At 59.7% G+C, this 57,671-nt stretch carries 47 protein-coding genes (1 of these 47 running past the window's edge); 28 read left to right on the top strand and 19 right to left on the bottom strand.

Annotation, left to right across the window (positions count from 1 at the left end):
- The 7 genes from JQ635_RS26275 to JQ635_RS26245 form a co-directional block, all read left to right on the top strand.
- Positions 1-115, top strand: the 3' end of a protein-coding gene (locus JQ635_RS26275) for a branched-chain amino acid ABC transporter permease (protein WP_246583789.1). The gene continues 932 nt to the left of window position 1, outside the view; 115 of the gene's 1,047 nt are visible here — the last part of the coding sequence; the start codon falls outside the window, past its left edge; the stop codon is at positions 113-115.
- On the top strand, positions 115-831 hold the full coding sequence (locus JQ635_RS26270; protein WP_211412678.1) for an ABC transporter ATP-binding protein: 717 nt from the start codon (positions 115-117) through the stop codon (positions 829-831). The genes JQ635_RS26275 and JQ635_RS26270 overlap by 1 nt, the downstream gene beginning before the upstream one ends.
- A 1-nt stretch (position 832) precedes the next feature.
- A complete protein-coding gene (locus tag JQ635_RS26265) occupies positions 833-1,552 on the top strand; it encodes a branched-chain amino acid ABC transporter ATP-binding protein (RefSeq protein WP_211412796.1) in 720 nt (239 codons plus the stop codon).
- Positions 1,553-1,585: 33 nt separating this feature from the next.
- Complete coding sequence (locus JQ635_RS26260) at positions 1,586-2,575, top strand: acetamidase/formamidase family protein (protein WP_211412677.1); 990 nt, start codon at positions 1,586-1,588, stop codon at positions 2,573-2,575.
- Positions 2,576-2,588: 13 nt separating this feature from the next.
- Positions 2,589-4,322 carry a nitrilase-related carbon-nitrogen hydrolase gene (locus tag JQ635_RS26255; RefSeq protein WP_211412676.1) on the top strand — a complete coding sequence of 578 codons (1,734 nt, stop codon included), beginning with the start codon at positions 2,589-2,591 and terminating at the stop codon, positions 4,320-4,322.
- Between the two features lie 21 nt (positions 4,323-4,343).
- Complete coding sequence (locus JQ635_RS26250; RefSeq protein ID WP_211412675.1) at positions 4,344-5,105, top strand: SDR family NAD(P)-dependent oxidoreductase; 762 nt, start codon at positions 4,344-4,346, stop codon at positions 5,103-5,105.
- Between the two features lie 263 nt (positions 5,106-5,368).
- The gene (locus JQ635_RS26245; RefSeq protein WP_433996577.1) at positions 5,369-5,812 is read left to right on the top strand and encodes a cupin domain-containing protein; all 444 of its coding nucleotides are present in this window, start codon (positions 5,369-5,371) and stop codon (positions 5,810-5,812) included.
- Positions 5,813-5,924: 112 nt separating this feature from the next.
- Here the strand turns inward: JQ635_RS26245 and JQ635_RS26240 are convergent, their stop codons facing one another.
- The 6 genes from JQ635_RS26240 to JQ635_RS26215 all read right to left on the bottom strand — a co-directional run bounded on the left by JQ635_RS26240 (position 5,925) and on the right by JQ635_RS26215 (position 11,180).
- Positions 5,925-6,200, bottom strand: a complete 276-nt coding sequence (locus tag JQ635_RS26240; protein WP_246583775.1) for a hypothetical protein — start codon at positions 6,198-6,200, stop codon at positions 5,925-5,927.
- Between the two features lie 56 nt (positions 6,201-6,256).
- A complete protein-coding gene (locus tag JQ635_RS26235) occupies positions 6,257-6,850 on the bottom strand; it encodes a DsrE family protein (RefSeq protein ID WP_211412673.1) in 594 nt (197 codons plus the stop codon).
- Between the two features lie 37 nt (positions 6,851-6,887).
- Positions 6,888-7,508 carry a hypothetical protein gene (locus tag JQ635_RS26230; RefSeq protein ID WP_211412672.1) on the bottom strand — a complete coding sequence of 207 codons (621 nt, stop codon included), beginning with the start codon at positions 7,506-7,508 and terminating at the stop codon, positions 6,888-6,890.
- Positions 7,505-8,548, bottom strand: a complete 1,044-nt coding sequence (locus tag JQ635_RS26225; protein ID WP_211412671.1) for a TAXI family TRAP transporter solute-binding subunit — start codon at positions 8,546-8,548, stop codon at positions 7,505-7,507. Before JQ635_RS26225 ends, JQ635_RS26230 begins: the two co-directional genes overlap by 4 nt.
- A gap of 42 nt (positions 8,549-8,590) precedes the next feature.
- A complete protein-coding gene (locus JQ635_RS26220) occupies positions 8,591-10,495 on the bottom strand; it encodes a hypothetical protein (protein WP_246583774.1) in 1,905 nt (634 codons plus the stop codon).
- A gap of 418 nt (positions 10,496-10,913) precedes the next feature.
- Positions 10,914-11,180, bottom strand: a complete 267-nt coding sequence (locus JQ635_RS26215; RefSeq protein ID WP_246583773.1) for a hypothetical protein — start codon at positions 11,178-11,180, stop codon at positions 10,914-10,916.
- 216 nt (positions 11,181-11,396) lie between these two features.
- Here JQ635_RS26215 and JQ635_RS26210 point away from each other — a divergent pair, with 216 nt between their 5' ends.
- Positions 11,397-11,822 (top strand): VanZ family protein, encoded by a 426-nt coding sequence (locus JQ635_RS26210; protein WP_211412669.1) that lies wholly within the window; start codon positions 11,397-11,399, stop codon positions 11,820-11,822.
- A 525-nt stretch (positions 11,823-12,347) separates the two neighbouring features.
- On the opposite strand, the gene galE is transcribed toward JQ635_RS26210, so the two are convergent.
- Positions 12,348-13,406 carry a UDP-glucose 4-epimerase GalE gene (galE, locus tag JQ635_RS26205; protein WP_211412668.1) on the bottom strand — a complete coding sequence of 353 codons (1,059 nt, stop codon included), beginning with the start codon at positions 13,404-13,406 and terminating at the stop codon, positions 12,348-12,350.
- Positions 13,407-13,629: 223 nt separating this feature from the next.
- The gene (locus tag JQ635_RS26200; RefSeq protein ID WP_211412667.1) at positions 13,630-15,072 is read right to left on the bottom strand and encodes a polysaccharide biosynthesis/export family protein; all 1,443 of its coding nucleotides are present in this window, start codon (positions 15,070-15,072) and stop codon (positions 13,630-13,632) included.
- A 299-nt stretch (positions 15,073-15,371) separates the two neighbouring features.
- On the opposite strand from JQ635_RS26200, the gene JQ635_RS26195 reads away from it, so the two are divergent.
- The 9 genes from JQ635_RS26195 (at position 15,372) to JQ635_RS26155 (ending at position 28,177) form a co-directional block, all read left to right on the top strand.
- The gene (locus JQ635_RS26195; protein ID WP_211412666.1) at positions 15,372-16,859 is read left to right on the top strand and encodes an undecaprenyl-phosphate glucose phosphotransferase; all 1,488 of its coding nucleotides are present in this window, start codon (positions 15,372-15,374) and stop codon (positions 16,857-16,859) included.
- A 118-nt stretch (positions 16,860-16,977) separates the two neighbouring features.
- Positions 16,978-18,132, top strand: a complete 1,155-nt coding sequence (locus JQ635_RS26190) for a hypothetical protein (RefSeq protein ID WP_211412665.1) — start codon at positions 16,978-16,980, stop codon at positions 18,130-18,132.
- 172 nt (positions 18,133-18,304) lie between these two features.
- A complete protein-coding gene (locus tag JQ635_RS26185; protein ID WP_211412664.1) occupies positions 18,305-19,429 on the top strand; it encodes a hypothetical protein in 1,125 nt (374 codons plus the stop codon).
- Positions 19,430-19,510: 81 nt separating this feature from the next.
- A complete protein-coding gene (wecB, locus tag JQ635_RS26180) occupies positions 19,511-21,865 on the top strand; it encodes a non-hydrolyzing UDP-N-acetylglucosamine 2-epimerase (RefSeq protein ID WP_211412663.1) in 2,355 nt (784 codons plus the stop codon).
- Positions 21,822-23,006: a glycosyltransferase family 4 protein gene (locus JQ635_RS26175; RefSeq protein WP_211412662.1), complete on the top strand. Its 1,185-nt coding sequence runs from the start codon at positions 21,822-21,824 to the stop codon at positions 23,004-23,006. Before wecB ends, JQ635_RS26175 begins: the two co-directional genes overlap by 44 nt.
- Before the next feature lie 271 nt (positions 23,007-23,277).
- Positions 23,278-24,390 (top strand): polysaccharide deacetylase family protein, encoded by a 1,113-nt coding sequence (locus JQ635_RS26170; protein WP_211412661.1) that lies wholly within the window; start codon positions 23,278-23,280, stop codon positions 24,388-24,390.
- A 339-nt stretch (positions 24,391-24,729) separates the two neighbouring features.
- On the top strand, positions 24,730-25,638 hold the full coding sequence (locus JQ635_RS26165; protein WP_211412660.1) for a hypothetical protein: 909 nt from the start codon (positions 24,730-24,732) through the stop codon (positions 25,636-25,638).
- Complete coding sequence (locus JQ635_RS26160; RefSeq protein ID WP_211412659.1) at positions 25,635-27,080, top strand: MOP flippase family protein; 1,446 nt, start codon at positions 25,635-25,637, stop codon at positions 27,078-27,080. Before JQ635_RS26165 ends, JQ635_RS26160 begins: the two co-directional genes overlap by 4 nt.
- Positions 27,081-27,325: 245 nt before the next feature.
- Positions 27,326-28,177 carry a hypothetical protein gene (locus tag JQ635_RS26155; RefSeq protein WP_211412658.1) on the top strand — a complete coding sequence of 284 codons (852 nt, stop codon included), beginning with the start codon at positions 27,326-27,328 and terminating at the stop codon, positions 28,175-28,177.
- Positions 28,178-28,467: 290 nt separating this feature from the next.
- Here the strand turns inward: JQ635_RS26155 and JQ635_RS26150 are convergent, their stop codons facing one another.
- The 5 genes from JQ635_RS26150 to JQ635_RS26130 form a co-directional block, all read right to left on the bottom strand.
- Positions 28,468-29,601, bottom strand: coding sequence for an O-antigen ligase family protein (locus JQ635_RS26150; RefSeq protein ID WP_211412657.1), 1,134 nt, complete (start codon positions 29,599-29,601; stop codon positions 28,468-28,470).
- A gap of 157 nt (positions 29,602-29,758) precedes the next feature.
- Positions 29,759-31,750, bottom strand: a complete 1,992-nt coding sequence (locus JQ635_RS26145) for an alginate lyase family protein (protein WP_211412656.1) — start codon at positions 31,748-31,750, stop codon at positions 29,759-29,761.
- Positions 31,751-31,907: 157 nt separating this feature from the next.
- On the bottom strand, positions 31,908-33,785 hold the full coding sequence (gene asnB / locus JQ635_RS26140; RefSeq protein WP_211412655.1) for an asparagine synthase (glutamine-hydrolyzing): 1,878 nt from the start codon (positions 33,783-33,785) through the stop codon (positions 31,908-31,910).
- Between the two features lie 107 nt (positions 33,786-33,892).
- On the bottom strand, positions 33,893-35,179 hold the full coding sequence (locus tag JQ635_RS26135; protein WP_211412654.1) for a glycosyltransferase family 4 protein: 1,287 nt from the start codon (positions 35,177-35,179) through the stop codon (positions 33,893-33,895).
- Positions 35,160-36,425, bottom strand: a complete 1,266-nt coding sequence (locus JQ635_RS26130; protein ID WP_211412653.1) for a nucleotide sugar dehydrogenase — start codon at positions 36,423-36,425, stop codon at positions 35,160-35,162. The genes JQ635_RS26135 and JQ635_RS26130 overlap by 20 nt, the downstream gene beginning before the upstream one ends.
- Before the next feature lie 792 nt (positions 36,426-37,217).
- Between JQ635_RS26130 and JQ635_RS26125 the strand changes: the two genes are divergently transcribed.
- The 3 genes from JQ635_RS26125 (at position 37,218) to JQ635_RS26115 (ending at position 43,609) form a co-directional block, all read left to right on the top strand.
- Positions 37,218-39,449 (top strand): heparin lyase I family protein, encoded by a 2,232-nt coding sequence (locus tag JQ635_RS26125; protein ID WP_211412652.1) that lies wholly within the window; start codon positions 37,218-37,220, stop codon positions 39,447-39,449.
- A 109-nt stretch (positions 39,450-39,558) separates the two neighbouring features.
- Positions 39,559-42,198: a type I secretion system permease/ATPase gene (locus JQ635_RS26120; RefSeq protein WP_211412651.1), complete on the top strand. Its 2,640-nt coding sequence runs from the start codon at positions 39,559-39,561 to the stop codon at positions 42,196-42,198.
- Entirely contained in the window at positions 42,185-43,609 is a 1,425-nt protein-coding gene (locus JQ635_RS26115) for an HlyD family type I secretion periplasmic adaptor subunit (protein ID WP_211412650.1), read from the top strand. Before JQ635_RS26120 ends, JQ635_RS26115 begins: the two co-directional genes overlap by 14 nt.
- Before the next feature lie 209 nt (positions 43,610-43,818).
- On the opposite strand, the gene JQ635_RS26110 is transcribed toward JQ635_RS26115, so the two are convergent.
- Positions 43,819-44,556 (bottom strand): LuxR C-terminal-related transcriptional regulator, encoded by a 738-nt coding sequence (locus JQ635_RS26110; RefSeq protein WP_246583772.1) that lies wholly within the window; start codon positions 44,554-44,556, stop codon positions 43,819-43,821.
- A 797-nt stretch (positions 44,557-45,353) separates the two neighbouring features.
- Here JQ635_RS26110 and JQ635_RS26105 point away from each other — a divergent pair.
- The gene (locus tag JQ635_RS26105; protein WP_211412648.1) at positions 45,354-46,001 is read left to right on the top strand and encodes a response regulator transcription factor; all 648 of its coding nucleotides are present in this window, start codon (positions 45,354-45,356) and stop codon (positions 45,999-46,001) included.
- A gap of 510 nt (positions 46,002-46,511) precedes the next feature.
- Entirely contained in the window at positions 46,512-46,766 is a 255-nt protein-coding gene (locus JQ635_RS26100) for a hypothetical protein (RefSeq protein ID WP_211412647.1), read from the top strand.
- 108 nt (positions 46,767-46,874) lie between these two features.
- Here the strand turns inward: JQ635_RS26100 and JQ635_RS26095 are convergent, their stop codons facing one another.
- From JQ635_RS26095 to JQ635_RS26075, 5 genes are read right to left on the bottom strand one after another with little or no spacing between them, the layout of a single operon-like run.
- Positions 46,875-47,600, bottom strand: a complete 726-nt coding sequence (locus JQ635_RS26095) for an SDR family NAD(P)-dependent oxidoreductase (protein ID WP_211412646.1) — start codon at positions 47,598-47,600, stop codon at positions 46,875-46,877.
- Complete coding sequence (locus JQ635_RS26090) at positions 47,593-48,981, bottom strand: class I adenylate-forming enzyme family protein (protein ID WP_211412645.1); 1,389 nt, start codon at positions 48,979-48,981, stop codon at positions 47,593-47,595. The genes JQ635_RS26095 and JQ635_RS26090 overlap by 8 nt, the downstream gene beginning before the upstream one ends.
- Complete coding sequence (locus tag JQ635_RS26085) at positions 48,968-49,213, bottom strand: acyl carrier protein (RefSeq protein ID WP_211412644.1); 246 nt, start codon at positions 49,211-49,213, stop codon at positions 48,968-48,970. The genes JQ635_RS26090 and JQ635_RS26085 overlap by 14 nt, the downstream gene beginning before the upstream one ends.
- A gap of 35 nt (positions 49,214-49,248) precedes the next feature.
- Entirely contained in the window at positions 49,249-51,159 is a 1,911-nt protein-coding gene (locus JQ635_RS26080; protein ID WP_246583771.1) for a long-chain-acyl-CoA synthetase, read from the bottom strand.
- The gene (locus JQ635_RS26075; protein WP_211412792.1) at positions 51,156-51,425 is read right to left on the bottom strand and encodes a phosphopantetheine-binding protein; all 270 of its coding nucleotides are present in this window, start codon (positions 51,423-51,425) and stop codon (positions 51,156-51,158) included. Before JQ635_RS26075 ends, JQ635_RS26080 begins: the two co-directional genes overlap by 4 nt.
- A gap of 233 nt (positions 51,426-51,658) precedes the next feature.
- Here JQ635_RS26075 and JQ635_RS26070 point away from each other — a divergent pair, with 233 nt between their 5' ends.
- The 6 genes from JQ635_RS26070 to JQ635_RS39050 form a co-directional block, all read left to right on the top strand.
- Complete coding sequence (locus JQ635_RS26070; protein WP_211412643.1) at positions 51,659-52,885, top strand: acyl-CoA dehydrogenase family protein; 1,227 nt, start codon at positions 51,659-51,661, stop codon at positions 52,883-52,885.
- 24 nt (positions 52,886-52,909) lie between these two features.
- Complete coding sequence (locus tag JQ635_RS26065; protein WP_211412642.1) at positions 52,910-53,914, top strand: amino acid--[acyl-carrier-protein] ligase; 1,005 nt, start codon at positions 52,910-52,912, stop codon at positions 53,912-53,914.
- A gap of 32 nt (positions 53,915-53,946) precedes the next feature.
- Positions 53,947-55,248 (top strand): O-acetylhomoserine aminocarboxypropyltransferase/cysteine synthase family protein, encoded by a 1,302-nt coding sequence (locus JQ635_RS26060; RefSeq protein ID WP_211412641.1) that lies wholly within the window; start codon positions 53,947-53,949, stop codon positions 55,246-55,248.
- A complete protein-coding gene (gene metA, locus JQ635_RS26055; RefSeq protein WP_211412640.1) occupies positions 55,245-56,378 on the top strand; it encodes a homoserine O-succinyltransferase MetA in 1,134 nt (377 codons plus the stop codon). Before JQ635_RS26060 ends, metA begins: the two co-directional genes overlap by 4 nt.
- 18 nt (positions 56,379-56,396) lie before the next feature.
- Positions 56,397-57,257 (top strand): acyl-CoA acyltransferase, encoded by an 861-nt coding sequence (locus JQ635_RS26050; RefSeq protein WP_211412639.1) that lies wholly within the window; start codon positions 56,397-56,399, stop codon positions 57,255-57,257.
- A 330-nt stretch (positions 57,258-57,587) separates the two neighbouring features.
- A partial coding sequence (locus JQ635_RS39050; protein WP_246583786.1) for a GDP-mannose 4,6-dehydratase occupies positions 57,588-57,671 on the top strand: 84 nt, incomplete at its 3' end.

Genomic DNA, 57,671 nt, shown 5'->3' with positions numbered 1-57,671 from the left:
CTTCATGGGCGTGCTGCTCGTGCTCACGGTGCTGATCGCGCCCAACGGTCTCGTGCTCGGGGCGATGAACTGGCTCGGCCGCATCGCCTCCCGCCTCACGCAGAGGGCTGGCTGATGTCGCTGCTCGAACTGCGCAAGCTGAACAAGCATTTCGGTGGCCTGCACGTGACCAATTCCGTGGATCTCACGCTGCGAGCTGGCGAGATCCATTGCCTGATCGGCCCGAACGGCGCCGGCAAGAGTACACTGTTCCGCCTGATCCTCGGCGAGCATCGTCCCGGCAGCGGCGACATTCTCTTCGCCGGAGAGAACATCACCGCGCTGAAATCCTTCGCGCGGATTCACCGCGGCCTCTCGGTCAAGTTCCAGGTGCCCGGCGTCTTCAAGGGCTTGTCGGTTCGTCAGAATCTCGAGATCGCCCTTCAGAGCCGGCATCGCGGGGGAGAGCTCGAAGCGGAGATCGGCAGGCTGCTGGCCTTCCTTGGCCTCGAATCCGAGCAAACGCAGATCGCCGGCAATCTCAGCCATGGCCAGAAGCAATGGCTCGAGATTGGCATGGCGATCAGCCTGAAGCCGCGCCTCCTGCTGCTGGACGAGCCCACCGCCGGCATGTCGCCCGAGGAAACCCATATGACCGGCGAGATGGTGCAGCGGCTCAATGCCGGCGGCATGACCGTGCTGGCGATCGAGCACGACATGGCCTTCGTTCGGCAGGTCGCGCACCGCGTCACCGTGCTGCATCTCGGCCAGGTCTTCGCGCAGGGCTCCATCGACGAGATCGTGGCCGACGAGCGCGTGGCGGCGATCTATCTGGGGCAGGCCCATGCTTGATATGCCGCGCAAGGAAGTGATCCTGTCGACGCTGGCCTTGCGCGCCGGCTATGGCGGAAAGCCGGTGCTCCAGGGCCTCGAGATCGAGGTGCGGGAAGGCGAGATCGTCGCCGTCATCGGCCGCAACGGCGTCGGCAAGTCGACGCTCATGAAGAGCCTGATCGGGCTCGTGCCGGCGATGGGCGGCTCGATCGTCTATCGCGGCGAAGCCGTGGAATCCTTACCCGCGCACAAGCGGGCGCGTCTCGGCATGGGCTATGTGCCGCAAGGGCGCGACGTGTTTCCGCGCCTGACCGTCGGCGAGAACGTCGCGGTCGGCGCGGCGATCAAGGGCGGCGGCATTCCCGAGGCAGGCCGGCGCAAGATCATCGAGGCCTTTCCGATCCTCGAAGAGCGCTGGCATCAGCGCGCCGGTACCATGTCCGGCGGCCAGCAGCAGCAGCTCGCAATCGGGCGGGTCCTGATCGCCGACCCCAATCTGATCCTGCTCGACGAGCCCTCGGAGGGCATCCAGCCCAACATCGTCCAGGACATCGCGCGCAACATGGTCGAGCTCAACCGCAGGACCGGCGTGACCATCATCCTCGTCGAGCAGAACCTCGACATGATCCGCGCCATGGCGCAGCGCTGCTACGTCATGGACAAGGGCCGGATCGTCGCAAACCTCGATCGCGCGGCGCTCGACGACGCAGCCGAGATGCGCGGTCATCTCGCGGTTTGAAGATTGACGCCAACGACAGAAGGAGAAAAGCAAATGTCCTGGCAGAAAGACTCCATCATGGCTCGCAAGGGCGTCGCCAAAGGCGAGCGCGGCACGACGTACACCATCGCCGAGAGCGAGCAGGGCAAGTACCATTATGTTTACGGGCCCTATGTGAAGCCGGTGCTGACCGTCGATCCCGGCGCGGTGGTCTCCGCCGAGACCCATGACGCGTTCGAGGGCGCGATCAAGAAGGAGACCGACAGCCCGTCGAAGATTCTCAACTTCCCGTTCCTCAATCCGCAGAACGGGCCGATCCACGTCAACGGCGCCGAGAAGGGCGATACGCTCGCTGTCTATATCGAGAGTATCGTGCCGCGCGGACCGCAGCCCTGCGGCACCACCGTGGTGATGCCTGATTTCGGCGGCCTGGTCTCGACCGGGCAGACCGCGCTGCTCAACCCGGCGCTGCCGGAGCGGGTCAAGAAGCTCGAGATCGACGCCAAGACCGGCACAAAGTGGAACGACAAGATCACGCTGCCCTATGAGCCCTTCATTGGCACCATCGGCACCTCGCCGGAGATCGAGGCGATCTCCTCGCTCGTTCCCGACTATTACGGCGGCAACATGGACCTGCCGGATGTCGGCGTTGGCGCTGTCATCTATCTGCCGGTCAACACCAAAGGCGCGCTGCTCTATCTCGGCGATTGTCATGCCGCGCAGGGTGATGGCGAGCTCTGCGGCGTCGCCATCGAGCATCCGACCGTGACCACGGTGCAGGTCGACCTCATCAAGAACTGGACCATCGCCTGGCCGCGGCTGGAAACGAAGGACTTCATCATGACCATCGGCTCGGCGCGGCCGATGGAGGATGCGGCCCGCATCGCCTATCGCGAGCTCTGCCGCTGGATGGCGGCCGACTACGGCTTCGACGAGATCGATGCCTATATGCTGCTGACCCAGGCCGGCCGTGTCAGGCTCGGCAACATGGTCGATCCCAAATACACGTTGGGCGCCTCCATCAAGAAGTCCTATCTCGGTTGAGGCGGGCCGGGTCATGTCCACCATACACAAGGTCGCCGCTGTCCAGTTCGAGCCGACCATGTTCGAGAAGGCGCGCAACATCGCGCGCCTGCTCGAGCTCTGCGAGCAGGCGGCGGCGGCCGGTGCAAAGCTGATCGTCACACCGGAGATGGGAACGACCGGCTATTGCTGGTTCGACCGGGCCGAGGTTGCGCCGTTCGTCGAGAGCATCCCGGGACCGACCACGAGCCGGTTTGCGGCGCTGGCGCGCAAACATGACTGCTACATCGTGGTTGGCATGCCCGAGGTCGACGATGAAAACATCTACTTCAACACCGCCGTCCTGATCGGGCCTGACGGCATCGTCGGCCGCCACCGCAAGACGCATCCCTATATCTCCGAGCCGAAATGGGCGGCGGCGGGTGACCTGCATAACCAGGTGTTCGAGACTCCGATCGGGCGCATCGCGCTGCTGATCTGCATGGATATTCACTTCGTGGAGACCGCGCGGCTGATGGCGCTCGGCGGCGCCGACGTCATCTGCCACATCTCGAACTGGCTGGCGGAGCGCACGCCGGCGCCTTACTGGATCAGCCGCGCCTTCGAGAACGGCTGCTACGTCATCGAAAGCAACCGGTGGGGGCTCGAACGCACGGTGCAGTTCAGCGGCGGGAGCTGCGTGATCGCGCCGGACGGGCAGGTGATCGCAGTGCTCGACAAGGGCGACGGCGTGCTGCTCTCGGAAATCGATCTCGACGCCGCGCGGGCGCGCCGCGTGCTTGGCGAAGCCGTTTTCGCGCAGCGCCGGCCGGAGCTCTATCCGGAACTCTTGACCGACACGTTCAGCTGGAACCCGCGTGATTTCTTCGGTCTCTATGGTCATGAGCCGTGGCCGGCCGGAAAGACATCGCAGGTCAGTGTCGCGCAATTTGCACCTCGCGAAGACGTCGATCAGAATCTAAGCGAGATCGCGGCACTCGCGCGCAAGGCCCGTGCGGAAGGTGCGGATCTCGTCGTGTTCCCGGAGCTCGCGGTGACCGGTCTCGGCAATCCCGCACGAACGACGCAGCCAATACCTGGCCCGGCGACCGATCGCCTCGAGGAACTCGCCGCGGAGCTGGGTCTCTATCTCGTCTGCGGCCTTGCGGAGCGTGCCGGCGACACGCTCTACAATAGCGCCTGCCTTGTCACGCCCGATGGGGACATCTCGGTCTATCGCAAGACGCATCTCATCGAAGACGAACGAAGCTGGGCGACGGCCGGAGCAGGCTGGACCGTCGTCGACACGCCGGTCGGCCGCATCGGGCTGTTGATCGGTCACGACGCCTCGTTTCCGGAGGCGGGCCGGGTGCTGGCGCTGCGCGGCTGCGATCTCATCGCCTGTCCTGCCGCGATCAAGGGACGCTTCAGTTCGTCGCATGCCGGCACGGAGGTCGAACAGCCGAAGCCGATTCCGACCGGCCTGGATCCGCATCACTGGCATCATCTCCGCGTTCGCGCGGGCGAAAACAATCTGTTCTTCGCCTTCGCCAATGTCGTCGATCCCAAGCGTGGCTATCCCGGGCTGAGCGGCGTATTCGGGCCTGACACGTTCGCGTTTCCGCGACGGGAGGCGATCGCGGCCGGCGGCACGGGGCTTGCGACCGCTTTGGTCGACACCACCAATCTCGACAGCATCTATCCGACCAATGTGGTGCGCCGAAAGGATCTGGTGTCGATGCGCATGCCGCACAGCTATCGCGGATTGGTCAAGGTGAAGAACTACTGAACCAAGAAAAGGAGGCCGACCATGGATTTGGGACTTAAGGGCGCCAAGGTTCTCGTTACCGGAAGCACCAAGGGAATCGGCCGCGCGATCGCCGAGACATTTGCCGCCGAGGGCGCCGATGTCGGTGTGTGCTCGCGCAATCTGGCCGAGGTCGAAAGCGCGGTCGCTGCGCTCAAGGCCAAGGGCGTCGCAGCCTATGGCGGTGCGGTGGACGTCGCCGACGCGGCCGTCCTGAACGCCTGGGTCGGCGATATGGCGGCAAAGCTCGGCGGCATCGACGTCGTCGTCGCCAATGTCAGCGCACTCGCGATCGGACAGGATGACGAAAGCTGGCAGAAGGAGTTCTCGACCGACATGATGGGCACGGTGCGGCTGGTGAATGCAGCCATGCCGTATCTGGAGAAGAGCAAGGCCGGTGCGATCGTCACCATCTCCAGCGTCTCCGGTCGCGAGGTCGACTTCGCCGCCGGTCCCTACGGCACCTTCAAGGCGGCGATCATCCACTACACGCAAGGGCTCGCTAATCAGCTTGCGGGAAAGGGCATCCGCGCCAATTCGGTCTCGCCGGGCAATACCTATTTCGAGGGGGGCGTCTGGAACATGATCAAGGACAACAACCCCGAGCTCTACAAGACCGCGCTGGCGCTCAATCCGACGGGACGGATGGGCACACCGCAGGAGATGGCCAACGCGGTGGTGTTCCTCGCGAGCCGGGCGGCAAGCTTCATCACTGGGACGAACCTCGTTGTTGATGGCGCATTGACGCGCGGCGTCCAATTCTGACGAGGGCGCGATCAGGGCACGCAGGATTTTACCAGGACACAGCACCATCCGGGAGAGTCGCGGAGCTCTCGATCGCTAAAAGGCCGCGCAAAACATCATCCGTGAACCTGCCGGGCGGAGGTACCTCATAATGGTGCGCAACGACCGGGGGAGTGCGACAAGGCGGCATCTTCACGGGCTTCGACGGAAGCCGGAATATGCCGAGGTAGGCAGGAGATGGGGTCGAATACTTATCAAACAATGCGATTGATGCATTCGAGGCGTTGATGCGCGAACTTGTTGAAGCGGCGTATTGCGAGATGGTAAATCTGAAGCCTGCTCCGATAGAGCCGTCGTGGATCATTGAAGGCAATCCGGAAGCTCGTTCGCACCTTGTGTCGACGAGCGCATGTAAGACTGCCTGGACCATGATTTGGTCCTGCACCCAGGGCAGGTTCAACTGGCATTACCATTTCGACGAGACCGTCGTGATCCTCGAAGGAGGAATTGTGCTCGAGGTCAATGGTGCACCGCCGGCGCGTTATGGTGCCGGGGACGTGATCTTGTTCCGCACCGGTGCGCATGCCAAGTGGCACATCGAAGATCGTGTGAAGAAGGTCGCCTTCTGCCGGTTGAATAATCCGGCTCCGTTGGGCCTTGCCATCCGTGCTGCCAACAAGCTCAAGTCACTGATGCCCGGCCAACCTGCGGCGTCGCGACTTAGTTGACGGGATGCAGGGTAATTGCCGGACATGAAAAGAGTAGTCGTTCTATGCGGGCCTCACTTCTCTCGATCGAATTTGGAACGACCCTCGATTCCGATCCGACCTCGACCATCCATCAATCCGGTTTCACCGGGTCGATGTCGTCATCGATCGCGGCCACATAGTTCACGTGCAGAGTGATTGGAACCTTCGATCCGTCCAGAACCACACGCAGGCTTCTCGGATAAAATCCGCCGCCGATGACGCGTCCGGTCTTTCCAGACAGGCGAGTACCTGCTTCAGGCTTTACCTGAACGCGTGAGCCCGGGGGAAAACCGAGATTGGTGCAGGCTGATTCCGGCATGACTTTCCCGGCAGTGAATGAGACGGTGCTCGACGCCGCGAATTTCAAATGAAATGCTCTTGGACGCGGCGATGGCGGCCGACGTCATTGCCGCGACCCAGCTGCTACGGCTTGACGTAGGTCCAGCCCATCTCTTGCAACTCCATCACGCGCACGACGCCGGATTTCACGATCTCCGCCTGACGCACGATCGGTATGTCCTTGTTCTCGGCCTTCTTCATTTTCTCCTGGGTGTTGCCGCAGGCCTTGAACGAAACCTCAGGCGTGCTCAGAGCCATTTCCTCGATGCGCGCTTTGACCGGCGATGTGTCTTCACGCAGCATGTGCAGCCCGGGTCCAAACGTGACGACCTCGATCTTCACCTTCTCGCCTGCGTCCTTGTAGTATTGCGCCACGTTGACCGCGTTGTTGAGCGCGAGATTCATCGCCGGGGCGTCATTGGCGTTTACTTGCAGGATCAAATGATGCTCTTTCTCCTTTGAGGCGGCCGAAGCCTTCGTAGGGACAAGCGCGGCCTGCTTCCGCTTCGCCGGCATCGCTACGTGTTGTCTCGCGTGCGCTGCCTTATGCTGGACGGATTGCCCGTCTGCCGGCGTCCAGTATCTTCCGCCCTGTTCTGCGACCGCAAACGATGCAGAAGTCAGAACAGAAATCGCTGCCATCGCGAACACTTTGCCAATATGTTGGAACGTCATCATTATTCACCTCCGTTGAAGAAAACAGGTTTGCATCCCGTCAATGGCCTGGTGTCGCGATCGCGCGCGGCCATTTGCACGCCGCTGCTATCTTCGTGCGTGCTTCGTCCAACCCAGCGAGGGAGAACGTGCCGTCATGGGCGGCGCCGCCCCGTTTTGAGAGCAGGACAATAAGAGTCCCGCTGTCTGGAAGTGACTGCAGCAAGCGAACAACGTCCCCGGTAAACGCGACGCCGGGCCCGAACGTCGGGACGGCTGCCGCAACTTGCACCGCCGGGTTATCATTGATGCGATAGGAAATTGCATCGTCACCGCCTCCGCGGGAGATGCCGGGGCCCGTGAGCACCAAATCGGTCCGGCCGCTGCGGCAGCGAATCGATAATTGCATCGCGGACTCGCCGGCTCCGCCGCGTGACGAGGTCGTGGCGGTCGCGATCGGAGAGTAGTCTATCGGCGAGGTCGTCTGGCTGACGATCCAGCCGTCTTCGGGGGACTGACGATGCTGGGGCGCCACGGTGCGGGTCAATTTGTCCAGGCACTCGAGGCGCTCCGTGTGCTGCCTCTGAAGGCAGGAGCGTAGCTGTGTCGTCAAATCCTGGGCTGGCGCTATGCCGCCTGCAACTCCAAGCGCTATGGGAAGCAGGATCGCGGCGCGGTTCATTGCGATGCTTGTGTTGCGCGGTGCTGACGATCCAGCCACGCCTGCGCCGCTGGGACGCGCACGAGACCGGGAACCGTCGCAGCAAGATTGATGGATTTCCACTTCGGGTCGAAACCGGGAGCCTGCAGCCTGTCGATCCGGGAGAACAGGTGTTCGATGAAGCGTGAGACGCGCTCGGAGCGATTTGACTTAACCGGCCAATTGAAGGCGACCAGAGCGGTCGGCACGGCGATCGTCGAAATCCGTTCGCCCGGCTTGATCAGATTGGGATAGTCGGCTTCACCGAGGGAGGCGGGAAGATAGTAGTCCTCGAACCGGCCGTCGTAGGGGAGGGACAGGAACTTGAAACCCTGCTCCCAGCGGCCTCGGACGAAAGCATCCACCGGCTTCGATGTAATGAAGACAACCGCTGCAATCTCGCCCTTGCGCATCTGCTCGAGCGCGACCTGGTGCGGGATGAACGTTTTTTCCACCTCGAGCTTGAGGCGGCTAAAGATCAGCGGGCCCGAATAGGCCGCAGCGGTGCCCTGTGTATTGAAGTTGACCTTCTTGCCGGAGAGATCGCTCAAGCTCTGGATCTCCGGTCGAACGAAGATATGCAGCTCGGACGGGAACAGATTCAGGACATACGCAATTCGTTGCTGGATGTCCGGCACCTGGCTTTTGTATTCTTCGAGCGCGTCGGAATTGATGATTGCCGCATCTATGCCGCGTAAATAGAGCAGGGAATTCACGTTTTCAGTAGCTCCGCGAGTGACGACCGGTAGAACGTGCAGGTTATCCCCGTCGTCGACCACACGTGCGATCTCCGCCGCCAGTCGGATCGGCGCACCTTCGAGCAGGCCTCCGGCCAGGCCGACAGTCCAGGCGTTCATGGAGAGCACCTCAGGTCTCGGTTGCGAAGGCGCGGGCCGAACCGGCCGAGCATGGTGGGGTTGCGAATTCAACGGCCGCGCGTCCGCCCAGGGCTGAATGGCCATGAGCGACGATGCGAACGCCGCAAGCAAGGCCAGCCGGCGGAATCCTGTGAACCCTATCATCGACGAACTCCTTTACTCACGCTGCATCCGTGTTCGGGCTCTCTATCGGCGCAACGCTTCGAATCGCGCTTTCGCTTCCTTGATTCCCCCAGCTTCGGCTCGCGCATAAAGATCTTGCGCTTTAGCGGAATCGCCTTGCGTTCCGTACGTTCCGAAATTTGGCAGGATCAGCGGATCGTAGGTTTCCGCGAGCGCGAAGCTTGCTTTCGCGCTCCCCATCTCAGCGGCGCGCTCCAGCACGATGCGCGCAGAACCGATGTCTCCCTGTTCAAGTAGCGCGCTGGCGCGCGCGATTAGTTTCTCCACTTGCACGCTGTCGTTGAACCGGACCTGAGCATCGCCCCGGCTGCGCGCCGCTATGGCTTTGTCTTGGACGGGTCTGTCTCCGACCGATTTGTGTTGGATGAGCTTGTCCTGGACGGGGCCGTCTTGCACAGGCCGACTTTGGATTGGCCGGGCCGGCGCCGACGGCGGCTCCTCGCGCAGGGCCTTGCCGGTGGTAGCCGGCGGAGATGCAGCAAAGGGAGTTTTCGCCGCAAGCGCGCCGTTATCTCGACGCGCCAATACGAGATCCCTTTCCAATCCCTCCGCGCGCTCGCGCTCACGCTGCAACAAGCTCCGCAGCTCAGCCGATTCACGCTCTCCGGCCTGCTTGATCCGTGCGACGTCCTCGCTCGCCTTGGACACCCGTTCGGTCTGCGCGTCGAGCTCGCGGTTTGCTTTCGCAAAGTCCCGGGCCAGCTGCTCAGCCCGCTCGCGCTCCCGCTGCTGTGCTTCCTCCAACGAGGCCGTATTGCTCGCCGCCGTCTGTCTGAGCTGTGCCGCTTCCTCGCTCGCTTTGGCCGCTTGAGCTTCGTATGCGTAGATCTTGCTGCGAGCGATCGAGAGATCCTGCGCCAGCGCATCGGCTCTCTCTTGCTCCTTCTGGATCGATCGCCTCTGCTCTGCGGCCTCGGCTTTTGCTGCTCGCGTCAGTCTGGCGACCTCGTCACCCGCCCTTGCGGCCAGCGCCGCCTGCTCATCGATATCTCGGCGCGCGGCCACCAGCGCCTGCTCCAGCTGCCCGGCCCGATCGCGCTCTTGTTGCGGGGAATTCCGCAGCTCCGCCGCGCCGTCCTCTTCTGCCGCTTTCAGTAGGTACGAGCCGTCGCTGGCTCTCGCTGACGGCGCGGTTTGCGCCTGATATGCATAAATTGCGCTTAGCGACAGGGAGAGATCCTGCGCAAGCTGGGCGGACGTTTCGCGCTCCTTCTGCATCGGTTGCGTTGAATCCGCGGCACTGGCCTCCGCCGCCCGACTTCGCTGCGCGACTTCCTCGTTTGCCTTTGCCAGCAACGTAGCCTGGGTCTCGACGTGTTGTTGCGCAGCTGCGAGGTCCTGCTCCAGCCGGGCCGACCGCTCGCGCTCCTCCTGCAGCGACGCCTGCAACTCAGCCGGGCCACTCTCGCCTGCTCGAGTCGGCTGGGAAGCCTCCTTCAGTCGGGAAGCTTCCTCGACGGCCTTTGCCACCAACGCCTTTTGAGTTTCGAACTCGCGCCGCGCTGCATCAAGATCATGCGCGAGCCGCTCGGCCCTCCCGTGTTCCTGCTCGAAATATTGCAGCAACGCGATGTCGCGCCTTGCAAGGGCAAGTTCGCAAGATAGCGACTCTGCCCAGCCGCGTTGCTGTTCCGGAGGTTGCTGCAGGGCGTCGGTGTCGCTGGTTGTCGCTTGCGCAATCTGTCTCGATTTCTCGCTTCCGCCCTGGCGTGACAGCGGGGTCTCGAACTCGTCAGGACCGAGATCGCGCGCAATCGTCGCCCGCAGCGCGTCTGCGAGATGCCTCGCCTGACGCGGGGAAGCCATCGTTTCCGAGACCCATGTCATAGCGAGCATAGCCGCTGCCATACACAGGGATGCACATTGTCCCTGCGTAGGAAAGATCTTCACCACCTTATCGTTGAACATGATCGTACGACTCATCTGCAAACAGCTGTCGCGTGGCGATACGATTTCGCTCAGATGACTATTATGCCCTCCATCCGCACGCGAATCATATAGCTCGCATGGATGACGCTCCCCCGCCACTTTTGGGTTAGACGTCAGATCGTGTCCGATCATCGATGGGGTGAACTGCCCTGAGTTCCTTCTCGTGTATCTGTATGGAATTGATCGGCAACGAACGCTGTCGGGCTCGGCGTCTTCGCGGTCCTAGCGCGCTGGAGCTTGGGGCCGTCCATTCCAGCGCCTGCCGTTCAGGACGTGCCAGCAACAAAGAACCGCAAGTGCGGTTCTACCGCGGCCGGACGGCAACGCGGAGCCTGCACGACAGGTTGCTACTGCCTTCCGAAACAAGCGGGGCGGCGATTCCTCGGTGCAACTACAATCAACCGCGCTGGAAATCTCGCGTTTGCTGCTTGAAGAAGGGCAGCAACTTCTCGAATATCTCATCCCGATGCCTGTCGATCTCGCGGGTGAGTGCGTCGCTAAAGCCAGGCGCATGGGTATGGATTGTTTCCCGGTCAGCTGAAACTTTCGTCGGCGTTCCTTCGAGGTTGACCCAACCGCTCAGGGCCTTGCCGTCCCATTCGATGATCTGCGTGCGACTAATCGACAAACTGGCCCCCGCGTTCCCCTGGATTGCCACTGCCATTGCAACTCTGATCCCGAGGAAGGCAGCTATTGTTGCGGGAAGCAGTCCTTTCAACAATTGCCATGGATGGGTACTCCCTATGCGAGGCAGCCTGTACGAAGCGGTGTTTGAAATTTTATGTCGAGCGTTCAATGATGTTTTCGCGCGTGGCGTAGGAAAGGTAGTCGCTAAGGGCACCATGAGTGTTGATGTTGCTTTTGCCGTGGGTGGCAGAACATGCTCTTGAAATCAAGTCTCGAAAATGGAGCGCCGGCTGAGGCTATAAATCGAGGCGCTTCAAGGGGGCGTATCGCGTTTCTTCGGCTCGTGGCGTGGCTGCTCGCGGTCGCTGTCACTGTCGTAACGCTCGGACCTCAGGGCGTTCGGCCTGCCCCCGTTCTCGGACAGCAGGGCGATCACACGCTCGCCTTCCTTTTGGTCGGATTTCTCTTTGCCCGAGCCTATCCGCAACGGAGTTGGACGTCTTTATCGGTTGCGGTCGTCCTGATCGGCCTGCTTGAGATTATGCAACTATGGGTGCCGGGACGACACGCGAGGTTTGAGGATTTTGTGGTCGATGCGCTCTCGGCACTCGTTGGCTTCGCGCTGTCCGCCGCGACTGACCGGATGATGGTTCATCTCGCGAAGAGGCCGAAGCGTTGACACGCCAACGTCCTTGTAATCAGCGGATCTGTCGTCCCCAAGCTCCATGCGGAAGCGCGTGCCGGCGGGCGGTTCGCAGTCGAATCGTAGTGCAAATTATCGGCGGAACTGTCCGAGGAGAACGCGTAACATGCTATCGAGCTCAGTGCATTGGTGCCCGGACGCGCCTCCGCTTGGAGCGGTGCTGCGGATCGTCTAATTTGAGCTCGGCGACCAGTCGCCAAAGCTGGACCTCGTGACCGTCCGCCAACTGCCCGGCTCGCTTGGTCGCGGACGCGTCATCTGGGCTTTGAAGGTTGACCACGCTCCCCAACTGGCCATGTTCATCCAGAACGTATGCACGATAATGTGGCATCATCTCCAATCCCCATGCGCGACAGCATCTTAGCCGTACGCCTGCTCCGCGGCACGGAGATTTAGGGTCATTACGAGCTACCTCTGATGGGCGGCATGCTTACTGCCGAGGCTTGCCCCGAGTTCTAGCCATGCGGTTAGTCCCTCCGTCAACACCTTGGGCGGGCGCACTCAGCTATGACGGCGGAGATACCTCGACCGCTCTCGAATCTTCGAGAACTCGCTGTCACCATAACCGTTGGGGTTCTGCAGCTGCCAACGCCAATGGTCCGCACACATCTGCTGCAACGACCGCGCAGACATCCAGCCCAGCGCGACCTTCGCAAAAGTCGGGTCGGCATAACAGGCCGCGACATCACCGACCCGTCGCTCCCCAATTTCATAGGGGATTGACCGCCCGCTCGCTTCTTCGAATGTGCGAACGACGTCCAGAACGCTGGTGCCGCTGCCCGTCCCAAGATTGACCGTGAGCAGACCGGGATGTCTGGGCTGGCGCAAGGCACTCAAATGCCCGGCTGCGAGATCGACCACATGAATGAAGTCGCGGATGCAGGTGCCATCAGGCGTGTCATAGTCGTTTCCCAAAATCCGCAACTTCTCCTGGCGTCCAATCGCCACCTGCGCGACAAACGGTAGCAGGTTATTCGGAGTGCCCAGCGGATCTTCTCCGATGAGCCCGCTTTCGTGCGCGCCAACCGGGTTGAAGTAGCGGAAATTGCTGATCCGCCAGCTGTCGTCGGACCTGTAAAGGTCCGTCAGCATCTCTTCGATAGTCAGCTTTGTGCGGCCGTACGGATTGGTCGGACGCAGGGGATGCTTCTCGTCGAGCGGCAGATATTTGGGGATTCCGTAAACGGTCGCGGACGAGCTGAAGATGAGCGCCTTTACATTCGCCCTTTTCATGGCCGACACGAGCCGCATCGTTCCCAGGACGTTGTTCTCGTAATACGTCATGGGCTGGACGGTGGAATCGCCGACGGCCTTCAGGCCTGCGAGGTGAATGACCGCAGTCACTCCGCAGGTACGAAGCACGTCGTAGATCAACTCTTCATTTCTGATGTCGGCGTGCCGAAAGACGAGGGAGCGTCCGCAGATGAACTGCACTCGCTCGAGCGAGACCCGGTTGCTATTGGAAAGATTGTCGATGGCGACGACGTCGAACCCAGCGTCCAGTAGTGCGACACAGACGTGGGACCCGATATAGCCGGCACCTCCGGTCACCAAGATCATTTCAGGCACCTTCCGCTTTCGTTCAATCGGTCGCTGTCCACTGTGCACGCCACTCTCCTTACAAGTGGCACCACCGAGAGCGGCGATTTGGGGCTCTAGGAACTACCTCTGATTGGATCAGGCACTTCGTTCAGCGTCATCGGCTTCCGAAAATCGGCTTGCGGGCCGTCCAACCCTAAGCGCCCGGAGTATCGGGTCGCCTCACCGATCGGACTGACCAGTTTCATTTCCGCCCGGGGGGCGGCGAGTTGTCCGCGTGAGAGTACGAGGTCACACCGCTCGCGGCCGCATCGCCTGCTGCCGGCTGCAACGAGTCAACCGCGGTCACGATGCGACCTGTGGCGCCTGGCGTGTCCAAATTGCTTAGCTTACGGGAAGGTGCCTCAAGACCATCCTCGTACCGCAGGGTGACCTCGATGGAATCCCCGGGCTGCAATTCTGTGTCTTCGTTCGCAGTCATCCGTTCAGGCGCTTTTTCGCCTTTCCTGATGATGGCGATGCTCGGCTTGCTGCCGCCTCCCCCAGCGAGTTGCGATCGAACCATCGCAGTATACTGAAGTTTTTCGCCGACGCTCTGCAGCCTCTCGCGAATTTGGTTAAGCCTCAGGCTCGTGTCCTGTAGCTCGCGAAATAGATCGAGCCGCCGTTGATCATCGAGCTTTGTCAGCTTTCTGACGAGTTCGTCCTGCTGCTTCTTGACCTGCATCAGTTGCGCGGAAGTCTGCAGCTTCCTGGTTGAGGACAATAAAACGGCGCGGCGCGCATCCGAAAGGCGAGGGCTGGTCAAGTTTCCCCTGGCGAATAGTTCTTGTGCCTTTTGCAGCTCCTCCAGGTCCGACTGAAATCCCTCTTCCTCTCTCTTTTGTTGCTCAGACAGTACGCGTACCTCCTCGTCCGCTTGTCGCACGCCTCGCTCAAGAAATGACTTTTCCTGCTGATGATCCTTCTGCTTGACCTTCAAGTATTCCGCTTCTGCATTTACGATTTCTGAAATCGCCGACCGAGCCAGGGGAACGTCGGTCAGTGCAACTGGGCTGATCTGAGCGGCCTCGCCGAGTTCGCTCTTGATACGCCACATATGAGACTGTTCCTTGGCGAACTCGGTCCAAAGCGATCCATATTCGCTTCTCAGATCGGCTGACTCGAGATAGGGATTGTTCATCTTGATCCGCATGACGTCGTAGCCGCCCGCGATGGCGACAAGCTGGCGCGCGGTCATGGACGGTCGATAAGTGTATTCTCCCGGCTTGGAAACGTCCCCGTTTACGTATACCGGCCTGTATTCGGCGACCGTGGTCGTGATTCCATCTGCGTCTATGACGACGACAACCTCGCGGCCATCTGGCGTCCTCTGTCGAAAGACCTTGCTTGTCAGTGCGGCGCCGATTTTGACTCGAATCTGCTGCACCGGTAGGCCCGCAACCTGGAGCAGTCCGACAAGCGGCAAGGAGATATTGCCGTCCATCTGGACTGGAGCCCGATGCCGTAGCTCGGGGACGCCCGCGACCGTAACCTCAAGGACATCGCCAACGCTCACTCGATATTCGGCTTTCGCATGAGCCGAAACCATCAGACTGACGGCGATCAAGCTGCTCCCAATGTATCGATTGCGTCTGTGGCCAAACATAGCGACAGCGAAACGATTGTGCGGTGTGGAGCTCAGCATGGCAGCAACTTTCCAAACGGACATGCAACAACGTCGTTCAAATCGATCTATGGCGACGACGCTGCATCACCACCACCGGGGCCATCGCTCCAAGGGACCGCCTGGAAGCTAACGTCTCCTCGGCGCGGCCGGGTCGTCCAGCACCTCATGCTTGATCGATCTGTGCTTGCAATCTAGCCCCGCGTCGCCGCTGCTCAATCGACCATCGTGGTTACTCCACTCTACCCACTTATTGCCAATCCCTGCCTGTAACCGAATGCTACTGTTCTTGCCGGTCGGCGGACTGGCTGGAGCTTCCGGTGAGTTATGCTTTTACCAATTCGCCCGCTCCTGCGAAGCGTCAGGCACATTCGGTCGCTGGAAGCAATGCAGTTGCAGCGGGCGCCCAAAAGAACCGTCTTTTCGGCATGGTCGTCCTGGCGGCGAGTGCCGAACTCGTAGTCGTGGCTATTGCCGCCTATTCCGCGGCTGCTCTCTATCATCGGCTGGTCCTGTTCGACCCCCCAGAGGCCTCCAAATACATCCTGCAATCAATCTTCATTTCCGTGCTGCAGCTGCTCGTCTCCGTAGGGTTGCGCCAATATTCGCGAATCCAGACGCAACCCCGGCACGTATTCCTATGGAGTGGCGCCAGCTCCGTATTCTTCGTATTTTCTCTCTTCATCTCGACCATATTCCTTCTCAAGATCTCGGACGGGTTTTCGCGCGCCACCGTCATTGCCCAGGCAGCAAGCGTTCTTCTCGCAGTACTCTGCACACGGACAGTATGGTTTTCTCTTTTGCAGCCTGCCATTGCATCGGGGCTAATAGAGGCCAGGCGCATCATTCTTATCGGAGACTCGTCCCACTGCTCGGATTTCTCTGCTCGCGTGTTCGGCAGCGGAATTAGGACGATTCGTTCGTTTGAATTCCCGGCGGTTGGCCTGAACTCTTCGACGATGCTGTCTGCCGGGGAAGCGTTTCCTCATGCGCATCAACTGGTCTCGGCTTGCCGACCGCTCCGAGCGGACGACATTGTCATTCTAAGTTCGGAGGCCGACGTCCCGGCTGCCCTTGTGTTGGCCGAGGCCCTGTCCGAGCTGCCGCTCGACGTCCACGTCGTTCCGGTCGGTGCCATTGATCTGATGGCGATGTCGCGGATCACCCAATTCGGCAACACGGTGACGATGCGGATATTCCAGTGTCCCCTCACTCAGTTCAACCGGGCGGTCAAGCGAGCGTTCGACGTTGTCACTTCTATTGCAGGGCTCGTTTTGGCCTGTCCTGTCTTCGTTATCATTCCCATTCTAATCAAGCTGGACTCCCGTGGGCCGGTGCTGTTTCGCCAGACGCGACATGGCTACAACACTGAGCCCATTCGCGTGTTGAAATTCAGATCAATGATCGTGATGGAGGACGGGGACAATTTCAGCCCCGCCGTCAGAGGCGACGAACGTGTAACCCGAGTTGGCCGCTTCTTGCGCCGCACCAATCTCGATGAACTTCCGCAGCTGTTCAACGTGCTCATCGGCGATATGTCCCTCGTTGGGCCCCGTCCGCACGCGACCTCGCAGAACGAGGAGTTTGCCCGGCTCATTGGGTCGTTCCACCGCCGTCACAACGTCAAGCCCGGCATTACCGGTTGGGCGCAGGTCAATGGATATCGCGGCAACGTCGATACCCTGGAGAAGATGCGGCGGCGTGTCGAGTACGATCTCTTCTACATCGACAACTGGTCGCTTCTCCTCGACGTCAAGATCGTCATCCTGACCTTGTTCTCGAGAAAGGTGTATCGGAATGCTTACTAGCTTTCGTCACCTTCAACTCAGTAGCGGACGGAACGAAGTAGTTTACCCGCAGTCGTGTCGCCCTTCCGGTAAATTGCGTTCCGACTTGGGTAAGGCCTAACAGCGCGGGTACAAAGACATGCCACAGACGCATAGAGCGGATAGTTCGACCTCGGAAGAATTCCGTTCGCCGGTCGAGTCTCTGGCGGCCGCTATGGCTTTCGTACGGCGGCACCTCTGGATCATGTCGCTGGCGTTTTTGGTTACGGTTGGCGGTGCTGCGTTCTACCTCGCCAGCGCAGCGCGGACCTACACGGCCACTTCTAAGCTCGTCATAGATGCGAAGGCGCCCCCGATTGACGCTGCGTCTGCGTCAACGATGGTCGAAAGCCAGATCGCTATCATAAAATCCGAGGGACTGGCACGAGTAGTCATGAGGAAATTGAGCCTGGTCGAGGATGCCGAGTTTGGCGCGCCATCCGGCGGGTTGCGCGGCACGGTGAAATCGACACTGCGATCGTTCGGTTTCATCGAACCGGAGACGGAATTTGACGTGATGCGCCGAGCTCTGCGGTCGTTCGACCGCAAGCTCTCGGCTAAGCGCGTCGGTCTTACCTACATTATCGAGATCACGTTCGACTCAGCGGATCCCGAGCGAGCTGCAAGAATTCTAAACACCGTTGCAGAGACTCATATTGCGGCTCAAATGGAGGCGAAATTCAAGTCGGGTTTGGGCGAAGAAAAATGGGTCAAGGATCGGATGGCCGAACTAAGCACCAAGGCGTCAGTCGCCCAGAACGCGGTGATGAAATATCAAACTGGTGCCGTAGGTAAGTCACCATCGCAATCCCCGGATAATGCGCTGGCCAATCTCCACGAACTGGAAGCCGCCGCAGAAACCTCCACCAAGGCTTACGAGAGCTTTGTCCGGATGCTCCGCTACATGGAAGCACAACAGCAATCCTCCAACATCGAAGCGCATTTGTTGATCGAGGCGTCTCGCCCCTTGGACGCCAGCTCGCCGAAGCCGCTTATCGTGCTTGGAATAGCGATCGCCGGAGGGGGGCTATTTGGCATCGCGCTTGGAATGCTGCGCGATCTACTTTTTCGAGGCATCCTCATCGGCGGAGACGAGACCGTGGCGTCATCCGGGGGGCCTTGTGAACCGACGCAACTGGCTGTGCTCAATCAGGACTATCCGTCGGCTGTCTTGTCGCGATTTCGACAGCAAGCGCCGCGGGACGTGTCCGGAACAGCAGGAGCCCAGGGCGGTATGAGGCGCCCGGACGCCTAGTTGGTGTTTGAGGATCGCTATCCAATATGTTTCGACCAGGCCCAACAATCAACGGGGAGTGACAACTCTGAGAGTCCTAATTGTTTGCGGACCACTCCTCCACGGAATGAGTGCCAGGGCCGTTCAAAACCGACGGTTGGCCAGAACTCTTGCCGCGGTCAATGGAAACATTGTGTCCGTTCTTTCCCTTGATAGCGAGGCGGGCGGAAGGCCGGACCGTTCGGAATTGCCCGACGAGATAGAAGTGGTGCGGTTGGCTCCCCCGAGCGCGATCCAAGGCATCGTTCGGAAGCTGAACTTGGTGCATTCGACGATTGTCAACAGGGTCGCCACGGAGTTCGTCAGCAACTTCGTTTACCCAAAATCGAATTTTCTGATAGGCGCTCTTCGCCGTCGGGTCGCAGAATTCCACCCCGAACTCGCAATATTCATTGCGCAACCGTTTTTTGTACCGCTGCTCGGACTGAAGCTGGAATCCCTAGATGAGATTCGAAAGATCGCGTTCTTCTCGGATCCCTGGCCATATCGGGGTCTACCTTCGCCTTACGACAGGTACGCTTTTCCTTTGGCGGGCAACTACAACAGGAAGTTGATCTCGCGGGTCTACGCGAATTTTGATCGCGTCATATACACGAACTCGTCCGCCGTGGAGTTTATGCTCAATCATTATCCGGAACTCGAGCGAAACTCCAACAAGTTGGCTGTAGCGGCGCATCTCGCAGATGAGTTGATTGAGATTCCGTCTAAAGAAGTAGTGGATCGCGTCCGATCGTCCGTGGTTCATCTCGGTGATTTGTCCAAGGAACGATTCTCGCCGCAGCTAAGGGAGGCGATGGCCCAGTGTATTCACTCGCACGGAATATCGTTCACGTTCATCGGCAGCGTTTGCGAAAGGCTAAGGCAAGGCGTCGAGAGCGGTGACTTCGGGAACGGCGTGTGTCTTTTGGGGTCTTTGCCCGACAAGTTCAGCAGGTACATTGCGAGCCGGGCACTGGCGAATCTCATCGTTGAAGCCGACATCAAGGATAGCCCGTACCTTCCCAGTAAGCTTACGGATGTTTTGACAAGTTCTGATCGTTGGGTGTTCGTTTCGGGCACGCGGAGGCAGCCCGGCATCGGCATCACGTCCGAGCGGGCCGCAAAAGGAACGTGCGTTCCGCACGATAGCGCCGCGATAGTCGATGCATTGCTCGCCGTTACCCGCTCGCATTCCATCAACGTCGATCGTTGCGTCGGCTCGTTGCGTGTCGGGGCGATTGAACGAAATCGAAGCTTGGCGACAAAGTATCTGGAGTAGCAGCACAACTCTTTACAGGAAGTCCTCCTGGAGGTCCAAATCGAAGGAAGCGGAGCTCAGTCTACCGCTCACGGTGCAGAGATGAAGATCGCAGTTCTCGTCGGAACTCGCCCGGAAATTATCAAGATGGCGCCGGTCATTCGCGAATGCCGTAAGCGAAAGATCGACTACTTCATCATTCACTCGAAGCAACACTACTCCGAGAAACTCGACGCGATCTTCTTCTCCGAACTCGAACTTCCCGCGCCGAAGTACAATTTGAATATCGGCTCCGGTGGACATGCGAATCAGACGGGGCGCATACTAATCGCGTTAGAGCCAATCTTGGTGTCGGAGCAGCCCAATATCCTGCTCGTTCAAGGTGACACGAACACCGTGGTGGCCGGCGCTCTTGCCGCACACAAGCTTCACATCAAGGTCGGGCACATCGAAGCCGGATTGCGCTCTTTTGACCAGACGATGCCGGAGGAAAGCAACCGGATCATCGCGGATCATATCTCGGACTATTTGTTCGCCGTCACAGACGTGCAAGTTGATCAACTGAAAAGGGAAGGCCTGGCGGATTCGAAGATCTTCAAGGTCGGTAACACGATCGTCGACGCCCTGCTATCTCATCGGCTTCACGCGGAAAAGACTAGCAAGATCCTCCGTGCGCTGAATCTGCAAGAAGCGGAGTACTACCTTCTTACATCGCACCGGGCCGCAAACGTCGATGACCCGAACGCGCTGTTGGAGATCATCCGGCTGATCGCCAGGATTCCCGGCAAGGTGTGCTGGCCGATACACTATCGTACACAGAAGGTCCTCAGAGAGGCGAAGATTGATTTGCCGTCAAACCTGACCTGGACTGAACCAGTCGGATATTCGGATTTTATCAAGTTGCTAGCCAATTGTATTGCCGTCATTACGGACTCCGGCGGAGTGCAGGAAGAAGCCTGCATCCTCGGCGTCCCCTGCGTGACGATCCGTGACCGGACAGAACGTCCCGAGACCGTCGACGTGGGTGCAAACGTGCTGGTTCACCGAAACGCAGAAGCGATGCTTGAGGCCCTTAGTCGATCGATAGTGCCGTGGCAGAGTCCATTCGGAGACGGCCACACCGCCGAAAGAATACTCGACGTCGTCGTCGGGCACGAGCGTCCGCCGGTTCTGCAAGCGCTCGACACAGTGTGCGTTGTGGGCCTCGGCTATATGGGACTCCCGACGTCTCTCTTGCTTGCAAACGCAGGTGTAAAGGTCGCCGGCTACGATCTCAACGAAAAGAAGGTGGATGAGATCATTAGCGGCCGATGCCCGTTCGAGGAGAAGGGCCTCCCGGAACTATTGGCGGCAGCCTTGAAGACCGGAAATTTCAGGGCGCTCACGAAGCCCAGGGCGGCAGACGTTTTCGTTGTGGCGGTTCCGACGCCGCATGAAAGCAAGAAGTGCGACTTGTCCTGCGTCATCTCGGCTGTGAACGGTCTGCTCCCTGTCTTGAAGGACGGAAACCTCCTCATCATCGAGTCGACCATCAAACCGAATGCTTGCCGAGACATCGTGCTACCCATTTTGAGGTCGAAGAACTTGAACGTCGAAGTTGCGCATTGCCCGGAGCGCGCGCTTCCCGGCAATACACTGCACGAAATTGTGCACAATGATCGCGTCATCGGCGCGACGTCGCCGGCGGCAGCGCAAAGAGCGGCGGAACTCTATTCTGTATTTACGAAAGGGGCGATCCATCGAACGGATCTGGTGACCGCGGAATGTGTGAAGCTCATGGAGAACACCTTCCGAGATGTCAACATCGCTCTTGCCAACGAGTTTTCTTTGATTGCCGACAAGTTCGGGTTCAGCATTTCGGCCGCGATCGAGCTTGCAAACAGACATCCGCGCGTCAACATTTTGCAGCCCGGGATAGGGGTAGGGGGGCACTGCATCGCTATCGATCCATGGTTCCTGATCGAAGACGTCGGTGGCGATGCGACACTCATTATGACCGCCCGCGAACTGAACGATGCGATGCCGAAACATACGGTCGAGCGAATTCAAGCCAAGATACCGCCCTCCGCGAGGAAAATCGGGGTCCTAGGAGTGAGTTACAAACCGGACGTGGACGATGCCCGCGAAACCCCAGTGCTGCAGATCGCAAGGCTCCTCGCGAGCAAATACGAAGTTCGCTGTCACGATCCTTTTGTGAAGGAGTGGGATCTCGAGTTGTTTCCGATCGATATGGTCGATGGTTGGGCGGACGTGCTGGTCATTCTTTCAAATCACAAGGTGTACGCATCGCAGAAGTTCGAGTCCCCGCTGCTTTCCTTCGAAGAGCTTATCGACGCGGAGGGGCCTCGCTGGCGGCGGGCGCCGGGCCTGGCTGATACAGACGAGTTCCCATCACAATCGCGACGGAAGGACCATGGTCGATATCCCTCAGCCAAAGAATTTCAAGAGAATTCATAGGCAATCGGCGTCACGCCTCAATGTCGTGGTGGTAACGCCTCTCGGCGAAGGAGGGCGCGGTGGTATCGATCGTATGATGGATGCCATTCGGCAGCGGTTTCGTGAGTGTCCACGAGCAGATATTTCGCTGCGATTCGTGGTCAGTCGCGGGACGAACATATATGCGTCGCCTATCGCGTTGGTATGGGCTCTTCTCAGGATAGTTTGGCTCCACGCGTGGCAGGGCATCGATGTCATTCATATAAACCTCTCTGCGAACGCAAGCGCGTATCGCAAGATTGCCGTTGCGGAGGTCGCCTCGGTATTGCAAATTCCCTACGTCGTTCACCTGCATTCGGGAGAGTTCGGCCGGTTCTGGGAGTCGTGTAATCGAGTGACTCGCCGTCACATAGACACGCTCTTAGGCAAGGCCGAAGTCGTAATCGTTCTGGGGCAGGTATGGTCCGACCTGGTCGTTGCAAAGCTGCCGCAATTGTCGGGTCGCACAGTTATCATGCCAAATTCGACCAAGGCGCGGCCTCGCGCTTTCCATCCCAATGGTCCGGTCAAAATCCTGTTTCTCGGTCGTCTCTGCGAAGCCAAGGGAATCGGGAATCTCCTTGAATCGTTCGAGATGATACGGCATCGCGATGATTGGCAGGCGATCTTGGCGGGTGACGGAGCAGTCGCGGAAACACGGATGTCGGTTGAACGCCTTGGGCTTTCCGAGCGTGTGAAAGTACCGGGATGGCTCGACGACGAGGCTGTAACGGCCGAATTGCAGGCCGCTGACATTCTCGTCCTGCCATCGTGGGTCGAGAACTTGCCGATGTGCGTGGTGGAAGCGTTTGCTCACGGCCTGGCTGTCGTCTGCACCCCGGTGGGAGCCTTGCCGGAGATTGTGGAGCACGAAAAGACGGGTCTGTTGGTGCCGGTGAACGATGGTCAGGCTGTGGCTTCGGCTCTGGAGCGGCTTCTAAGAAGTCCCGCGCTTCGCACGAGCTTAGGGGTTCGGGCGCGAGCGCAGCATGCTAGCCGATTTGAAATCAATGCCTACGTTGACAGACTGGTAGGAGTGTGGCGCGGCGCTTCGCGACCGAGATCGGGGCAGGCCGACGCTATAAGGGCAATGACGACCGGCGCCGGGCGATCGCTCGGATGAGCGTTTCCGCGCGCCACCGGCGCTGGCACATGCCGTTATTGTTGGTCGCGCTATCCGATCCGTGCCGCAGCATCGGCCGATTGACAAAAGGCTCGTGGCAACTGCGTCCGACGCTCTACTTCGGGAGTACTCACAATTCGTAGCGCATAGTTCCCTATGAACTCGATCGCTCTGTTCTCAGGCTGGATACCTTTACTTCCGTTATTGGAAATTATGGGTGTCCCGAAGTGGAGTTGAGGACGAGTCGTTATGAGGGAAAACGAACCTGATCATGGATGCGGCGGTGAACGACTTCCCGCCCGCGATGCACTGTGTCGGTGGTCTCGCGTTCTTGGATAGGAGTTCTGCAATCTTCAGGATGGCATTGCACATGAACCCGATCGTGAAGGATTGTATATATTATGGCGCGAGCCGAATTGGAGAGTTGCCGGTCTTCCGGGCACGCCTTGCGGCGAGAGCGGCCATATTTCTCTTTCACGAAATACAACGCGATGCCCGATCAGAGTTGATGACCGGAACGTCGGTTGCGCTGTTCGAGTACTCGCTCAACTGGCTTCGGCAGGAGGGATGGGTGCTCGTGAGCCTCGATGAATGTATCGAGAGGCTGGCGCGGAATGACAGATCTGAGCGTTATGCAGTTCTGACCTTTGACGACGGTTACCGTGATAACGTGTCCGTAGCGCTTCCTATCATGGAGCGACAGAATGCGCCGTTCATGATGTACGTGCCCACCGGTGCCCCGACACGATCGCTGCAATCGTGGTGGCTGGGCCTGCGCAGGTTGTTTCTGTCGAGAGATCGAGTTTCAATCGATGCCCTAGGTCGCCAATTCCTATGTTCCGACCTTCGGAGCAAGATATCCGCATTGGCAGAGGTGACCCGGTGGGTCCACCAAGATTATCGACGCGGTGCGATGCTTTGGCCGGTTTTCAAGGAGAGTGGGATTTCGCTGGAGAAATTGAACGACGAGTACTTCCTGGACGAGCGTGAACTCCGTACGCTTGCGCGACATCCGCTCGCGTCAATCGGCGGCCATTCGACATCACACCCGGCTCTTTCAAGCCTGGACGGCGTCTCGGCGCTGGCCGAGCTGGCCGATAATCGAGACTATCTCGAGGATTTGGTGCAGTTGCCGGTTCGACACGTCGCATATCCTTATGGTGCGTGCGGACCGCGCGAAGAGAAGCTGGCTAGCCAAGCAGGCTTTCAGACTGCGACGACGACGCGACAGGGCCGATTATACGATCACAAGCTGAATCCCTTTGCGCTTCCTAGAATTGGCATTTCCAGTCGTCCTGCGCTCAGAGCGCGAATGAGCGGCATCCTCGAGGGGATCCAAGCGCTAGCGAAGCGACGTTACATCGTCCCTGAAACCCAACGGTGAGAGATTTCGGAAATGATGCCTCGAGATATGGTACGATCCGCCAGGCTCCGGCTGATCAAGAGGTTTCCACCCGCGTCAGCGAAGGAGTTGTTGCGAGGGGATCAACAGTTCGAAACCCGTCTGGACTGCGGCCCAGCGCGGGCAGTCGAACTGACCCTGGATTGGTTATGTCGTGCCCAAGATATGAGCCTGGGTCGGGACGGGGGCGTCTCGGGGTTCTATACGCTTGGGTCGGGATGGTCCGCATCATACCCGGAGACGACGGGCTACATCGTCTGCAGTTTCATTGATCAGGGACTCCAGCGCGGTGACGATAGTCTTCTCGATCGTGCCCGTCTGATGCTTGATTGGCTGGTGAAGATACAGTTTCCTGAAGGTGGATTCCAAAGTGGACTGGTCGATGCTGCACGTCCGGTGCCGGTCACCTTCAATACAGGGCAGGTCCTGCTGGGCCTGGCGCGGGGAACGGAAGTATTCGGCGACCGCTATCGAAATGCCATGGCCCGAGCAGCCAATTGGCTGGTCGAGACACAGGATGCGGACGGTTGCTGGCGGCGCGCCCCCACTCCGTTGGCTGCCCCTGGCGAAAAAGCCTACGAAACTCACGTTTCGTGGGGGCTCTTTGAAGCCGCCCGGGTGTCCGGCAGAGAGCCGTGGGGGGCGGCAGGATTGCGGCAGGTTCGCTGGGCCGTGGGCAAACTGCAGTCCAACGGCTGGATGGCCGACTGCAGCATGACGGATGGGGCTCCGCTGACCCATCCGCTGGGCTATGCGCTCAAGGGGATCATAGAAGCGTATCGCTTCTCGAACGATCGCTTCTTCCTCGATGCGGCTGTCAGCCTTGCGGACGGTTTGGCCGGCTGCATCCGGCAGGACGGTTATCTAGCTGGGTGTCTGCGGCGCGATTGGTCTCCAGCCGCTGACTGGGCATGCGTAACGGGCTCATCGCAAATCGCGTGGTCGCTCATGTTCCTTGGCCATAATGTAGATCGCGCTCGGTACCGCGAGCTTGCGCGCAAGCTAAACCAATTCGTCCGCCGAACGATACCGACACAAGGCGATGCCAATGTGGTGGGAGGTGTAAGAGGATCCTTCCCGATCAATGGCGACTATTTTCCATTTGCGTTTCCAAACTGGGCTGCGAAGTTCACGCTTGATGCCAACCAGTTCGAACTTGAAAGCGAACACACGAATGATTTTCCCAACCGTAGCGGCCCTGAAAGGTTTGCAGCGGAAAGCCTCCGATGATATCCGCCGCGTCTCCGATACGCTGGACGTTCAGTTCGGCGGCAGCGTCTGCGCTCGTGATGGGCGTGCAGCTTGCGGTCCTTAGCCGATTCTTGTCCGCGTCTCAGCTCGGGCTTTCCGCCCTTGCCCTGATGATCCTGGGAGTTGCCGCCCTTATCTCCGATTTCGGGATTGGGCGAATCCTGATCAAGGAGCAAGGCGATCTGGGCCCTTTGAGAACCTCGCTCTACTCGCTCGAGTTGGCTTTGGGTGTCGGCGTTTGGATAGTCATTTGGACTAGTGCGTCCGCGTTGTCGCGTTACTACGCGGCGCCTGAACTTGCACCGCTTCTCCGGCTGGGGTCCATTTGCCTATTGATTATTCCGATCGGGCATCAATTCTACAGCCTTCTTTCGCGAGATCTTCTTTTCAAGACGCTGGCTATCATCGAAATTGTCAGTTCGATGGTCGGGCTGGCAATAGCAATTGTTGCCGCTGTGCGAAATGAAGGGGCCTATGCGCCCATATGGGGGTGGGCCGCCACACTATCGATAAAATACTTGCTGATCGCATTCGTCGGATGGCGACAATATCCGCTTGCCCTTGCCTGGAAAGTCCGAGGTCTATTGCCGCACCTGAAATTCGGCCTCTACGCGACAGCGGAGAATACGGTCAGCTATGTCTCGACCAATATCGACTATCTTATCATTGGATTTTACCTGGGTCCGCAGGAGCTGGGCTACTACGTCCTGGCGTATCAAGTTGCAACATTTGCGCCTCAAAAGATCGCTCCCATCCTTGCTCGAGTTGCATTTCCGATCTTTGCCAGACAGCAAACGAACGCTTCGCTTTTGCGCGCCGGCTATCTGGAATTTTCGCAGCTCGCGACTGTTTTAACGTTACCGCTCCTCGCCGGCCTCCTGATAACAGCGCCGCTGCTCGTTCAAGTCGTATTTGGAGTTGCTTGGGAGCGGTCGACTCCCGTAGTTCAGCTGTTGACCATCTTTGGTGTCGGTAGAATGGTCGTAATTCCCAGCGTCCCGCTTCTCTTGGCGAAAGGGCGCGCTGATTTTGCCTTCGTGTCAGGCGCGCTATATACTTTGACGAGTTTCTTTGTGTTCTTGTTGATAGTCGACATGGGCCTAGAGGCCATTGCCGGCGTTTTCGCCGCTATTTCGTGCTGCCATGCAGTATGTATGCTTTTCCTCATGCGATGGGCCATCGGTCTCGACATATGGACCTATCTGCAGTCGATCAAGACGACGCTGGCTGCAACGTTCTTGATGAGTGTGGCAGCTTATCTCGTGGTAACGCAGGCGGCGGTTTCGGTTCAACCATTAGGTCGGCTGTTGGCGGCGATTCTCATTGGGGGAGTTGTATACGCGACCTACATGGCCATCGCGGATCGGCGTGTCGCGCTGCTTGTTCAAGGACTGTTTTACAGGCCGCTTCGGGCTGAGTAGCCGTGACCGATGATTGTAGTCCACGACATCCGCTGCCGGAAGTGCAGGATAACACCGCACGATTGAATCCACCGCGGTTGTGGGCTTCCGGGTCGCAGTATGAGTCTGTCGCAAGGCACTGTCTGGTCGGTCGAAGCCAATTTCTGTCTATATGCAGGAAGATGATGATGTTGTGTTTTCGAAAACATGATTCAATCCGAGGCATCATTCGGTCCTTTGGTCTTCCTTTTCTTTTCCTTGGATCGATGTCGTCGTCTTACGGCGCCGAGCTCCTCTTCAAGTCGAGCTTCGAAGGCTTGCAGTTGGGAGAGCCATATGATTGTGCAACATCATGCTGGCAGGACATTAGAGGTTCTGATCCAGCGAGCGGCTACACCTGGGCGCCTCGGATCTGGCAGGGAGGTGGACGATTTCAACTTCTCGCCGACGCGGCGGTGACGCCGGAAACCGTGGGCAGTTATGTTTTTAACGAGATTCAAAAGGTCACTGGACCGCGAAATCAGCAAACCTCGGCGCTCTATAGCGAGATAAGGCGACGTGGCGGTGGTGCTACACAGGTTCCATATCTTCTCATGCCCTCTACGACAGCAGCGCAAGCAGATCTTTACGTGAGCTATTGGATCAAACTTCAGCCTGACCTTCTGGCAAGTCTTGGGCCGAACAGCTGGCGGGCGCTCTTCGAGTGGAAGACGACCGAGCAGCATAGGTTCATTACATACATCTATACCGACCGTCTAAAGAAGCCCTATTGGTTTCTCAAAACGGACGACCTTTCGGGCGGTGCGGCCAAAACGTTCTGGGGGGCCGCGAATCGCACTGTTCCTGTACCGATCGGAGATTGGTTCAAGTTCGAGGTGTTTTGGCATCGAAGTGCGCAAGACGACGGACGGGCATGGCAGTCCGTCAATGGACAGGTGGTGTTCGATTATTTTGGGCCATTGCTTGGCGGGAACGATCCCATCGACCGGATCATGCTCACGCAAGTCTACGCGGGCGGTACGCCGCCGAAATATCAATGGGTCGACGACATCGAAATATGGGACGGGTTCCCCTGCGGAGATGGCGTGCCCTGTGGGGCTGGCGCGACCGTTCAATGATGATGGAAAACCCGCCCCATACTAGTTCGAAAGAACACTCCCGCCCGGCGTACGCGGCCTTTTGTCGAGCGGCTGGCTGCACGCAAATGGGAGCTGATGCTGTACACTTGCCGAGCGGCAAACTGGATGGAAGGGGACGTCAATCTGGATGAGTGAGCCTCGCCGGGCTCGTGATTTTGGGGAAGCGCTTAGGGAAGCATAGCCCGACCGCGTCTATCGGATTTATCAAGAGCGCCGGCGTGATCGCCAAGCTTTGTAGGACTCCATCTCTCCGCTCGACCAACGGGAGGTTATCCATTTGCGGGTAGACCGCGTTGTCCTATCAATTCATCGTCCAAAACGCTGCTGGGCTGCTGCTGGCGTGCCTTCCCGGCCATGAAAAGCAGAAACAGCACATTGGATTGATGGAAAACCACACCGTTTGTGAAGAACAGCACCAAGAATAGTGCAACGCAGGACATCCGGTATTCTTGGTCCAAACGCGACAGGATCACATACCAAGCATAGAGGATCGCCGTCGTGCCCGCGACCCCGTAGCAAACCATCAAGTTCAGGAGATCGTTGTGGGCAGCCAACGGGAAGGAGCCATACAGCCAGATCGCTCCACGCCCAAACAGCAGCTCTACCAGCGAAGAATCTTCCAGCATTTGACCATAGTAGCGCCAGATTTCGTCGCGCCCACTGGTCAAATTGGAGGCGTCCTGCTCCAGGAAATCTCGATCTCGATACAGAATTCGTTGCAGGAAGGCGTCGGTCAATTCAGAGCTTGACATAATGAATGTTGTGGCCATGACCGAAACGAGCAGCACCACGAGGAACGCTCTCATATTGAATGAGGCACATTTTTTGATCAGGAACCCGAGGAGGAAGCCCAAGAGGGCCGATCGGACGTTGAAGGCAGCCAGCAATATCAGGGAAGCGATTGGAAACCCAATCCATTGATTGATCATCAAGATCGAGAACTTCGCGATCGTTTGGGCTACGACATGGAAGGGCTGTTCATTGAGGACGGCCAGGAGATCCGCCTTGAGCCCAGCGTCACGCAAAAAGAAGACCAGCAACAAGCCGCATAACGTGGGAGTGCCAAACAGCAAGGCTCGCCTTCGCAGCCGGATGAAAGTCGACGGTTCGCAGCGCGAAAGGATCAGCAGAAATATAATCGGCAAAAGGACCGTTATTGAAAAATAGAACTGCGGGGTGGCCTCGGCCGGGATCCAGAGCAGGTTGACTATCAGCAGCAAAAAGACGGTCGCGCAAATGACCATGTCCCCGCGAGTGGTCCCAGATGATGCAATCTTCAGCGCCGTCAGCCCCAACGCCGCAACGACGTAAAGGGCGACCACGGCCGTTCCCTTGTCCCCAGGACTAAGAATGTCGGTGCCGCAACGAAACATTAGAAACACGAACAGCGCGTTTGCAAGCATCCGCGGGTCCTCCCTAGGGGGAGCATCTCTCAGGTTCCGTCATGATCCAGGGCTCCTGGCCGCGGAGGGCAGCACAGCAGCGAGGATAGTCAGGGGAGGGAGATGCTCTTGCCGTCCTTTTTGATCTGCTTCGTGCCATGGGAATGTACCGTTTCCTCTACACGCCGGATACGCATCGGCACGGCATCGTCACATCCTCGAATAAGCCAAGTGTAATCGTTGAGATTCCCTCGAGGTGGCCTTCGAAGAGTATCTGATCGGTAGGCAAGCGGATCCCGAAGGACGGAGAGAACCATCCCAGGCCCGTTGCTTCTTCGCCACGGACCACCCGGGGCCTTAATGGACCCGTACTTGCGACGCGAATGATTTGAAGGCCTTTGCATGTGATCGATACGCCACTACGATCCGGATCGACTGTGGCCCGGCAGGCGGGATCCAGCAGAAACGATACGGTGGCCCGTCGATCTGCGGGACCTTCGAGAAGTTCGTCGATGATCGTGAAGCGCGATGAGCCATCAAATTCGACCGTCCGCTGGTGTTTCAAGCCACATTGCGCAAAGTATCCGTCATGCTCTGCCACGATCCGCGCAACTGAGGTGTCTTCGAAGGATATGAGGCGCGTATTCGCCTTGCTGGCCCAGTTGAACGGTCCAGATGGGCGGCTTGATCCAATATCATCGAGCCGCAGTGTGTTGTGGACCGCGGTATCCCTGAACAGATCCCGCACGTCCCTGCTCGAGTGATAAAGATAGGTTCCTGCATCTACGATAACGGGCTGGTCGCCAATGGAGAGCCAAATGGAAAGCGCGTCCGCGTGCCCATGCGCAGCGATCGACAGATAGCCGACCGGTCCGTGATCGAACGTGAGTACGGCTGGCGTTTTCTGCTTGCTTCGGACGACTGAGTAGCCCCCGATCGGAAACGAGCGTGCCCCAACGAGTTGTCGCGGTGATGCCTTCGCGGACCCTAGAACGGCATCGCGGATACTTGGATCCTTGGCCGGCGGAGCAAGATGCTGTCGGCCAATGCAATGCGAGACGGCCGCTACGATGGACGCAACATATCGCGGTTCTGGTGCCTGTGTTGTCGCAATGGCCCGGCAATCGTCGAAATCGCCGATCGCGGGCACTTTGGCGCCAGTGTCCATCAACCAAAGAGAATGTTCCGCCCACGCCGAGAGCCGCTCCACGGTGATTGCCGGCAAGCTGCGTTCGCGTCCGAGAGCAGTAGCCGCAACGAGGAGGAGCTCTATCGAGAATGCGGAGTAGCCGGTAGACTGTTCGGCGCCCACACCATCCGGATAAAGTTGCCGATCAACCTCGGCAAGCAACGCGCACCAGCTATTCTCGCGCAAAGCGACTGCACCGGGAATTCCGGGAGCCATGATGGAGCCCACAATCAGTCCCGCAAGCTCGGCGATCCGATGATTGTTGGCGGACGAATTGAGCGATGGAAATCGCCGGATCCAGTCGACATGCGCGAAGAAGAAGCGAAGCGCAGCTCGGCGCGCGGCATTGTCGAGGCCGTCAATCCCGATGATGGAGAGCGCCATTGCGACTGAAATGACACGGAGCGCGAGTTCGATGCCGGAGGTCCAGGTCGGCCCACGAAAGGGTGGATTACCCGCCATCCATGATCGAATCAGGCCGGTCAAAAGCATGGACAGGCTCCTGTTCTCCAGCACTGTGTCTGCAGCGAGAGGAACCAGGAATTGCAGTCGGTTGAGCTCCCATATGCGCTTTATTTCTCGCGTGTTTATTCCATGCCGAAACGAGATATCGAAAGTATAGGCGTCCCATCGCGGAAAGGGTTCGCCATCCTCGGGATCGATACGCCAGAAGCTCGGATTCGGTGGCATCGCCGAGGGCGTCGGCCAGCGAGCGCCGAGAAGGTCAAAGCTCCCGGCACGGACCTTGTTGGCCTCTTGGGCTATGAGAGCCAATAAATCGGGCGGCAACGCGAGAATGCGAGCATCAACGCCGGGTATCGCCGCCAGGGGACCAAATGGTTCGATCATGTCCCAGCCGCCGTCATGCCGGCGCCCAATTTGCTTGGCGGCGGCTTCGACGACCCGGTGGAGGATTTCCGACGCGCTCATTGCCGCCAGACGATCTCGGTACCAGGCAACTCGTCCCAAAGCAGAGTTCACAAATGCCCTCTCACCTGCATGTCGTCGCCAAATGTGCTGTAACGAAAGGGCCGCGATCGTGCTGATCCGGCGGGCGCGAAACGCGGGCCTGCGAGGGATCGTAGTGGCGACTGCTCCATGCCTCGTCGGTGCCTTTGAAGCGCCAGGTACACCAGTCTCATGATGCCACCCTGAATGCACGCAAGAAGATCTCGAGATTCACGAATGACCAAAGAAGTCTTTCGTGGTTCTGTCGAGTGCCAAGGTGCTCCGTTACGAGCTGACGGAGCCTTCCGCCGCTTACCATCTGTGCTACGCAGGACGTTTCGCTTACCAGCATGTCCCGCAAGAATTCTCGATACGGACCCCTGAACCATTCCCCGATCGGGACCCGGAAGCCGATCTTCCTCCGTCGTATGATTTCCGATGGCAGAACCTTGTCCATCGCCGCCCGCAAAACTCTCTTGCCGCCTTTGCCGCCGGTCAGAAAGTCGTCTGGGAATCTCGCCACGACGCCGGCCAGCACCGTATCCATGAACGGCATCCGGCCCTCGATTGATCCTGCCATCATCATTCGATCGCCGCGTTCCAAAAGGTTATCCGGGAGCCAAGACGTCTGATCGAAGAACAACGTGCGTCGCAGGCTCGATCCGATCTGCGACGAATATGGAAACAGATCGGGCGGGGTCGCTGATAGCAATCGCCCCAGCATTGCTTCACTTTCGCCAACTGACAGACCACCGAACCATGCTCGCATACGGTTTGCGAGATCGCGCTCGCCTGCGGCCAGCGCAACAATTTTTGCGCGCCTCATCCCATACGGCAGCGAGCGGATCAGCGGATGGATCAGCCGCTCGTGCAACAATTGAGGGATGAGCCATTGATAGAGGCCGATCCACCGCTCGGCCCGATACTTCGGATATCCGCCCATTAGCTCGTCGGCACCTTCTCCCGTGAGCACCATCTTCACGCTGCGGGAAGCCATTTCCGAAAGCATGAAAATCGGGATGTCAGATGCCTCGCTCACCGGAGCACCGCGACGCAGTACGGCGGTCGACCAATGGTCCATGAACGCACCAGGCTCGACATTCAGTTCATTGTGAATGGTGCCGAACTGACCTGCAATGACCCGCGCGTGATCGAGCTCCGAGTACCCGGTCTCTCGAAAGCCGACGGAGAACGTCCGCACCGGCTCCGTACTGTGCTTGACCATGGTCGCCACGACTGCGGACGAGTCAATGCCGCCCGAAAGATAAGCGCCAAACGGCGCGTCGCTGCGCATTCGAATTCGGACGGCTTCATCGAACGCACCTTCGAATAATCGAATTGCATCGTCGAACGCCTCGACATCTGGCACTGTCGTCGCGAACGGCGGCGTAAAATAGCGTGTCGATTTCAACATGCCACTTTGCCATACCGCAAAATGACCAGGTTGCAGCTTTTTGACCGACTGAAAGAACGTCGATGGTCCCGGAACATAGCGGTTTAGCAGATAATGGCCGAGCGCATCCGAGTCTAAGGCGCGGCTGAAGCCCGGGAACTGAACGAGCGGTTCAATCTCTGAGCCGAAGAGAACAGCTCCTTGCGCCTCGGCGAGAAACAGCGGCTTTTTCCCGAAGGCATCGCGGGCAAGTACCAACCGCTGCTCGGCATCGTCCCACAGTGCAAAGGCGAACATGCCGCGCAATCTGCGTACTGCGTCGAGCTGCCAGGCCCGATATGCCTCGATCAGCACCTCGGTATCCGAATCCGTGCGAAAGTGATGGCCAAGAGCAATGAGCTCCTTCCGCAGCTCGAGGTAGTTGTAGATCTCGCCGTTGAAGACCAAGCGGAAGCTGCCATCCTCGGTCGCCATCGGCTGGGCGCCACCAGCGATGTCGATAATGGAAAGCCGGCGGTGGCCAAAGCCGATTTGATATCGATCGTCAGAAGTCCGGTGAAGCCAGTAGCCCGAAGCGTCCGGCCCGCGATGAGACATCAAATCGGTGAGGCCGATGAGGGTCTCGCGGTTCTGATGCTTCGCGGCGGCAAGAACCCATCCAAATATCCCGCACATTCCGATGCCTCAACCTGGATAAGATCAGCCGGTTTCCGTCATGAGCGCGTTCTAGACCTGAGATCGTGAAAGCGTCGGTTGTTGGCGCTGGCCGCATGTTGCCCTTTTCAAGTATGGCGGCGCGCCGCCCGGTGCGAGTGTCTCAGATGGAACACTGTATCGTAGGCGCTCAAGAGCCTCGTCGACTCGTGATCCCAAGCGAGCTCGCCATCGATTCGTTTCTTGCCAAATTCACCCATGCGCGCACGTTGCGCCGGATCATCCAAGAGCTCGAGGATCTTGTCGCCGAAATCTGCGGTATCGGTATTGCGAGCGTACAAGGAGGCCTCATCCGCCGAGACGCGTCCTTCGGTCAGATCAAATTGGACGATGGGCTTGCCCAACGCCATGTACTCCATGATCTTGTTCATCGTTGATTTGTCGTTCATCGCATTGGGGCGATCAGGATTCACGCAGACGTCCGCTGTCGAGAGCACGGTGAATAGCGTGGCGTCATCGACGCGACCGGTGAACGTGATCGAATCATCGAGCTCGAAGGCCGTTGCAAGCTCCTTGACGTTGTCCAATTCCGGTCCACTCCCGACAATGACGAACTGGATATCGTCTCGATTTCGAGTTCTGCGGATGTGCTTGATCGATTCCAGCAGCAGATCGAGCCCTTCCTGCTTTCCGATGACGCCCACGTATGCGACCAGGAGATTCCGGCCTCTTTTCCAGATCGGGTCTGATGGAAATGATCGAACGCGCGAGAGGTTTGGACCGGAGCGCACAACGAACACTCGGTCCGGAGTCATTCGTCCGCGTTCAATGGCAATCGTGCGATATGACTGGTTTGTCGCTATCGATACGTCAGCCAGTGCAAATGTAAGGCGCTCAAACACGACCATGGCGCGCCAGAGGATGCCGCGCCGTTCGAATTTTGCTTCGTAGAGCTCGGGGTTGATATCGTGGTGGTCGAAAACGAAGGACTTTCCGAATAGAAATTTGTGGACTGCACCGACTAGGAAAATGAGATCGGGCGGGTTGCACGCGTGGATCACGTCGAAGCCGTGCGACGCCAATATCCTGAAGCTCAGGGTAAACTCCCAGAATAGGGCCGCGCTATATTCGGCGAGATACCCGAACACGCCGCGTCCCTCCTTGGGGAGCCAGTGGCGATAGACGGCAATTCCCTCGATCACTTCAAATGAGGCCGTCGCCTGCGGCCCCTTAGGGCATATTATCGAGACATCATAGCCGTGCCCGGCCAATGTTGTGGCTTCCGACCATACTCGACGATCGAATGGCACCGGCAAATTTTCGACGATGATGAGCACGCGGCGGCGAACTGCACCATTGGTGCTGGCTTGCGCAGGATGGGTTGCGCTGCGACCGTTACGGAAGCGTATTGACATTGATGACCCGCCGGGTGCGTAACGCCATTGTTTGCGCCCAACCTCTGGTGTCGACGACGAGGTCGAATGAGTCTGACTCGGCGACGGATCTTGAGATGAGAAGCTTGCGCAATGCGGGTAGGCTGGAGAACGCATAGCCAAGATTCTGCCCCAGCAATTTGGAAGGCTCTACTTGGGGATCGTAGATCGAGAGGTCGATATGCGATTGAAGGAATTTACGAGCTAAATCGATGTTGGGGCTTTCGCGAAGATCGTCACTTTCATCCTTGAAGGACAGCCCCAACATGAGCACGTGTCCGCCGCCTGTCGGAATGGCTTTCAGGCAGCTCTCAAACAGGAAATTCTTATGCGCATCATTCGACCTCAGAAGTGAGTCCACGAGGTAGGTGTTCGCCCCGACATCGCTTGCGATATATTGCAGCGCGCGGACGTCTTTCGGTAGGCATGAGCCGCCGAATGCGCCGCCTGGCCTCAGATAGTAGGGCGAGATGTTAAGCTTGGTATCGGAGACGAATATCTTATGAACGGTGGTCGCGCTGATGCCAAGTTTCTCACAAACGCGACCCACTTCGTTCGCGAACGCGACCTTTACCGCATGGAACGTGTTGTCGACGAATTTTGTCATCTCCGCCGCACGATAGGTCGTGTAGAAAGTTGGTGCGTTGATGGTTGCGTTCAACTCGTCGAGCGCGACACATCGTTCTCCATCCTTCGTCCCGACCACGATCTTCGGCGGATTGAAAAAATCGTCGATCGCGACTGACTCGCGCAGGAACTCGGGATTGTAGACAAGCTCGACTTGATCCATGCGACCTTTAAGTGCGTTCTCGAAGATCGGAAGTACCAGTTCCTCGATCGTGCCGGGCCGCACCGTGGAGCGGAATACGACCGTCAGCTTCGTCGATCGCGCCGGGCGGATCAGCTCCGCGATATGATGGGAAACCTCGACTATAAAGCTCATGTTGTGTGATCCGTCCGGTGCACTGGGCGTACCCACACAAACGATTGCCAGGGCGCAGTCATCAAGATGCCCGCGCGCGTTCAGCGTCGCGCTCAGCAGACCTTTCCTGAGGGCTCGCCCTACAAGCTCGTCAAGGCCAGGCTCGGTGATCGGCGACTTGCCCGCATTGACGAGAGCCACTTTTTCGTCGCTGACGTCGACACCGATCACTTCGTGGCCGCTCCTCGCGAGGCAAGCGGCCGTCGTCATGCCGACGTAACCAAGTCCGAACACTGCAATTTTCATATTTCAACGATAGCTCTCGAGGTGCCAAGGCAAGCATAAGCAAAGGGATTGGCAGCGAGGGCTGAGTGGCTACCCACTTGGGAGTAGCTCCGGCGCCGCATCAGTTTGTCGATTGCGGTCGTTTGCGCAGGCGTGCTGTGATCGCCCGCCCGATCACCCCCTTACGGCGTAGGATCGGCCTTGCTCATGGATCCCGGCGATCTTGAAGCGCAGCATGCGGAATCGCACGCTCGTAGGGCATGCTTTATCGGCGGAGCGGCCTTCGGAGTCGCCGCTGCGACACTGCGCGAAAGCGAAGGTATGAGAGTAGCGAAAAGCCGGAGGATCGGGTCGAGTGGCCAGTCGCTCGGTCGAGACTGAAAGCCGGTTTCAGCCACGCGTGCCGGTAGGCGCCGCCGCATCCTGGGACATGATTGGGAAAACTGTACTGGAAGTCCGAAACCGACCATGCGCAGGAAAGAAGCTAGACGACGACACAAATTCGGCTCTCGTCGCCGGTGCCAGAGACCATCGCAATAGTATGGACGGTCCGACGCTCGCGAGAATAACGACCGCGCCGTTGAGTACCTCACCGCAGATGAGGCTCCATACATTGGTATAAATCACATTTTGAGGCTTTTTTCGCCATACTTCCTAATTAACCAGCGACCCCGGCAGTTGGGGGGGCGCTATCAAATCCCGCTGCTCTGAAAATGGCTCGCAGTGTCACGCACTCCGAGCATGCGGTATGTCGTGCGCCTTCGCGATGCGCGGCAGTGGAATTCCCTGTCTTCAACGTAAAAGGATCATGGAATGGCAACTACCGGCACAATCACGTCGTTCACGTCTACGCCGCAACAGAATTTGTATATCGACGGCAGCCCCTACAACGTCCAGACGGCGGGCGAGAGCTACAGCTTGACCGAGCCGGACAGCCAGACGCTGCGCTTTGAAATTCACGCAGGCGATCCGGCCTGGTTCGATGGATCGACTATCGATCGCTCCGAGATTCAGATGAACAATCTGATTGCGGTTGGCACTCCCACCAACATTTCCTATCAGTTCATGGTGGAGCCTGGCGCCACGAACACCGCGCAGTGGCTTGTGACTGCGGAAATGCACAGCAATGACGGAGATCTTGGGTCAGGTGTGCACACCTCGCCTCCGTTCGCGATCGAAATGCAGGGCGAACATATGGCAATCGTCGCCCGATACGGGGACCCCGCGACTGGCATCACGACCAAGACTCTGTGGACCGACCCCAATCCGATTGTGCGCGGCCAGTATTACAACATTCAGATACAGACCAGCGTGGCCAACAACAGCAGCGGGTTTCTGGACGTCTACATCAACGGGAATCAGGTTGTGAACTACAACGGCCCCTTGGGCTATGGTTCTCGCACGTATTGGGAAGAAGGGCTCTATCGGCATACCTCACCCGAGGTTATGGCCGCCGATTTTCGAAGCTTGACGATCACAACAGGATCTCTCCCACCCCCGACGACCCCGACGACGCCGGCGATCCAGCCGGCGGTGACGCAGGCCACGGCTACTCCGGGGACGGGAATCGAGCATGCCGGCGATGTCATCACGCTGTCGCTCGCCTGCAACGAAGCCATGACGGTGACGGGCACGCCCACGTTGCAGCTCAATGACGGCAATGTCGCCACCTATGCGGGTGGTTCGGGCACGAGCACGCTCACCTTCAAGACCACGGTTGCGGCGACCGACACGAATACCTCGGCGCTCGCCATCACCGGTGTCAATCTTCCGAGCGGCGTGAGCATCAAGGACGCCGCAGGTGTCGCGGCGAACCTGTCGGGCGCGGTGAAGACCTTCACCGGCCTTCAAATCGATCCGATCCTGCCGGCGGTGACGCAGGCCACGGCTGCTCCGACAACGGGTACCGAGCACGTCGGGGACACCATCACGCTGGCACTCGGTTTCAACGAGGCCGTGACCGTGACGGGCACGCCCACGCTGTCGCTCAATGACGGCGGCACGGCCACTTATGCCGGCGGTTCGGGCACGAACACGCTCACCTTCAAGACTACGGTCGCCTCGACCGACACCAGCACCTCGGCGTTGGCGATCACCGCGGTCAATCTTTCGAACGGTGCGGCGATCAAGGACGCCTCCGGTGTCGCTGCCAACCTTGCCGGTGCCGTAAAGACGTTCTCCGGTCTGCAGATCGACACGACGACGACCACGCCAACCACGCCAACCACGCCGACCACCCCAACGACGCCGTCGACTCCCTCTGTGATTTCGCCTGTCCTCACCATTGCGGATGACTCGCTCTGGGTGGCGGGTCGAGGCGGTACCGTCGATCTCGGGACGAAGGTGGCGACGACCGATGCCGACGACCGCGTGACCGTGCACATCACGGGGTTGCCGAAGTATGAAACGATCACTGACCAGCTCGACGGCCAAACGTTCCGCGGAAAAGACATCACGTTGACGGCCGCGCAGGTCAACAGCGGACTGACTCTGACCTCGAACTACAGGGGCGGGGGCCATCCAGTTGCGGAACTTACGCTGACGGCAAGCGCGACTGATCCGTCAACCGGTGCCGTTGCGACCGCTGCGCCCCAGATCATCACCGTGACGGATCCTCGCCCTGCGACGGTCTCGACCACCACGACGTCGTCGCACGACCACCACGCTGTGACGGATCAGCAGCCTGCTGCCACCGCGACAGCCGTGACCCCGACGACCTCGCAGACGATCGAGCCCACCGATCATCAGCAGGCGGCGGCTGCAAACACGGGCTTCCTGGCAAGCCGGGGCTTTGAGCTGCTCCAGCAGCATTTTGACCCGGCCGCGAGCAGCCTGGCAACGACCGCTGCCCATCCGGTCATGGCGGCAGATCAACCGTCTGCCGCCGGGACCACGATGGCGTCGCTGGCAAGCCAGAGCTTTGCGCTGCTGAACCAGTATCTGGCCGCTCACACCGGCCGGGTGGATCCCGGTCAGATCGTGGCGGCTGTGTCGCAAGCGACCGGTTGGGGGCACGACGCGTTGCTGGCCAGACCGCAACACTAAGGCCGAGCCGCACCCAGGCTCACCGCCTGGGTGCGGTACCCGCAATGTTTTGGAATGCATGAGAAGGAACATCATACGCGGCCGGTAGCCGCGAAGGGTTGAGTATTAGATGGCGATCCAGAATGGAAATGCCCATGCCGGAGACCTCGGGCTTAGATCCCTGGCTCTGTTCCTGCGCCTTCATGGCGTGAACGCCGAGCCCGACCAGCTCCGCGACCGTTGCGGAGACAGCGCAATCGGCATCCGTGCGATGCTTCTCTGCGCCCGCGATTTCGGACTGAAGGTCGCTTCGCGCACGACACATTGGAAACAGCTCGCAGGCATTAGCCTTCCCGGAATCGCAGGGCTGCGAGATGGCGGATTCCTGCTGCTAGGGAAGGTCGAAGAAGACGCCGCGCTTGTTCTGCATCCGACCGCGACACAGCCGAAGTTGATGCCGCGCGCCGAATTCGAGGAGATCTGGGACGGTCGCTTGATACTGTCCGGATCTCAAAGCCTCGCCGATCGGGCGCATCATGCATTTGCCGGTCTGATTGCGCGTGGACGCGATCTGGCTAACCGTGCCGGTGGCGCTCTTGGGCGTGCGTATCGTCGCGATAAGCCGATCCAGGGGCCAGGCCCCGAGCCGGCGGATGGTGATGAATCGGGCTTGATTGCAATGGCGATATTGCTGCGTTGCCATGGCATCGCGGCCGACCCGGAGCAAATTCGCCATCGCATGGGCACGTCGCGCGTCGGTGTGACCGAAATCTTGCGCGGCACCAGGGAGTTCGGCCTGAAGGCCCGGGCACAACGGTCGAGCTGGAACAGGCTCGCCGTCACGCCGTTGCCGGCAATTGCGGCGCTGCGCGACGGCAGCTTCCTGATCCTTGGCAAGGTCGCCGAGGACCGGCTCCTTGTTCAGCGTCCATTGTCGTCCCGACCCGAAGCGATGACGCAGGCCGAACTCGAGGCCATCTGGGATGGCGACATCATCCTGATGACCCGACGGGCGGCCCTCACGGATCTCTCCAGGCGATTCGATATCGGCTGGTTTCTCGGCGCGGTCCACAAGTATCGCCGCCTTCTCGGCGAAGTTCTGATCGCGTCGTTCTTTCTTCAGGTCTTTGCCCTCGTAGCCCCGCTGTTCTTTCAAGTCGTCATCGACAAGGTGCTGGTGCATCGAAGCATCAGCACGCTCGACGTCCTGGTCGCGGGCCTCGTCGCGCTGACCTTGTTCGAGGCAGTTCTCGGCACGTTGCGCGTCCATTTGTTCGCGCACACGACGAACCGCATCGACGTCGAGCTCGGCGCACGGCTGTTTCGTCACCTGATGGCGCTGCCCATCGCATATTTTCAGACGCGCCGCGTTGGCGACTCGGTTGCTCGCGTTCGCGAGCTGGAGAACATCCGTCAGTTCCTGACGAGTTCGGCGCTCACGCTTGTCGTCGATCTCCTGTTCACCGTCGTCTTCCTTGCGGTGATGTTCTACTATTCGACACCGCTGACGCTGATCGTTCTGGCTTCATTCCCGCTCTACATTGGAATCTCCGCCGGCGCCGCGCCGCTGTTCCGCCGGCGCCTCGATGAGAAGTTCAATCGTGGATCGGAGAACCAGGCCTTCCTGGTCGAGAGCGTCACGGGCGTTGAGACACTGAAGTCGATGGCGGTCGAGCCGCAGATGCAGCGCCGCTGGGAGGAGCAACTTGCCGGCTACGTAGGGGCGAGTTTCCGCGTACTCAGCTTGAACAACACGGCGAGCCAGGCGGTCCAGATGATCAACAAGCTGGTCACGGCCGCAACGCTCTACTTCGGCGCCAGGTTCGTGATCGGCGGCGACCTGAGCGTCGGTGAACTGGTTGCGTTCAACATGCTGGCGGCGCGAGTGAGCATGCCGGTGCTTAGGCTCGCGCAGATCTGGCAGGACTTCCATCAGGCCCGACTGTCAGTCGATCGTCTCGGCGATATTCTCAACACCATTCCGGAGCCAAGCTTCAGTTCGGTCCGCGCCGGGCTGCCGCCGATCCGCGGCAAGGTCGTGTTCGAGCACACGACCTTCCGCTACCGCGCCGACGGCCCCGAGGTGCTGCACGATGTGTCCTTCGCCGTCGAACCCGGTCAGGTCATCGGTATCGTCGGCTCTTCGGGCTCGGGCAAGAGCACCATCGGCAAGCTGATCCAGCGGCTCTACGTGCCGGAGAGCGGTCGCGTGCTGGTCGACGGCGTTGACCTCGCGACGGTCGACCTGACCTGGCTTCGACGCCAGATCGGTGTGGTTTTGCAGGAGAACGTGCTTTTCAATCGCTCGATACGGGAGAACATTGCGCTCGCCGACCCGGCGATGCCCATGGAGCGCGTCATCGATGCGGCCTTACTCGCCGGCGCTCACGACTTCATCCTGGAGCTGCCGGAGGGCTACGATACTATCGTGGGCGAACGCGGCAGCAGCCTGTCCGGCGGGCAGCGCCAGCGTATTGCGATCGCTCGCGCACTCATTACCAACCCCCGCATCCTTATTCTCGACGAGGCTACCAGCGCGCTTGACTACGAAAGCGAGCGCGCCATTCAACAGAACATGAAACGGATTGCCGCGGGCCGGACTGTGTTCGTCATCGCTCATCGGCTCTCGACAGTGCGCAATGCGAACCGGATCATCACACTTGAGCACGGCCGCATCGTCGAGGACGGCAGCCATGATGAGCTGATCAGCTCGAACGGACGCTATGCAAATCTCCACTACCTGCAGGCCGGTATCCATGACGTCCGCTAACCGGAATATCGTTCCGTTTCCGAGAGCCGAAGTTCGGCGGCGCGAGCATGAGATTGCGTTTCTGCCTGCGGCGCTTGAGATCACCGAATCGCCGCCGTCCCCGATCGGTCGCGCGATCGGGGCGAGCATCATCGCGGTGTTTTGCGTCGCGCTGTTGTGGGCATCCCTTGGCAGCGTCGATATCGTCGCTACCGCGACAGGCAAGATCGTGCCGGGTGGCCGTACCAAGCTGATCCAGCCGTTCGAGACGGGCGTTGTCCGCGCAATCCACGTACGCGACGGACAGAGCGTCAAGGCCGGCGACGTTCTGATTGAGCTTGATCCAACGATGACGGAAGCCGATCAGGAGCGCCAGAGAAGCGATCTCGTTGCCGCCGAACTCGACGTCGCGCGGCTGCGCGCGGCGCTCACTGACGATCCGCTTGCCGCCTTCCGACCGCCGCAGGGCGCAAACGCTGCCGAGATCGACATGCACCGCCAGTTTCTCAGCAGCCAGCGCGCCGAACAGAGCGCCAAGCTCGCGGAGATCGAGCGCCAGCAAGGTCAGAAGGAAGCGGAGCGGGCGACCACATCGGCGAGCGTGGCGAAGCTCCAGGCGACGATACCTGTGCTCCAGGAGCGGGTCGACATTCGCAAGAACCTGGTCGACAAGGCCCTGGCCTCGAAGGTTGTCTATCTCTCCGAGTATCAAGAACTGGTCGGCCTTCAACAGGATCTGGTCCTCCAGCAAAGTCGGCTCCGTGAAGCCGACGCCGCGATCGCCTTGCTGAAGGAAACGAAAGAGAGGACTGCCGCGGAGTATCGTCGTACCACCTATGACGCACTTGCGAAGGCCGAGCAGAAGGCGGCAAGCGCTACGCAGGAAGTGGTCAAGGCGGAGCGGCGCACGAAGCTTCAGCATCTGACCGCGCCGGTCGACGGCACGGTGCAACAGCTCGCCGTTCACACGGTGGGAGGCGTGGTGACGCCGGCGCAGACCCTGGCCATCGTGGTTCCGACCGAGAGTCAGCTCGAGATCGAGGCCATGCTCTCCAATCGCGATATTGGATTCGTTCATCCCGGACAGAAGGCGGAGATCAAGATCGATACGTTCAACTTCACGCGTTATGGGCTGCTGTCTGGAGATGTGCTCAGCGTGTCGACGGATGCTATCACGCGCGATAGGCAGGGTGGATCGAACGAACGCGCGTCGGGGACTGTGCAAGGCAGCAGCGAGCCGAAAGGCCAGGAGCTGGAATATGCGGCGCGCATTTCACTCGATCGCACGCACATGCAGGTGGAGGATAAGCTCGTCAAACTCGGCCCGGGAATGGCGGTGACGGTGGAAATCAAGACCGGTGCGCGCAGGATTATCAGCTATCTTCTCTCGCCTCTGGCGAAATACAGGCAGGAGGCGCTGCGGGAGCGTTAAGTAGGGCGCTAGTTATCGCAGCGCCGGTTGCTCGACGTGGTTACTGGGAGAACGTCGGCGCTGCCCGCTTGCTGATCACGCGAAGGCGGCAGGAAAGGTGTCCTGCCGGGATGCCTGTCGTGAAATCGACGCAAAATGCCGTAGCTTGCCCCCGCAATGGGAGCATTCCGATGATTGGAGTCGTCTCGTCTCCGCAGTCCCTTGGACGACTACTTGTACAACCGTACTGCCGCGCCGGTCCCTCGATCCATGCCCTTGACGAGCCGGCCGTCGATAGGCGTTGCCGCGGCATGACCAGATTGGTGGTCCAAGGGGGCCGTCTGATTGAGATGATCCGTCTCGGAGATCATCTTGAGAGGCGTCACTGCACCTGCACCTGCATCGGCGGCTGTCGGCGCGTGGTTGTTTGACGCTCGCACCTGCGATCCATGGTTCATTCCCCAGATAGCTGCCTGCGTCCGGTTCTGAACCCGTATCTTTCGTAAGATCGCTTTGACGTGGACCTTCACAGTGGCTTCGGCGATATCGATCTTTCGAGCAATGCCCTTGTTGGAATCGCCTTCAATGAGGCAAGATAGAATTGCGCTTTCGCGCGGAGAGAGCTGTGGCGAGATCGCGTCCTCTGGAGCAACGAGGATCGCGTGTTCATTTTGGTCGCATCGCGTGGGTTCGCGTTCACGATTCCCGTCAAGAGCGAACCACAGGAATGCGGGCGGGAAGACGGTCTCGCCCATAGTCACGAGTTCGACCGACTTGATGAATGCGTCGCACGAATTGACGTTGACGAAGTAGCCATTAGCGCCTGCGCGAAATGCGGAGGCAAGCTCGACCGGCCGATAATTGTCCGACACGATTGCAATGGGCGCGTCGGGATAGCGATCTTTCAAATATCCGATCTGCGCTATCTCGAGGCCAAAATCATCGCCGGTGTTGATGATGAGAAACATCAGTTGCCCAGCTTGAAGGGAGCTTGGCAACTCCTCAGGGCTCGAAGCAGATAAGGCAATGCGAAAATTTGCCTTATGCAATATTCTGGCAATACCTTCTCGGATTAAAACGTTCTTTCCAAGAAGTACCATTCCGTAAATTTGACGCCTCCTCATTTTTTTATCCTCCGGCCGACGCACTGACACAACAAAAACCAACTCAATGTAATCTCGCGACGGGCGAACAGGCCTTGCTAGTGGTCGTCTTCGCCCTGTTTGCACACTTTTGAACTAGTGAATCTTCGTTACTCCGAACGCCTGCGCAGCGTCGTCCGGAAAGCGATATCCCTCCATGTTGTTAAAGCCTTTAGGAATGTTAGATGCGAATTGGCGATAGCCCTATATATCCTTCGTTATAGGCCGTGCAGGCGCCGTGGTGCCCCCAGTCCGGCTCGCAAAGCTGCTCTTTTTCCGCAGTCTCTGCGTGAACGACAAGAATATGTTTATTCAAGGTGGAAAACGGTCGGGCTTCGGCCGCCAATGCCGCCTCCGTGTGAACCCGGTATGCGACCGAATTTCGCAGCGCTCTGGCCGCCAGCAGTGTAGTCTAACGGGCGTTACGGACATCGGAAGCGCAAGTTGCCGCGTGAGCGTCGGAGAGCGAGCAGAGCGGGGTGTCAAGCCAATCCAATTTTGCGCTGCGGCATGGACATCGGTCGTATTAGAAAGAATTTCGAAGGATCTGCGCTGCGCTTTGGGAAATAGCAGCGCGTTAACGGCGTTAAAGTTTTTGGGGGCGTCAGGCTGAGGAGCGCCCAATGCGACGTATTAGTATAGTCATTGCAGACCGGCATCCGATCGTCCTGCAGGGACTGAGTGACGTGCTCAGTACCGCGGCAGACTTCAACATCATTGCATCTTGTAGCGACACTGCAAGCTGCATCCAGGCGATTCGTAACTTGGCGCCCGACATCGCGATTGTTGATCCCGCGATGCCCGAGCTCGCCGCGCTGATGGTTCTGTCCGTCAATTCAGAAAATCGTTCGACGCATTTGGTGTTTTTCGCCTCGAGTGAAGATTGCGAATTGCTTTTGGATGCAACCCCCTTTGCCTACAGCATCGTCCTGAAGGATACGGAGCCGGAGGCGCTGGTGCAGTCCTTGCGGCACATCGCCAATGGCCGAAGTCTGCTGCCGATGATGCCATCCGATTCGATCCAATCGCAGGAACAGGGCGCGAACTCGGACAAGACGATGACGCCTCTGACAGACCGCGAGCGTCAGATCATGCGTCTGGTATCCGAAGGATTGTCGAATAAGGAAATCGGGAGACGGCTGACCATTTCCGTCGGCACCATCAAAGTGCACCTTCACAACATTTTTCAAAAGCTTGAAATCAGCAATCGGACGCTGCTCGCGGCAATAGCTATCGCGCGACATGATCGTCCGACAGGTGGAGAGCGCTAAGAGGATCGTCGCGGTCCGCCGATTCCGGTCACGCCTCCGACTGCAATGAGCAGGCGCCCCCAACCTATGCGCGGTCCGACCCGAAAAAATCTCGCGAGCGCGCCCGAAGCCCGCTTTCGTGGCCGAAGGCGAAGCCTCCGTCGCGTGCGCGATGGGCCTCCGATATCGGCGGCCACTGCGCCCATCGCAAGCTGAATGGGGTAATCCGTCAGGACCGTCAGTTCATCCGGAATGGCAGCCAATGCAAGGAGAGAGAGGGCTATTCATTCATCATCTGCGGCTCTGGGTCGATCGTAATGGTCCGCTGTCAGGTAAAGCGTCGTCACGGGCTATGCGAACGGCTCGAGATAGCATCGCAGAGATATGCCGACTGGAACTCGGCAACTGCGGAGCGGCGGCCCTGGCCTTCCTTCCTGCCCCCCCAGTGGTCAGGGCCGTTCTCCCTGCGGGCCTTGCCGGCAGGACGATAACTCTGTGGTTCAGATGAAGGCCAGTATGGGGCGCAGCTAGATGTCCCTCGAGTTTCACCGTGCCGTCGAGGACATGGAAATCTGGAGCGCGACCGGCGACGGCTTTTCGTTTGTCATCACGTATGAGAGCCCAGCTGGCGCCGGTTTTCATGGACGCGCGGGTTATGTGGCGTCATGGCGCCCGCTCTATGGGGGGAACGGCGCGATCAAGATCGGTGGTTCGGCATTCGTAACTCTTGCGGAAGCGGAGAACGCCTGCAACACGATGCTTGGACATCTGACGGGGTGTCACTGAGTTGAATCGCGCAACCGGCATCAGGCGAGCGGATGGTTCCAGTCTGCGAGGACGGGCTGCCAACTTGACGCGGGCCCAACGCGACGTTGCCGTAAATATATCGAGCCGTCAGGCAGTATTCCCGGCGTCGACTGTTACCACGGTGCCGGTGATATTCCGGCCCCCTTCACCGAGTAGATATTCGACCACGGAAGCAACGTCATCAACTTCGGGCAGGTGGCGCAATGCGGTGCGGCGAGCGATGCGCCGACGGTCTTCGTCGTCCAAGGACGCTGTCAATTCCGTATCGATGAAACCGGGCGCGATCGCGTTCACGGTGATGCCGACCCGGCCGACTTCCCGGGCCAGCGAGCGGGTGAAGCCGGCGACCGCGGCCTTGGACGCGGCATACACGGACAGTCCGCTGTAGCCGGTCGAGGCGACGATCGAGGAAATGTTGACGATACGCCCTGCGCCGTCGGCCATCATATGGCGCGCCACGTACTTGGTCAGGATGATCGGCGACAGGACGTTGAGGCGAATGAGGGTCTCGATGTCGGAATTGTGCATCGTGGCCAGCACGCCCATGGTGCCGATCCCGGCATTGTTGACGAGGCCAAAGATCGCGCCGAATTCGTCGCGCACTGATCTTGCCAAGGCCGGGATCGCATCGATCAGCGCGAGGTCGCAGGAGCGGAAATGCAGGCGTCCTTCCGCTTCTCGGACGGCAGTTGCAAGCTGCTCGCCCTCGTGGCGCGCCAGCGCGATCACGTTGTAGTCTCTGGATGCGGCGAGCCTGCGCGCAATGGCCAGGCCGATACCGCGGCTGCCGCCGGTGACGACGACGTTACGCATCGGTGCGCGCCAGTTTTCCCGCTGCCGTGACCTCGAGCCGCTCGACGAAACGGATCACCGCGGGAACCTTCCATGCTGCCAGGCTGTCCTTGCATTGACTGAGTATCTCTGAGCGAATGGTCTCGTGGCGCTTCTCATCGATGCCGCCCGTGAGGATGACATCGGCAACCACTATGGCGCCCGTGATCGGGCTCCTGCGCGATCGCGCGCGCGACATTTGAACGCAGGCGTGACGGTTGATCACGGCCTCCACCTCTTCCGGATGCACCTTCAACCCGCCGATATTGATAATGCCACCTCGTCGGCCGACGAAATGGTATCGTTCGCCACGCAGCTCGACGATATCGCCGGTGTCGACGAAGCCCTCCGCGTCGGCGAGCGGCGGCGCATCGGCGCCGACATAGGCGCGTGCAGTACGCTTGGAGCGGATCCGCAACGAGCCTTCGACGACCTTCATCTCTACGCCGTCCCGATTTCGCCCGATCAGGTGAGCAGGAAACCCCTCGCGCCCGTCGTCGACGCTAAACCCGACTCCGGCTTCGGTTGAAGCATAGGCATGACCGATCGACGCGTGCGGAAATGCCTGGGCCAGGCCGTCGAGCACTGCCTGGTCAGCGATCTCGCCGGATAAGCGGATATAGCGCGGCGAAAAGTCGGCGGCCGCGCCGCTCATCAGGAGCTTGCGCCAGTGCGACGGTGTGCCGGAGATGTGGGTGACGCCGCCCGCCTGCAGCCGCGCCACATGAGCCGCGATGGTTTCCCCGGGCTCGGATAACACCATCGATCCACCGCCGATCACGGCTCGCAGGAGGATTTGCAGGCCGCCATAGCGGCGGATATCGTAGAACGTCGCCCAGGTTGCGTCACTGTGACGCGTAGGCCCCTCGGCAATGATTGCGCCGGCGAGCCCATCGAGGGTGTGTCGGACGATCTTCGGCAGCCCCGACGTTCCCGAGGTGAGCATCAACCATTCGGTCGCATGGTCGGTCGTCCGTTCCGCAATCCTTCGTTCCGGCAGGTCGATGCCGATAACAGTGCATCTTCCAGCGGCGCAGTGTCCGGATATCGGTTGATCGGTGATGATGGTGTCGATCCCGGCTTGCTCGACCAGAACCTGCAAGCGTTCCCAACCGAAATCGGGCGGGCATAGAAGCAAGCGGCGTGCGACGCCGTCGAGCTCGATCATTGCAAGCGCGGAGAACAGCTGCCTCGACGTCGCGATCAGTACCGAGCGGCCGGACAACTCGCTGCATCTGCCAGCCAGGCAGCTGCGCTCGATCATGTCGGCCAGCGATACACTGTGCCGGGCATCGGAAATCGTGCGATCCTTCCGTCCCTCGCCGAGGTAGTGGCGCAGCGCGATGGTGTCAGGCGGGGACATTCTCATAGGCTCTGACAAGCTCACCGAGGGTAGATGGGAAGGTCGCGTCCTCGGCGATAGTGAAGGGATCGATACCGAGCTCGTCCTCCAGCCGCGCAACCAGGATGGCGAAGGCCAGTGAATCGAACCCGGTTTCGTTCAGAGATAGATCATCCTGCAACGGTGGAAGCGTGACCTTCTGTTCTTCGGCGATCTGCTTCATCGCAGAGAAAATCTTGGTTCTGACCGACATGATCGACTCCTCCCATTTTGGCTTCCGGGCCCATGTTAGAGCCTGATTGTGCCCTCGATGATGCGCGCGTAGACAGCCCGGTCGATCGAACGATAGCGACCGGTCGCCGGATCGCGCACGAACAGGGGATCCTCCACGACCGAAGGATCGAAGCCCTCGCGGATCAATTGCTGCTTCTTCTTCCTGAAGGTGTCGGTCGTATCCAGCGCCAGGCACAACCTGACGAAAGCCGGGATTGCGTAGCGCGGCAAGCGATACGAAAGGTGTTCATTGAACAGTCCGAAATCGAAATCTTGGTCCACCACCAGAGCTACCATGCCGGCGCGGCCGTCGGTCCCGGACACCGCAACTCCATAGGTCGAGGCGTCGAGGACGCCGGGGCAGTCCGCGACTGCGTCGTTCACTTCGCTGGTCGCGACGTTCTCGCCCTTCCAGCGAAAGGTGTCGCCGACGCGGTCGATGAAGTGGAAGTAGCCCTGCGCGTCGCGCATCATCAGATCTCCACTGCGGAACCAGGCATCACCCACTTCGAAGGCGTCGCGTAGAATCTTCGTCTTGGTCTCGGCGGGATCAGTGTAACCCTCGAAAGGGCGGCCGTCTGAATTGGCCTCGCCGATACGTGCGACGGCCTCGCCGGTCTCGCCGGGGGCGCAGGCGATGCATAGCCCCGCCTCGTTACGGAATGGGATGCCGCTGTCGGCATCGATTCTGACGATCGAGGTCGGAAAGCGATGCGCCAGAACCGGCGGTATCCGGCCGATCGCGCCCGGCTTTCCGTCCACGTTGAACAGGGAAAAATTGCCTTCGGTTGCGGCGTAGAATTCGAGGATCTGCGGAATTGCGAACCGGCTCGCGAACATCTCCCAGATGTCGCGGCGCAACCCATTCCCGACAGCCAGCCGCAGCCGGTGCCGCGTCTCCTGTTCAGATACCGGCGCCCTCAGCAAATAGCGGCAGAGCTCGCCAATATACTGGAAGACGGTACAGTCGAAGCGCTCGATGTCGTCCCAGAAGCGGCCGGCGGAAAATTTCTCCGCTATCGCGACCGAACCGCCCGCGCAGAGCATGCTGCAGGGAGCTGCGACGCCACCCACGGAGTGATGGAGCGGCAGGCAATCGTAGAGACGATCGTCGGTGGACGCGTCCGTCAGTCCTGCAAACCAGCCCCCCCAGGCGAGAACGCGGCGATGACTGACGTTTGCCGCCTTCGGCAGGCCGGTGGTGCCCGAGGTGTAGATGAGGAGGGCGCGTTCATCGATCGTGACGTCGCTACGTTCGGCGGAAGACAGTGGTCGAGGCTCGAAGGCGGTGAGCGCCGCATCCAGATCGTCGCGCCGATCGCCGGTGCCAAGGCTCCAGCATCGCGGCACGCGGTGCAGGTGGGGACGGGCGCTCTCGAAGGCGTCCACGCAATCGGCAGCGAGGATGAGGTGATCGGCATGAGCGACATCGATACAGTGGGCGAGCGACCGGCCGACCAGCCTGGTGTTGATCAGCGCCACCGTTCCGCCGACGCTGCTGATCCCGAGCCAGCAGGCGAGGTAGTCCGGCCGGTTCGGTGCCAGCAGGCAGACCGTGCGGCCGGCATGAAGGCCAAGGTGCCGAGCCCAACGCGCATACCGGTTGATCCGATCGGCGAGTTCGCCGTAGGTGAAGGATTGGCCATCCGAGAGCAAGGCGGGTCGCCCGGGCTGACGTTGTGCCCAATCCTCGACGATGTCGGCGAACAGACGATGCGGCTGGGCTTCGAGCCGTGCGGTCAGTGCGATGGCTTGCAACCAGGTCTTGGCGGCGGAGCGCCGTGGAGCGTCGCGTGTGGACGCGCGCTCGATCACGGCCTTGTCTATAAACTGATCATGCGGCCGGGCTGAACCGGTATCCTCGCGCACACGCTCGATGCGGCTTGCTTGGCTCTCGAAGCACAACCTTTGTTCAACTGGCTTCATCCCGACCCGGATCCGAGCTGGTTGAGGATCATCCGCTCCATCGCCTTCACCGATTGGAAGTTTTCGGGTGTGATCTCGAGTTGGGGAAGGATGAGATCGAACTCGGCTTCGACCTTGAGCATCAACTCGACCATGCCCATCGAGCTCAGCCCAATGTCCACGAGTCGCGACTCCGGGTGGACGTCAGCGATGATTGCGTTCTGCTGGAGGACGCTCCTGACGACCGATAGGACGCGGTTCTGAACGTTGACGGCAAAGTCGTGCATTTCAGCCGGTCTCCTGCCGTGGCCAAGCGTGATCACATGGAGGACGACGATACCCAACTGTACCTTCGGCCAATAGCTCTGCTTCGGAGGTACCTCGCCCGGGAGCGGAAGCTTCCTGATACCCACTTCTGCGCCAAGGACGTGGCGGGGGAAGTGGGCTAGTTATCGAAATTCGTCTCGACCCGGCTTGCATCGTTCAATCATGACAACCATGAAGCGGGAGGCTCTGGCCCATGACCGTGCAGGAAGTTCAATTCCGCAACAGCGCCACTGAAATCGGTCGAATTGCCTTCTCTCCCGACGACTCCTCGTTCCAACAGCGAACGGCAAATGTCGCGGAGATCGCTGCGGCGGAGGCAGAAGCGGTCGATCGCGAGGCGCGCTTCCCGCGGAAGGCGATCGACGCTGCGCGGAAGGAAAGACTTCTGGGAGCTCAGATTCCGATCGAGTTCGGCGGGGAGGGGGCGTCGATCTCCGAGGTCGCCGATATGTGCTACGCGCTCGGCCGCGCCTGCGCTTCGGTCGGGATGATCTTCGCGATGCATCAGACCAAGGTCGCATGCCTGGTTCGCCACGGGGCGGGCAGTGGGTGGCACGAAAGTCTCATGCGACGCGTGGCTGCCGAGCAGCTGCTGCTGGCATCGTCGACCACGGAAGGCCAGAACGGCGGAAACATACGTTTCAGCACCGCCGCTGTGGAGCACGCAGGCACCGAGATTTCGCTGGTGCGCGATGCGACGGTGATTTCGTACGGCGCCGAGGCGGACGGTATCATCACCGTCGCCCGCCGCTCCGAATCTTCTGCCGGATCCGATCAAGTGCTGCTGGCCATCACCCGTGATGATTATACGCTCGAGCGCACTTTGGGGTGGGAGACCCTCGGCATGCGCGGGACCTGCAGTGCGGGTTTCAAGCTGGATTTCAAGGGGACTGCGGACCAGATATTCCCGGTGGCATACGAAAAGATCCATGCGCAGACGATGACGCCCGTCGCTCATCTGTGCTGGTCTTCGGTCTGGGCGGGAATCGCGGCGGCGGCGGTGGACCGGGCGCAGCTCTTCGTCCGCAAGGCCGCTCGCGGGTCGGGCGGCAATACGCCTCCTGCCGCGGCGCACTTCACTGCCGCCAGGATGACCCTGACGAAACTGCGCGCCGTCATTGCGGCAAGTCTGCAGTTCTATGAAGCCCGTGGACGAGACGTGCGCGCGCTGTCGTCCGTGGACTTCCAGTCCTCGATCAATCTTCTCAAGGTGGAGACTTCCGAGCTTGCGGTTGCGAGCGTCATGCACGCGATGCGCACCTGCGGTCTATCCGGTTACCGCAACGACACCGACGTAAGCATCGGCCGCCACCTGCGGGACGTGCTTTCCGCTCCGATCATGATCAACAACGATCGTATCCTCGCCAGCATCGGGCCGGCGACGCTCATGAGCACGGTTCCAGACTCTCTGTGCGATTGATTTTCTTCTGAAAGGAATGGCCTGATGAACTTCGCCATTGTTGGAGCACCGGCGGTCTCCACGCCACCTCAAGCCGATCCGTTGGACCATCTCGCCGATGTGCTGTTCCACGAGATGGGCTCCCCCGGCGTCTATGGCCGCACCGCGCTCTACGAAGACGTCGTGGAGCGGATTGCCGCAGTGATCTCGCGGAATCGCGAGCCGAACACCGAGGTGATGCGTTTTCCGCCCGTCATGAATCGCGCCCAGCTCGAGAGGTCGGGTTACCTGAAGAGCTTTCCCAATCTCCTCGGCTGCGTCTGCGGGTTGCACGGCATGGAAAGCGAGATTGACGCGGCGGTCAGCCGCTTCGATGCCGGCGGCGACTGGACCACGTCGCTATCGCCCGCCGATCTCGTTCTGTCGCCGGCCGCCTGCTATCCGGTCTATCCGATCGCGGCGAGCCGAGGGCCCGTGCCGGCCGGCGGCTGGACCTTCGACGTGGCCGCCGACTGCTTCCGCCGCGAACCTTCGCGCCATCTCGACCGGCTGCAGTCCTTCCGAATGCGGGAATTCGTCTGCATCGGTAGTGCGGATCACGTCTCGGCGTTCCGGGAGCGTTGGATCGTACGTGCGCAGAAGATTGCCCGCGATCTCGGGCTGACCTTCAGGGTCGATCATGCCAACGACCCGTTCTTCGGTCGGGTCGGCCAGATGATGGCGGTATGTCAGAAGCAGCAGTCGCTGAAGTTCGAGCTGCTGGTGCCGCTGCGCTCCGAGGAGCAACCGACCGCCTGCATGAGCTTCAACTACCACCGGGATCATTTCGGCACGACCTGGGGCATCGTCGATGCAGCCTCCGAGCCGGCCCACACTGCCTGCGTGGCTTTCGGAATGGATCGTCTGGCGGTCGCCATGTTCCATACCCACGGCAAGGACGTCGACCGGTGGCCGACCGCAGTGCGCGAGCTGCTGGACTTCGCGCCGACCAACGGCCGAGCACCTTCAGCAGGTGAGGAGGTCAGATGCGCCAAGGAAGTCGGGAGCTAGCCCGGGGCCGGAGAGCCGAAGGGCCAGCTACCATGAGAAGAGAAACTGTCGCCGTCCATGGCGGCTTTGAAGACGATCCGGCAACGAAGGCCGTTGCCGTGCCAATCTACCAGACGGCCTCCTATGCATTCGATAGCGCCGATCATGGAGCGGCGCTCTTCAACCTCGAAGTCGACGGCTTCCGTTATACCCGGATCGGCAATCCAACCAACGCCGTGCTGGAGAAGCGCGTCGCCGCTCTCGAAGGAGGCATCGAGGCACTCAGCGTTGCCTGTGGGCAGGCCGCGGTGAACTATGCGGTCGTCAACATCGCGGAGATGGGCTCCAATATCGTCTCGGTTCCGCAGCTCTACGGCACCACACATACGCTGTTCGCGCACATCTTGCCGAGGCAGGGCATTGAGGTCCGCTTTTCGGAAGACGACCGGCCGGATAGCATCGAACGGCTGATCGACGACGACACGCGGGCAGTGTTCTGTGAGAGCGTCGGAAATCCGGCCGGAAACGTCTGCGACATCCAGGCGATGGCCGAGGTCGCGCACCGGCACGGCGTTCCCCTGATCGTCGACAACACCGTGCCGACACCGATCCTGCTCAGGCCGATCGAATACGGCGCTGACATCGTTGTGGAGTCGCTGACGAAATTCATGGGCGGGCATGGCACGACGCTCGGTGGAATTGTCATCGACAGCGGCAGGTTCCCCTGGACGGAGCATCGTCGGCGCTTTCCGATGATGAACGAACCGGAGAGATCGTATCACGGCCTGGTCTTCACCGAACGTTACGGCGCCGCTGCCTACATCGCGCGTTGCCGCGCCGTTTCCCAGAGAACCACGGGTGCCGTGCTGGCGCCGATGAACGCTTTCCTGCTGCTCCAGGGCATCGAGACCGTCGCGCTTCGGATCGAGCGGCACGTCGAGAATGGCGCAAAGGTCGCGCAATTCTTGCGCAATGATCTCCGTGTCGGCTGGGTCAATTACGCGGGCTTTCACGACAGCCCCTATTTCGCGCTGACGCAGAAGTATCTGGATGGTCGAGCGTGTTCACTGCTGACTTTTGGTGTCGCCGGAGGTTTCGAGGCGGGCAAGCGGTTCTACGACAGGCTGAAGCTCTGCAAGCGGCTGGTCAACATAGGCGATGCGAAAACGCTCGCCTGCCACCCCGCATCGACAACGCACCGGCAAATGTCCGTCGAAGAACAGGAGAAGGCCGGCGTGCGGCCCGAGATGATCAGGCTGAGCGTCGGAATCGAGCACATCGACGACATCCTCGCGGATCTCGATCAGGCGCTCTGCGCCGCGGATGTTTCGTCAAACGTGAAGGCATTCGGATGACTGTCTTGATCGATATAGATTCCAACGAGCACCACCTCTTCTCCAGGGCAGCGAGCGGCGCCTGTGCGACGACGTCGCCGGGAAACCGGGGAGAGTGTCTCGACATCGGGCTCATCAACAACATGTCGGATGCCGCCCTGATGTCGACCGAGCGCCAGCTGTTCGACCTGCTCGATGCGGCTGCCGGACGACTTTGCGTCAGGCTGCACTTCTATACGATGGAGGCGACGCCACGTTCGGAATGGGGGCGCGATTACGTGCGTCGATACTACCGTGGCATCGGCGATCTCTTGAGCAGGAGCCTGGATGGAGTGATCGTCACGGGCGCCGAACCCAGGGCCCCGAGCCTCACGGAAGAGCCATATTGGACCACCTTCACCGAGATCGCCGATTGGGCGACCGAGAACACCGTGTCGTCGGTGTATTCCTGCCTAGCTGTCCATGGGGCCGTCCTGCACCTCGACGGCGTTGCCCGCCACAAGCTGCCTGCCAAATGCTTCGGTGTCTTCGCTCAAACGAAGACGAGACATCATCCCTTGATGCAGGATGTGCCGAGGACCTTCCGGATACCGCACGCCCGTTGGAATGAGGTGCAGGAGGAGGATCTCTCGGACTGCGGATACTCGGTTCTCACCTGGTCGGCGGAGGCCGGCGTCGACTGCTTCGTCAAGCAGCAGAAGAAGAGCCTTTTTGTCCATTTCCAGGGCCACCCGGAATACGAGACCCAGAGCCTGCTGGGTGAATATCGAAGGGATATGGGGCGTTTCCTCCGAGGGGAGAACGAAGTCTGTCCGACGATACCGAAAGGCTATTTGAACGAGGGCGCGGAAAAGATGCTGATCGCTTTCCGACAGAAAGCCCTTTCCGACAGAACCCCGGAGCTGTTTGCCGATTTCCCGGCCGATCAGCTGGCGATGGACCTGAGCAACGTCTGGCGTCTTCCGGCCCAGCGGATATACCGTAACTGGTTGCGCTACATTGTGTCGCAGCGACGCTCACATTCTGTACGAGACGCAGCTTTCGCTGCAGCCGGAATTCCGGCACGCCGCCACGGACGCAAGTTGGTTGCCGCTCGGTCCGCTCGCATGGCGCGCGCGCCAAACCCGGGTATCACGAGACGGCTCGGATAGAACGAGTGAGAGTAGATTATGATCGGGTGCCGTGAGATAGGAACAGCCGATCTCGACGCTGTCGCCGATCTTCTGACAAAGGGCTTTCCAATACGCGCGCGCAATTACTGGATCGACGGACTCAGGCGCTTGTCTGCGCGCGAGACGCCCGACAGCTTCCCGCGCTTTGGCTATATGCTCGAGCATGACCAGGTGCCCGTCGGCGCTCTGCTGCTGATCCACACGGCAAGGAACGATGGCGGAAGAACCTCCATCCGCTGCAATCTCTCCAGCTGGTATGTGGAGCCCGCCTTTCGTAGCTACGCCCCCATGCTGACCAAGATCGCGCAGCGCCACAAGGACGTCACCTACGTGAATATCAGTCCAGCGCAATGGACTTGGCAAGTCATTGAAGCGCAAGGATTCCGCTGCTATTGCGGCGGCTTGTTCTTCTCCTTTCCGGCAATATCTCGTCCGGTAAGGGCAATGCAGGTGGAGGTCGTCGGGCAGCGCGTGCAGGGGATCGAAGGGTTACCCGCGGCTGACGTCGCGCTGCTTGCGCGTCACGCAGCCTACGGCTGCCTCTGTTTGGTGTGTCGTACCGGCGATGGCCGCGCTTTTCCGTTTGTACTGCAGCCGATGCGGGTCCGTCGCATCAGGCTGCCGGTGATGCAACTGATCTATTGCGCCGATCTAGCCGACTACGTCGTTTGCGCCGGCGCTATAGGTCGCTTTCTGGTTCGACGCGGCTGGATGTCGATTGCTTTCGATGCCAATGGCCCGGTGACGGGCCTTGTCGGCATCTACAGGGAGCCGAGCGGCCGGAAGTATTTCAAGGGTCCGCATTGCCCCCGGCTTGCCGACCTGTCCGACTCCGAGCTGGTGATCTACGGGCCGTGACTTCGTCCCAGGACTGTTCCTGCCAAGGCCGGCGTCGCTGCCAACAGACAGTCAACTCGAACATCATTCCGACAAGAGCAAATTCTGTAGCGATCTCAACAAGAAAACGGGCTGTGAATTGTCGGAATGCCTGTTGGGAGCGCAACAGAAATTTGCAGACTTCCAAGCTGAATACGAGGGGTCGATTCCCTTCACCCGCTCCAAATTTCCGTTGTGTCCCATATGTGTTGACCGCGGCGGCCGTTCTGTCAGAGAAGGGCGTCATATCGACTGCTGCCACGAACGCGCGGACGGCCCGCGTCGCGTGGTGACCGGGAGCTAGGGGCATATATGGCTGAGCGGATCGCTCTCATCACCGGCGTGACCGGCCAGGACGGCGCCTATCTCGCCGAATATCTGCTGTCGCTCGGCTAT

It is taken from the genome of Bradyrhizobium iriomotense, assembly GCF_018130765.1.
Classification (GTDB): Bacteria; Pseudomonadota; Alphaproteobacteria; order Rhizobiales; family Xanthobacteraceae; genus Bradyrhizobium; species Bradyrhizobium iriomotense_A.
Note: the sequence above shows the minus strand (reverse complement) of the source record. Positions and strands in the feature narration are given on the sequence as shown.

Excerpts from the sequence above, each read along its gene's own strand:
- JQ635_RS26270 (WP_211412678.1), top strand. The coding sequence starts at position 115 with ATGTCGCTGCTCGAACTGCGCAAGCTGAACAAGCATTTCGGTGGCCTG.
- JQ635_RS26265 (WP_211412796.1), top strand. The coding sequence starts at position 833 with ATGCCGCGCAAGGAAGTGATCCTGTCGACGCTGGCCTTGCGCGCCGGC.
- JQ635_RS26260 (WP_211412677.1), top strand. The coding sequence starts at position 1,586 with ATGTCCTGGCAGAAAGACTCCATCATGGCTCGCAAGGGCGTCGCCAAA.
- JQ635_RS26255 (WP_211412676.1), top strand. The coding sequence starts at position 2,589 with ATGTCCACCATACACAAGGTCGCCGCTGTCCAGTTCGAGCCGACCATG.
- JQ635_RS26250 (WP_211412675.1), top strand. The coding sequence starts at position 4,344 with ATGGATTTGGGACTTAAGGGCGCCAAGGTTCTCGTTACCGGAAGCACC.
- JQ635_RS26235 (WP_211412673.1), bottom strand. The coding sequence starts at position 6,850 with ATGATGACGTTCCAACATATTGGCAAAGTGTTCGCGATGGCAGCGATT.
- JQ635_RS26230 (WP_211412672.1), bottom strand. The coding sequence starts at position 7,508 with ATGAACCGCGCCGCGATCCTGCTTCCCATAGCGCTTGGAGTTGCAGGC.
- JQ635_RS26225 (WP_211412671.1), bottom strand. The coding sequence starts at position 8,548 with ATGATAGGGTTCACAGGATTCCGCCGGCTGGCCTTGCTTGCGGCGTTC.
- JQ635_RS26220 (WP_246583774.1), bottom strand. The coding sequence starts at position 10,495 with ATGTTCAACGATAAGGTGGTGAAGATCTTTCCTACGCAGGGACAATGT.
- JQ635_RS26215 (WP_246583773.1), bottom strand. The coding sequence starts at position 11,180 with ATGGCAGTGGCAATCCAGGGGAACGCGGGGGCCAGTTTGTCGATTAGT.
- JQ635_RS26210 (WP_211412669.1), top strand. The coding sequence starts at position 11,397 with ATGCTCTTGAAATCAAGTCTCGAAAATGGAGCGCCGGCTGAGGCTATA.
- galE (WP_211412668.1), bottom strand. The coding sequence starts at position 13,406 with ATGATCTTGGTGACCGGAGGTGCCGGCTATATCGGGTCCCACGTCTGT.
- JQ635_RS26200 (WP_211412667.1), bottom strand. The coding sequence starts at position 15,072 with ATGCTGAGCTCCACACCGCACAATCGTTTCGCTGTCGCTATGTTTGGC.
- JQ635_RS26190 (WP_211412665.1), top strand. The coding sequence starts at position 16,978 with ATGCCACAGACGCATAGAGCGGATAGTTCGACCTCGGAAGAATTCCGT.
- wecB (WP_211412663.1), top strand. The coding sequence starts at position 19,511 with ATGAAGATCGCAGTTCTCGTCGGAACTCGCCCGGAAATTATCAAGATG.
- JQ635_RS26175 (WP_211412662.1), top strand. The coding sequence starts at position 21,822 with ATGGTCGATATCCCTCAGCCAAAGAATTTCAAGAGAATTCATAGGCAA.
- JQ635_RS26170 (WP_211412661.1), top strand. The coding sequence starts at position 23,278 with ATGGATGCGGCGGTGAACGACTTCCCGCCCGCGATGCACTGTGTCGGT.
- JQ635_RS26165 (WP_211412660.1), top strand. The coding sequence starts at position 24,730 with ATGCTTGATTGGCTGGTGAAGATACAGTTTCCTGAAGGTGGATTCCAA.
- JQ635_RS26160 (WP_211412659.1), top strand. The coding sequence starts at position 25,635 with ATGATATCCGCCGCGTCTCCGATACGCTGGACGTTCAGTTCGGCGGCA.
- JQ635_RS26155 (WP_211412658.1), top strand. The coding sequence starts at position 27,326 with ATGTCGTCGTCTTACGGCGCCGAGCTCCTCTTCAAGTCGAGCTTCGAA.
- JQ635_RS26150 (WP_211412657.1), bottom strand. The coding sequence starts at position 29,601 with ATGCTTGCAAACGCGCTGTTCGTGTTTCTAATGTTTCGTTGCGGCACC.
- asnB (WP_211412655.1), bottom strand. The coding sequence starts at position 33,785 with ATGTGCGGGATATTTGGATGGGTTCTTGCCGCCGCGAAGCATCAGAAC.
- JQ635_RS26135 (WP_211412654.1), bottom strand. The coding sequence starts at position 35,179 with ATGTCAATACGCTTCCGTAACGGTCGCAGCGCAACCCATCCTGCGCAA.
- JQ635_RS26130 (WP_211412653.1), bottom strand. The coding sequence starts at position 36,425 with ATGAAAATTGCAGTGTTCGGACTTGGTTACGTCGGCATGACGACGGCC.
- JQ635_RS26125 (WP_211412652.1), top strand. The coding sequence starts at position 37,218 with ATGGCAACTACCGGCACAATCACGTCGTTCACGTCTACGCCGCAACAG.
- JQ635_RS26120 (WP_211412651.1), top strand. The coding sequence starts at position 39,559 with ATGGCGATCCAGAATGGAAATGCCCATGCCGGAGACCTCGGGCTTAGA.
- JQ635_RS26115 (WP_211412650.1), top strand. The coding sequence starts at position 42,185 with ATGACGTCCGCTAACCGGAATATCGTTCCGTTTCCGAGAGCCGAAGTT.
- JQ635_RS26110 (WP_246583772.1), bottom strand. The coding sequence starts at position 44,556 with ATGTTTCTCATCATCAACACCGGCGATGATTTTGGCCTCGAGATAGCG.
- JQ635_RS26105 (WP_211412648.1), top strand. The coding sequence starts at position 45,354 with ATGCGACGTATTAGTATAGTCATTGCAGACCGGCATCCGATCGTCCTG.
- JQ635_RS26100 (WP_211412647.1), top strand. The coding sequence starts at position 46,512 with ATGTCCCTCGAGTTTCACCGTGCCGTCGAGGACATGGAAATCTGGAGC.
- JQ635_RS26095 (WP_211412646.1), bottom strand. The coding sequence starts at position 47,600 with ATGCGTAACGTCGTCGTCACCGGCGGCAGCCGCGGTATCGGCCTGGCC.
- JQ635_RS26090 (WP_211412645.1), bottom strand. The coding sequence starts at position 48,981 with ATGTCCCCGCCTGACACCATCGCGCTGCGCCACTACCTCGGCGAGGGA.
- JQ635_RS26085 (WP_211412644.1), bottom strand. The coding sequence starts at position 49,213 with ATGTCGGTCAGAACCAAGATTTTCTCTGCGATGAAGCAGATCGCCGAA.
- JQ635_RS26080 (WP_246583771.1), bottom strand. The coding sequence starts at position 51,159 with ATGAAGCCAGTTGAACAAAGGTTGTGCTTCGAGAGCCAAGCAAGCCGC.
- JQ635_RS26075 (WP_211412792.1), bottom strand. The coding sequence starts at position 51,425 with ATGCACGACTTTGCCGTCAACGTTCAGAACCGCGTCCTATCGGTCGTC.
- JQ635_RS26070 (WP_211412643.1), top strand. The coding sequence starts at position 51,659 with ATGACCGTGCAGGAAGTTCAATTCCGCAACAGCGCCACTGAAATCGGT.
- JQ635_RS26065 (WP_211412642.1), top strand. The coding sequence starts at position 52,910 with ATGAACTTCGCCATTGTTGGAGCACCGGCGGTCTCCACGCCACCTCAA.
- JQ635_RS26060 (WP_211412641.1), top strand. The coding sequence starts at position 53,947 with ATGAGAAGAGAAACTGTCGCCGTCCATGGCGGCTTTGAAGACGATCCG.
- metA (WP_211412640.1), top strand. The coding sequence starts at position 55,245 with ATGACTGTCTTGATCGATATAGATTCCAACGAGCACCACCTCTTCTCC.
- JQ635_RS26050 (WP_211412639.1), top strand. The coding sequence starts at position 56,397 with ATGATCGGGTGCCGTGAGATAGGAACAGCCGATCTCGACGCTGTCGCC.